This window comes from Bacillus sp. FSL L8-0167 (assembly GCF_038630295.1).
Lineage (GTDB): Bacteria > Bacillota > Bacilli > Bacillales > Bacillaceae > Bacillus > Bacillus safensis.
The window spans coordinates 1,555,242-1,612,912 of the sequence record NZ_CP152027.1; the positions used below are offsets into that span (position 1 = coordinate 1,555,242).

Annotated in this window: 53 protein-coding genes (2 of these 53 cut by a window edge); 50 read left to right on the plus strand and 3 right to left on the minus strand. The window is 39.8% G+C overall.

Annotation, left to right across the window (positions count from 1 at the left end; translation table 11 throughout):
* The 30 genes from MHB66_RS07930 to MHB66_RS08075 form a co-directional block, all read left to right on the plus strand.
* Positions 1-300, plus strand: the end of a protein-coding gene (locus MHB66_RS07930; RefSeq protein ID WP_034281811.1) for a proline--tRNA ligase. 1,398 nt of this gene lie to the left of the window's left edge; the window shows 300 of its 1,698 coding nt (coding positions 1,399-1,698); its start codon lies beyond the left edge, outside the window; its stop codon occupies positions 298-300.
* Positions 301-433: 133 nt separating this feature from the next.
* Positions 434-4,687 carry a PolC-type DNA polymerase III gene (locus MHB66_RS07935; protein ID WP_235362306.1) on the plus strand — a complete coding sequence of 1,418 codons (4,254 nt, stop codon included), beginning with the start codon at positions 434-436 and terminating at the stop codon, positions 4,685-4,687.
* 425 nt (positions 4,688-5,112) lie between these two features.
* Complete coding sequence (locus tag MHB66_RS07940; protein WP_046310953.1) at positions 5,113-6,963, plus strand: glycoside hydrolase family 9 protein; 1,851 nt, start codon at positions 5,113-5,115, stop codon at positions 6,961-6,963.
* 32 nt (positions 6,964-6,995) lie between these two features.
* Positions 6,996-9,101, plus strand: a complete 2,106-nt coding sequence (locus MHB66_RS07945; RefSeq protein WP_046310955.1) for a glycoside hydrolase family 48 protein — start codon at positions 6,996-6,998, stop codon at positions 9,099-9,101.
* Positions 9,102-9,181: 80 nt separating this feature from the next.
* The gene (locus tag MHB66_RS07950) at positions 9,182-10,411 is read left to right on the plus strand and encodes an endo-1,4-beta-xylanase (protein WP_046310958.1); all 1,230 of its coding nucleotides are present in this window, start codon (positions 9,182-9,184) and stop codon (positions 10,409-10,411) included.
* A 24-nt stretch (positions 10,412-10,435) separates the two neighbouring features.
* Positions 10,436-11,569 carry a cellulase family glycosylhydrolase gene (locus MHB66_RS07955; protein ID WP_046310961.1) on the plus strand — a complete coding sequence of 378 codons (1,134 nt, stop codon included), beginning with the start codon at positions 10,436-10,438 and terminating at the stop codon, positions 11,567-11,569.
* 299 nt (positions 11,570-11,868) lie between these two features.
* Positions 11,869-12,462, plus strand: coding sequence for a hypothetical protein (locus MHB66_RS07960; protein ID WP_034281824.1), 594 nt, complete (start codon positions 11,869-11,871; stop codon positions 12,460-12,462).
* Positions 12,455-12,748 carry a transcriptional regulator gene (locus MHB66_RS07965; RefSeq protein WP_034281826.1) on the plus strand — a complete coding sequence of 98 codons (294 nt, stop codon included), beginning with the start codon at positions 12,455-12,457 and terminating at the stop codon, positions 12,746-12,748. The genes MHB66_RS07960 and MHB66_RS07965 overlap by 8 nt, the downstream gene beginning before the upstream one ends.
* A 21-nt stretch (positions 12,749-12,769) precedes the next feature.
* A complete protein-coding gene (locus MHB66_RS07970; RefSeq protein ID WP_034281828.1) occupies positions 12,770-13,663 on the plus strand; it encodes an ABC transporter ATP-binding protein in 894 nt (297 codons plus the stop codon).
* A 233-nt stretch (positions 13,664-13,896) separates the two neighbouring features.
* On the plus strand, positions 13,897-14,667 hold the full coding sequence (locus MHB66_RS07975; protein ID WP_227001718.1) for an ABC transporter permease: 771 nt from the start codon (positions 13,897-13,899) through the stop codon (positions 14,665-14,667).
* Between the two features lie 78 nt (positions 14,668-14,745).
* The gene (locus MHB66_RS07980) at positions 14,746-15,465 is read left to right on the plus strand and encodes a pentapeptide repeat-containing protein (protein ID WP_046310963.1); all 720 of its coding nucleotides are present in this window, start codon (positions 14,746-14,748) and stop codon (positions 15,463-15,465) included.
* A gap of 779 nt (positions 15,466-16,244) precedes the next feature.
* Positions 16,245-16,952 carry a protein involved in maturation gene (locus tag MHB66_RS07985; RefSeq protein WP_046310966.1) on the plus strand — a complete coding sequence of 236 codons (708 nt, stop codon included), beginning with the start codon at positions 16,245-16,247 and terminating at the stop codon, positions 16,950-16,952.
* 14 nt (positions 16,953-16,966) lie between these two features.
* Entirely contained in the window at positions 16,967-17,947 is a 981-nt protein-coding gene (locus MHB66_RS07990) for a TOMM precursor leader peptide-binding protein (protein WP_034281831.1), read from the plus strand.
* A 2-nt stretch (positions 17,948-17,949) separates the two neighbouring features.
* On the plus strand, positions 17,950-19,296 hold the full coding sequence (locus MHB66_RS07995) for a YcaO-like family protein (protein ID WP_046310969.1): 1,347 nt from the start codon (positions 17,950-17,952) through the stop codon (positions 19,294-19,296).
* A 24-nt stretch (positions 19,297-19,320) separates the two neighbouring features.
* Positions 19,321-20,130, plus strand: a complete 810-nt coding sequence (locus MHB66_RS08000; protein ID WP_034281835.1) for a SagB/ThcOx family dehydrogenase — start codon at positions 19,321-19,323, stop codon at positions 20,128-20,130.
* A 13-nt stretch (positions 20,131-20,143) separates the two neighbouring features.
* Positions 20,144-20,809: a CPBP family intramembrane glutamic endopeptidase gene (locus MHB66_RS08005; RefSeq protein ID WP_052712387.1), complete on the plus strand. Its 666-nt coding sequence runs from the start codon at positions 20,144-20,146 to the stop codon at positions 20,807-20,809.
* 25 nt (positions 20,810-20,834) lie between these two features.
* Positions 20,835-21,656, plus strand: coding sequence for a class I SAM-dependent methyltransferase (locus MHB66_RS08010; RefSeq protein WP_131631251.1), 822 nt, complete (start codon positions 20,835-20,837; stop codon positions 21,654-21,656).
* Positions 21,657-22,357: 701 nt separating this feature from the next.
* Positions 22,358-22,831 carry a ribosome maturation factor RimP gene (gene rimP, locus MHB66_RS08015; RefSeq protein WP_003211398.1) on the plus strand — a complete coding sequence of 158 codons (474 nt, stop codon included), beginning with the start codon at positions 22,358-22,360 and terminating at the stop codon, positions 22,829-22,831.
* Between the two features lie 32 nt (positions 22,832-22,863).
* Positions 22,864-23,979 (plus strand): transcription termination factor NusA, encoded by a 1,116-nt coding sequence (gene nusA / locus MHB66_RS08020; protein WP_024424140.1) that lies wholly within the window; start codon positions 22,864-22,866, stop codon positions 23,977-23,979.
* A 15-nt stretch (positions 23,980-23,994) separates the two neighbouring features.
* Entirely contained in the window at positions 23,995-24,279 is a 285-nt protein-coding gene (locus MHB66_RS08025; protein WP_024424139.1) for a YlxR family protein, read from the plus strand.
* The gene (locus MHB66_RS08030; RefSeq protein ID WP_024424138.1) at positions 24,272-24,574 is read left to right on the plus strand and encodes a YlxQ family RNA-binding protein; all 303 of its coding nucleotides are present in this window, start codon (positions 24,272-24,274) and stop codon (positions 24,572-24,574) included. The genes MHB66_RS08025 and MHB66_RS08030 overlap by 8 nt, the downstream gene beginning before the upstream one ends.
* A gap of 19 nt (positions 24,575-24,593) precedes the next feature.
* The gene (gene infB, locus MHB66_RS08035) at positions 24,594-26,714 is read left to right on the plus strand and encodes a translation initiation factor IF-2 (protein WP_034281840.1); all 2,121 of its coding nucleotides are present in this window, start codon (positions 24,594-24,596) and stop codon (positions 26,712-26,714) included.
* Entirely contained in the window at positions 26,711-26,989 is a 279-nt protein-coding gene (locus MHB66_RS08040) for a DUF503 domain-containing protein (RefSeq protein WP_024424137.1), read from the plus strand. The genes infB and MHB66_RS08040 overlap by 4 nt, the downstream gene beginning before the upstream one ends.
* 17 nt (positions 26,990-27,006) lie before the next feature.
* Positions 27,007-27,357, plus strand: coding sequence for a 30S ribosome-binding factor RbfA (gene rbfA / locus MHB66_RS08045; protein ID WP_007499525.1), 351 nt, complete (start codon positions 27,007-27,009; stop codon positions 27,355-27,357).
* 68 nt (positions 27,358-27,425) lie between these two features.
* Positions 27,426-28,355, plus strand: coding sequence for a tRNA pseudouridine(55) synthase TruB (gene truB / locus MHB66_RS08050; RefSeq protein WP_041117418.1), 930 nt, complete (start codon positions 27,426-27,428; stop codon positions 28,353-28,355).
* A gap of 17 nt (positions 28,356-28,372) precedes the next feature.
* Positions 28,373-29,338: a bifunctional riboflavin kinase/FAD synthetase gene (gene ribF, locus MHB66_RS08055; protein WP_046310974.1), complete on the plus strand. Its 966-nt coding sequence runs from the start codon at positions 28,373-28,375 to the stop codon at positions 29,336-29,338.
* Between the two features lie 140 nt (positions 29,339-29,478).
* Entirely contained in the window at positions 29,479-29,748 is a 270-nt protein-coding gene (gene rpsO, locus MHB66_RS08060; RefSeq protein WP_008354438.1) for a 30S ribosomal protein S15, read from the plus strand.
* A 181-nt stretch (positions 29,749-29,929) separates the two neighbouring features.
* A complete protein-coding gene (pnp, locus tag MHB66_RS08065) occupies positions 29,930-32,047 on the plus strand; it encodes a polyribonucleotide nucleotidyltransferase (RefSeq protein ID WP_024424134.1) in 2,118 nt (705 codons plus the stop codon).
* Positions 32,048-32,171: 124 nt separating this feature from the next.
* Positions 32,172-33,125, plus strand: a complete 954-nt coding sequence (locus MHB66_RS08070; RefSeq protein WP_041117421.1) for a polysaccharide deacetylase family protein — start codon at positions 32,172-32,174, stop codon at positions 33,123-33,125.
* Positions 33,126-33,158: 33 nt separating this feature from the next.
* Entirely contained in the window at positions 33,159-34,391 is a 1,233-nt protein-coding gene (locus MHB66_RS08075) for a pitrilysin family protein (RefSeq protein WP_034281847.1), read from the plus strand.
* Positions 34,392-34,442: 51 nt separating this feature from the next.
* Here the strand turns inward: MHB66_RS08075 and MHB66_RS08080 are convergent, their stop codons facing one another.
* Positions 34,443-34,706 carry an acyl carrier protein gene (locus MHB66_RS08080; RefSeq protein WP_051627339.1) on the minus strand — a complete coding sequence of 88 codons (264 nt, stop codon included), beginning with the start codon at positions 34,704-34,706 and terminating at the stop codon, positions 34,443-34,445.
* A 169-nt stretch (positions 34,707-34,875) separates the two neighbouring features.
* Here MHB66_RS08080 and MHB66_RS08085 point away from each other — a divergent pair, with 169 nt between their 5' ends.
* From MHB66_RS08085 to MHB66_RS08095, 3 genes are all read left to right on the plus strand, one after another.
* Positions 34,876-35,796: an aminoglycoside phosphotransferase family protein gene (locus tag MHB66_RS08085; protein ID WP_046312232.1), complete on the plus strand. Its 921-nt coding sequence runs from the start codon at positions 34,876-34,878 to the stop codon at positions 35,794-35,796.
* Between the two features lie 173 nt (positions 35,797-35,969).
* Positions 35,970-37,739, plus strand: a complete 1,770-nt coding sequence (locus tag MHB66_RS08090; protein WP_046312234.1) for an ABC transporter ATP-binding protein — start codon at positions 35,970-35,972, stop codon at positions 37,737-37,739.
* Complete coding sequence (locus tag MHB66_RS08095; protein ID WP_034281850.1) at positions 37,736-39,454, plus strand: ABC transporter ATP-binding protein; 1,719 nt, start codon at positions 37,736-37,738, stop codon at positions 39,452-39,454. Before MHB66_RS08090 ends, MHB66_RS08095 begins: the two co-directional genes overlap by 4 nt.
* Here the strand turns inward: MHB66_RS08095 and MHB66_RS08100 are convergent.
* Entirely contained in the window at positions 39,441-39,701 is a 261-nt protein-coding gene (locus MHB66_RS08100; protein ID WP_034281852.1) for an acyl carrier protein, read from the minus strand. The genes MHB66_RS08095 and MHB66_RS08100 overlap by 14 nt on opposite strands.
* A gap of 101 nt (positions 39,702-39,802) precedes the next feature.
* Between MHB66_RS08100 and MHB66_RS08105 the strand changes: the two genes are divergently transcribed.
* From MHB66_RS08105 to MHB66_RS08120, 4 genes are read left to right on the plus strand one after another with little or no spacing between them, the layout of a single operon-like run.
* Positions 39,803-40,816, plus strand: a complete 1,014-nt coding sequence (locus MHB66_RS08105) for a hypothetical protein (RefSeq protein WP_046310978.1) — start codon at positions 39,803-39,805, stop codon at positions 40,814-40,816.
* Positions 40,817-40,835: 19 nt separating this feature from the next.
* Entirely contained in the window at positions 40,836-41,414 is a 579-nt protein-coding gene (locus tag MHB66_RS08110; RefSeq protein WP_034281854.1) for a CYTH domain-containing protein, read from the plus strand.
* Positions 41,415-41,420: 6 nt separating this feature from the next.
* Positions 41,421-42,566 carry a nucleotidyltransferase family protein gene (locus MHB66_RS08115; protein ID WP_342490577.1) on the plus strand — a complete coding sequence of 382 codons (1,146 nt, stop codon included), beginning with the start codon at positions 41,421-41,423 and terminating at the stop codon, positions 42,564-42,566.
* Positions 42,567-42,589: 23 nt separating this feature from the next.
* The gene (locus tag MHB66_RS08120) at positions 42,590-43,759 is read left to right on the plus strand and encodes a hypothetical protein (protein ID WP_046310983.1); all 1,170 of its coding nucleotides are present in this window, start codon (positions 42,590-42,592) and stop codon (positions 43,757-43,759) included.
* Here the strand turns inward: MHB66_RS08120 and MHB66_RS08125 are convergent.
* The gene (locus MHB66_RS08125) at positions 43,756-44,838 is read right to left on the minus strand and encodes a serine hydrolase domain-containing protein (RefSeq protein WP_034281858.1); all 1,083 of its coding nucleotides are present in this window, start codon (positions 44,836-44,838) and stop codon (positions 43,756-43,758) included. The genes MHB66_RS08120 and MHB66_RS08125 overlap by 4 nt on opposite strands.
* Positions 44,839-44,947: 109 nt before the next feature.
* Here MHB66_RS08125 and MHB66_RS08130 point away from each other — a divergent pair, with 109 nt between their 5' ends.
* The 13 genes in view from MHB66_RS08130 to MHB66_RS08190 are tightly spaced (at most 24 nt apart) and all read left to right on the plus strand, a layout consistent with a single transcriptional unit that may run on beyond the window.
* Positions 44,948-46,177, plus strand: a complete 1,230-nt coding sequence (locus tag MHB66_RS08130) for a methionine adenosyltransferase (RefSeq protein ID WP_046312236.1) — start codon at positions 44,948-44,950, stop codon at positions 46,175-46,177.
* A gap of 5 nt (positions 46,178-46,182) precedes the next feature.
* Complete coding sequence (locus tag MHB66_RS08135; RefSeq protein ID WP_046310985.1) at positions 46,183-47,217, plus strand: hypothetical protein; 1,035 nt, start codon at positions 46,183-46,185, stop codon at positions 47,215-47,217.
* 13 nt (positions 47,218-47,230) lie between these two features.
* Complete coding sequence (locus MHB66_RS08140; RefSeq protein WP_051627342.1) at positions 47,231-47,782, plus strand: AAA family ATPase; 552 nt, start codon at positions 47,231-47,233, stop codon at positions 47,780-47,782.
* A gap of 4 nt (positions 47,783-47,786) precedes the next feature.
* Positions 47,787-48,776: a phosphotransferase gene (locus tag MHB66_RS08145; protein WP_046310987.1), complete on the plus strand. Its 990-nt coding sequence runs from the start codon at positions 47,787-47,789 to the stop codon at positions 48,774-48,776.
* Complete coding sequence (locus tag MHB66_RS08150; protein WP_046310988.1) at positions 48,773-49,501, plus strand: SDR family NAD(P)-dependent oxidoreductase; 729 nt, start codon at positions 48,773-48,775, stop codon at positions 49,499-49,501. Before MHB66_RS08145 ends, MHB66_RS08150 begins: the two co-directional genes overlap by 4 nt.
* A gap of 14 nt (positions 49,502-49,515) precedes the next feature.
* Entirely contained in the window at positions 49,516-50,289 is a 774-nt protein-coding gene (locus tag MHB66_RS08155; RefSeq protein ID WP_046310991.1) for a glucose 1-dehydrogenase, read from the plus strand.
* A gap of 15 nt (positions 50,290-50,304) precedes the next feature.
* Positions 50,305-51,111, plus strand: coding sequence for a histidinol-phosphatase (locus MHB66_RS08160; RefSeq protein ID WP_046310993.1), 807 nt, complete (start codon positions 50,305-50,307; stop codon positions 51,109-51,111).
* A gap of 24 nt (positions 51,112-51,135) precedes the next feature.
* A complete protein-coding gene (locus MHB66_RS08165; protein ID WP_034281869.1) occupies positions 51,136-52,218 on the plus strand; it encodes a myo-inositol-1-phosphate synthase in 1,083 nt (360 codons plus the stop codon).
* Positions 52,219-52,221: 3 nt separating this feature from the next.
* A complete protein-coding gene (locus MHB66_RS08170) occupies positions 52,222-53,073 on the plus strand; it encodes an HAD hydrolase family protein (protein WP_046310995.1) in 852 nt (283 codons plus the stop codon).
* On the plus strand, positions 53,074-54,210 hold the full coding sequence (locus MHB66_RS08175) for an aminoacyl--tRNA ligase-related protein (RefSeq protein ID WP_052712390.1): 1,137 nt from the start codon (positions 53,074-53,076) through the stop codon (positions 54,208-54,210).
* Complete coding sequence (locus tag MHB66_RS08180) at positions 54,197-55,327, plus strand: nucleotidyltransferase family protein (protein ID WP_046310997.1); 1,131 nt, start codon at positions 54,197-54,199, stop codon at positions 55,325-55,327. The genes MHB66_RS08175 and MHB66_RS08180 overlap by 14 nt, the downstream gene beginning before the upstream one ends.
* A 4-nt stretch (positions 55,328-55,331) precedes the next feature.
* Positions 55,332-56,588 carry an ATP-grasp domain-containing protein gene (locus MHB66_RS08185; RefSeq protein ID WP_052712391.1) on the plus strand — a complete coding sequence of 419 codons (1,257 nt, stop codon included), beginning with the start codon at positions 55,332-55,334 and terminating at the stop codon, positions 56,586-56,588.
* Positions 56,575-57,671, plus strand: partial view of a hypothetical protein gene (locus tag MHB66_RS08190; RefSeq protein ID WP_046310999.1) — the 5' portion only. Its footprint extends 214 nt past the window's final position; the window shows 1,097 of its 1,311 coding nt (coding positions 1-1,097); it begins with the start codon at positions 56,575-56,577; its stop codon lies beyond the right edge, outside the window. Before MHB66_RS08185 ends, MHB66_RS08190 begins: the two co-directional genes overlap by 14 nt.

Below are 57,671 nucleotides of genomic sequence, written 5' to 3' on the forward strand. Positions count from 1 at the left end.
GAAACAGTGGCACCATATGACCTTCACCTCCTTGCATTAAATATGAAAAACGATGCGCAGAAAGAACTGGCTGAAACGTTGTACGAGCGCTTAGAAGATGAAGGCTTTGACGTACTTTTCGATGACCGCCAGGAGCGTGCAGGAGTAAAATTTGCAGACAGTGATTTAATTGGACTGCCAATTCGTATTAGCTGCGGAAAACGTTCAGAAGAAGGTATAGTAGAAGTGAAGTTTAGAAAATCAGGTGAATCACATGAAGTATCTGTTGATGATCTGATTTCATTTATACGCCAAGCATAAAGCGAACAAAAAAATGAAGGTACCTCCTGTAGAAAAGAGGTACCTTTCTGATTGACAAAAGGAGGGTCCTGTCTTGGATGAACAATTACCGATCACACGGCGGCAATTTCATATATTACTCAATCAGATTCAAATGACAGATGATGACCTCAGTCGTTACTTTGAAGAAGGAGAAATCGTCAAATTGACGGTGCATAAGGCGACGAAAACATGGCATTTCCTTTTTAAATTTAAAGCGCTTTTGCCTTACAAAGTATACGCCATGTTTCTCAGCAGGCTGACAAATGCATTTTCACATATTGCACAAATCACTTGTACGATTGAAGTGAGTGATCCGCACATATCTGAAGAACTCGTGCAATCGTACTGGTCACATTGTGTGGAAGAACTTCAAGGAATTTCTCCCCCAATCATCAGCTTGCTTCAGCAGCAAAAACCATCGCTGTCTGGACATAAAATCATCATTAAAACGAAAAGCGAAACAGAGGCACTCGCTATTAAGAAGAAGTACAGCCCGATGCTTCAGGCCGCATTTAAACAAGTGGGCTTTCCAGAGCTGCAATTCGATACAGAAATTTTTGTATCAGATCAAGAGATTCAGAAGTTCAGAGAACAAAAGCTTGCTGAAGATCAAGAAAGAGCCATGCAAGCCCTCACTGAGATGGAGAAGAAAGAAAGTGAGGAGCAGAATGAAGCTCCGTCAGGCCCTCTGATGATTGGCTATCAAATCAAAGACAATGAAGAAATTCGTACGCTTGATAGTATCATGGACGAGGAAAGAAGAATTACCGTTCAAGGCTACGTATTCGATGCAGAAACGCGTGAGCTGAAAAGCGGGAGAACGCTTTGTATCTTTAAGATCACAGATTATACAAACAGTATTTTGATCAAAATGTTTGCAAGAGAAAAAGAAGATGCTCAGCTGATGAAATCATTGAAAAAAGGCATGTGGGTGAAAGCAAGAGGAAGCATTCAAAATGATACGTTTGTCAGAGATCTTGTCATGATCGCCAATGATGTCAATGAAATGAAACCGCAGTTGAAAGAAGATACAGCACCTGAGGGTGAAAAGCGTGTGGAGCTTCATTTACATTCCCCTATGAGCCAAATGGATGCTGTCACTGGCATTGGCAGACTTGTTGAACAAGCAAAAAAATGGGGACATGAAGCAATTGCCCTGACGGATCATGCCGTTGTACAATCCTTCCCAGATGCGTATGCAGCAAGTAAAAAGCATGGCATCAAAATGATGTACGGTGTGGAAATCAACTTAGTAGACGACGGGGTACCGATTGCATATAACCCAGAGCACCGCTTGTTAGAGGATGCGACGTATATCGTATTCGACGTAGAGACAACTGGACTTTCAGCCGTTTATGACACGATCATTGAGCTGGCAGCAGTGAAAATAAAAGGCGGGGAAATCATTGACCGCTTTGAGGCATTTGCTAATCCCCATCACCCGTTATCAGCGACCACCATCGAATTAACAGGTATCACCGATGATATGGTGAGAGATGCACCAGATGTCGTCGACGTCGTGCGGGATTTCAAAGAATGGATTGGACAAGATATCCTTGTTGCGCACAATGCGAGCTTTGATATGGGCTTTTTAAATGCAGCGTATAAACGCCTGCTAAAAACAGATAAAGCGTCAAACCCTGTCATTGATACACTTGAACTTGGCCGGTTCCTTTACCCAGAATTTAAAAATCACCGGCTGAACACTCTTTGTAAAAAGTTCGATATTGAACTGACGCAGCATCACCGGGCGATTTATGATGCAGAGGCGACAGGCTATCTCATGCTGAAGATGCTAAAAGATGCGGCTGAAAAAGAGATTGCCTATCACGATCAATTGAATGAAAACATGGGGCAGTCGAATGCTTACCAGCGCTCACGTCCTTACCACGCGACATTGATTGCTCAAAATGAGACTGGCCTTAAGAATTTATTTAAGCTTGTTTCACTTTCTCATATTCATTATTTCTACCGGGTCCCGCGTATTCCGCGCTCTCAGCTTGAGAAATATCGAGAAGGTTTAATTGTTGGGTCTGCTTGTGATAAGGGTGAGGTATTTGAAGGAATGATGCAAAAGTCACCTGATGAGGTGGAAGACATTGCAGCATTTTATGACTATTTAGAAGTACATCCGCCAGAAGTGTATCAGCACCTGCTGCAGCTTGAGCTAGTTCGAGATGAGCGTGCGTTAAAAGAAATCATCACAAACATTGTCAAGCTTGGCGAAAAGCTGAATAAACCAGTTGTGGCGACTGGAAATGTACATTACCTGCATCCAGAGGACAAAATTTATCGTAAAATCTTAATTTCATCACAGGGTGGAGCGAATCCGCTGAACCGCCATGAACTGCCAAAAGTTCATTTTAGAACGACAGATGAAATGCTCGAAGCCTTCTCCTTCCTAGGAGACGAAAAAGCGAAAGAGATCGTCGTAACAAATACGCAAAAGGTATCTGAGATGGTCGAAAGCATTAAACCTATCAAAGATGATCTTTACACACCAAAAATTGAAGGTGCAGATGAAGAAATACGGGAAATGAGCTATCAAATGGCGCGCAGCATCTACGGAGATGATTTGCCGAAAATCGTAGAAGACCGCATTGAGAAAGAATTAAAAAGTATTATCGGTCATGGCTTCGCCGTTATTTACTTAATCTCTCATAAGCTCGTAAAAAAATCACTTGATGATGGATATCTTGTTGGTTCAAGGGGATCTGTCGGCTCATCTCTTGTTGCGACATTAACAGAGATTACTGAAGTAAATCCACTTGCACCTCATTATGTATGCCCAAGCTGTAAGCACTCTGAGTTCTTTAATGACGGATCTGTTGGTTCAGGCTTTGACCTTCCTGATAAGGACTGTCCAGAATGTGGAACGCCGTATAAAAAAGATGGACATGATATTCCGTTTGAAACGTTCTTAGGTTTTAAAGGAGACAAAGTACCTGATATTGACTTGAACTTCTCAGGCGAATATCAGCCGATCGCACATAACTATACAAAAGAGCTGTTCGGTGAAGATTATGTATACAGAGCAGGTACGATTGGTACCGTTGCAGAAAAAACAGCATATGGTTACGTAAAAGGCTATGCAGGAGATCATAACCTTCATATGAGAGGCGCTGAAATCGACCGGCTTGTACAAGGCTGTACAGGGGTAAAACGAACAACAGGCCAGCATCCAGGCGGGATTATCGTTGTGCCTGATTATATGGACATTTACGATTTCTCACCTATTCAATACCCAGCAGATGCGACAGGTTCCGATTGGAAGACGACACATTTTGATTTCCATTCGATCCACGATAACTTGCTCAAACTGGATATTCTTGGGCACGATGATCCAACGGTCATTCGTATGCTTCAAGATTTAAGCGGAATCGATCCAAAAACGATTCCAACAGATGACCCTGAAGTCATGAAGATTTTCCAAGGGACAGAGCCACTAGGTGTAACAGAAGAGCAAATTGGCTGTAAAACAGGTACACTCGGTATCCCAGAATTTGGGACAAGATTTGTTCGGCAAATGCTAGAGGATACAAAACCAACGACTTTCTCAGAGCTTGTTCAGATTTCTGGACTATCACACGGTACGGATGTTTGGCTCGGAAATGCGCAAGAGCTCATTCACAATAAAACATGTGAACTAAGTGAAGTAATTGGGTGCCGTGATGATATTATGGTCTATCTCATCTATCAAGGCTTAGAGCCGTCACTTGCCTTTAAAATCATGGAATCTGTTCGTAAAGGAAAAGGACTTCCTCCTGAATGGGAAGAAGAAATGAAGAATAATAATGTACCAAACTGGTATATTGATTCTTGTAAAAAAATCAAATACATGTTCCCTAAAGCCCACGCGGCTGCTTATGTGTTAATGGCTGTTCGGATTGCTTATTTCAAGGTGCATCATGCACTCCTGTACTATGCAGCTTACTTTACCGTTCGTGCGGATGACTTTGATATTGAAACGATGACAAAAGGATCGAATGCGATACGAGCTGTTATGGATGACATTAACTCTAAAGGTCTAGATGCATCACCGAAAGAAAAGAACCTATTAACTGTACTAGAGCTTGCACTTGAAATGTGTGAAAGAGGCTACCACTTCAAAAAAGTTGACCTCTACCGCTCAAGTGCAACGGAGTTTATCATTGATGGAGACGGTTTAATACCGCCATTCAACTCAATCCCTGGACTTGGTACAAACGTTGCGTTAAATATTGTCCGCGCGCGGCAAGATGGGGAATTCCTCTCAAAAGAAGATTTACAAAAACGCGGAAAAGTGTCGAAGACCATCCTTGAATATTTAGATCGTCAAGGCTGTTTAGAAGCACTTCCTGATCAAAACCAGCTTTCTTTATTTTAATGTGATAAATAAGAGCGCCCTAAAAGGGCGTTCTTTTCTCTATATACAATAATTTTATTATGTTAACTAATAAAGATTTCTCATCAATTGGAATTATTTTCTTATTCGTTCATATATCTTGATTTAGCGTGATGTTTTAAGAGAAGAGATTGTATGTCATTCTTTCTACCCAAATAGAGCTCAAAAGAGAATTTCGCCGTCTGAAATGTTCTCAAGCGACATATGATCATTCTGGGTACAGTCAGAAGGAGAATCAAGAGAAAACCTTCGATGAGCGTAAAGCTGATTGCTGTTTACTATGCTTATTTTTGAAACATATTTGATTCTTTTCAAAACTGTACAGATCACGAAATGAAGGATAGAAAGGAGGCGGTCGCGTCTATTGATCAATGTTTCACTAAAAAGAAGGGGTGAGCAATAGAGAAATGGCATCTTACAACTATGTAGAGGTTCTCCAAAAATCCATGCTGTTTTATGAAGCGCAGCGGTCAGGCCGGCTTCCGGAAAGTAATCGTCTTAACTGGCGGGGAGATTCTGGACTAGAGGACGGGAAGGATGTTGGGCATGACTTAACTGGCGGCTGGTATGATGCAGGAGATCATGTGAAATTTGGACTTCCGATGGCTTATTCAGCAGCCGTGCTTGCATGGACAGTATATGAATACCGGGAAGCTTATGAAGAAGCAGAATTGCTTGATGAGATCTTAGATCAAATCAAGTGGGCAACGGATTATTTTTTGAAAGCACATACAGGACCGAATGAATTTTGGGCGCAAGTAGGTGATGGAAACGCCGATCATGCTTGGTGGGGTCCAGCAGAAGTGATGCCGATGAACCGGCCAGCTTTTAAAATTGATGAACATTGTCCTGGCACAGAAGTAGCTGCACAAACTGCGGCGGCTTTAGCAGCAGGTTCTATCATTTTTAAAGAAACAGATGCGTCCTATGCAGCAAAGCTTTTGACGCACGCCAAACAGCTATATGCATTTGCTGACAGGTATCGCGGCAAATATACAGATTGTGTCACCAATGCGCAGCCATTTTACAACTCCTGGAGCGGCTATGTTGACGAACTTATTTGGGGCGGGATCTGGCTGTACTTGGCGACAAATGAAGAAACCTATTTAAACAAAGCATTAAAAGCGGTAGAGGAATGGCCGAAGGATTGGGATTATACGTTTACCATGTCATGGGACAATACTTTTTTTGCCTCACAAATCTTACTAGCAAGAATCACGAAAGAAAACAGATTTATAGAATCGACAGAGCGCAATCTTGATTACTGGACTACAGGTCTTGTTCAAAATGGAAAAGTAGAAAGAATCACCTATACGCCTGGCGGTTTGGCATGGCTTGATCAATGGGGTTCACTTCGTTATGCCGCCAATGCAGCATTTTTAGCCTTTGTCTATGCTGATTGGGTATCTGATCAAGAAAAGAAAAATCGATACCAATCGTTTGCGATTAAGCAAACTCACTATATGCTAGGGGATAATCCGCTGAATAGAAGCTATGTCGTTGGTTTTGGCCAGAATCCTCCGAAGCACCCGCACCACCGTACTGCACATGGCTCATGGTCGAACCAGCTGACAAATCCTCCAGTTCATCGGCACACACTTTATGGAGCGCTTGTTGGAGGTCCTAATGCACAGGATCAATATGACGATGACATCTCGGATTATGTATCAAACGAGGTGGCGACCGATTATAATGCCGCCTTCACTGGAAATATCGCCAAAATGGTGCAGCTGTTTGGTCAAGGGCAATCAAAGCTGCCCAATTTCCCGCCTAAAGAACAGGTGGAGGATGAGTTTTTTGTAGAGGCAGCTGTGATGCATAACGATACAACATCTACTCAATTGAAAGCAGTGCTATACAACCGGTCCGGCTGGCCGGCAAGAAGCAGTCAAACACTGTCCTTTAGATATTACGTTAATCTGAGTGAGGTCTTTGCAAAGGGGTTCACTGAAAAGGATATTCAAGTGACAGCAGCCTACAATGAAGGCGCTTCCTTATCACCTTTAAAGGTATATGACGAATCAAGCCGCGTCTATTTTGCAGAAATCGATTTTACGGGCGTAGCTATTTCTCCTAGTGGAGAATCTGAGCATAAGAAGGAAATACAATTTCGATTATCTGCTCCAAATGGATCGAATATATGGGATGCCTCAAATGATTATTCCTATCAAGGATTAACATCCAATATGCAAAAAACAACAAAGATTCCTGTCTTTGACGATGGTGTTTTAGTATTTGGCACACTTCCAGACAAATAAAAAACAATGATTTTATTGAAAGGGTGAAGGACTTGTCAAACAAAGAACGGTTTTTAACGCTTTATCATCAAATCAAAAGCGATGCGAATGGATATTTTTCACCAGAAGGAATTCCTTATCATTCAATCGAGACGCTCATTTGTGAAGCACCTGATTACGGACATATGACAACTTCAGAAGCGTATAGCTATTGGCTGTGGCTTGAGGTGCTGTACGGACATTACACAGGGGACTGGAGCAAATTAGAGGCAGCTTGGGACAATATGGAGAAGTACATCATCCCAGTCAATGAAGATGGACATGATGAGCAGCCGCATATGAACGCTTATAATCCGTCCAGCCCAGCCACATACGCAGCAGAGAAACCATTTCCGGATCAATACCCAAGCCAGCTGACCGGTGCTCGTCCTGCTGGTCAAGATCCAATTGATAGTGAATTGAAATCAACCTATGGGAAGAATGAAACGTATTTAATGCACTGGCTCCTTGACGTAGATAACTGGTATGGCTATGGCAACTTGCTCAACCCATCACATACAGCCGCCTATGTGAACACATTCCAGCGTGGTCCGCAAGAATCTGTATGGGAGTCCATCCCTCATCCATCACAGGATGATAAATCTTTTGGTAAGCCGAATGAAGGCTTTATGAGCTTGTTCACAAAAGAAAATCAAGCTCCAGCTGCCCAGTGGCGCTATACGAATGCAACGGATGCTGATGCGCGTGCGATACAAGCGATGTATTGGGCAAAGGAGCTCGGCTATAATCAGTCAGCTTATCTTGATAAAGCGAAAAAAATGGGGGATTTCCTCCGTTACGGCATGTACGATAAATATTTTCAAACGATTGGAAGCGGGAAGCAGGGGAATCCGTATCCTGGAAACGGAAAGGGCGCCTGTCATTACTTAATGGCGTGGTATACCTCTTGGGGCGGAGGACTTGGGGAGTATGCAAACTGGTCATGGCGTATCGGAGCGAGCCATTGTCATCAGGGATATCAAAATCCTGTCGCCGCTTATGCTTTATCCTCTGATAAAGGAGGCTTAAAGCCATCTTCGTCAACAGGGGCAAGCGATTGGGAAAAAACCTTAAAGAGACAGCTTGAATTTTACGTATGGCTTCAATCGAAAGAAGGAGCCATAGCAGGAGGCGCAACCAATAGCTGGAATGGAGACTATAGCGCTTATCCAGCAGGAAGAAGTACTTTTTATGATATGGCATATGAAGATGCACCTGTTTACCTTGACCCGCCTTCAAATAACTGGTTTGGAATGCAGGCGTGGCCAATGGAGCGCGTAGCAGAGCTTTATTATATTTTTGTAAAAGATGGCGACAAAACATCTGAAAATGTCCAAATGGCCAAATCTGTCATAACAAAATGGGTCAGCTATGCCTTAGATTACATTTTTATCGGCAGCCGTCCTGTGTCGGATGAAGAGGGTTATTTCTTAGATGAGCAAGGACAGAGAATTCTAGGGGGAACGAATGTTTCAGTTGCTACAACAAGTGCGCCTGGAGAGTTTTGGCTTCCTGGAAATATTGCTTGGAGCGGACAGCCTGATACTTGGAATGGGTTCCAGTCTGCAACAGGAAATCCAAATTTAACAGCTGTAACTAAAGATCCGACTCAGGATACGGGCGTATTAGGAAGTCTAGCCAAAGCTTTGATATTCTTTGCTGCAGCCACAAAGCAGGAAACAGGTGATTATACAGCGCTTGGTGCAAGAGCGAAAGATGCAGCCGCGCAGCTCCTAGAGGTTGCATGGAATTACAATGATGGCGTCGGCATAGTGACAGAGGAAGATAGAGAAGACTATGACCGTTTCTTTAGAAAAGAAGTGTATTTCCCAAATGGATGGAATGGGACATTTGGTCAAGGAAATCAGATTCCTGGAGCCAGCACCATTCCTTCTGACCCGCAGCGAGGAGGGAATGGGGTCTATACGAGTTTTGCTGATCTTCGTCCGAAGATTAAACAAGATCCAGCATGGTCTTCACTCGAAAGTAAATATCAGTCTTCATTTAATGAAGCTACAGGCAAATGGGAGAATGGCGCACCAGTTTTCACTTATCACCGCTTCTGGTCTCAAGTGGATATGGCCACTGCCTATGCTGAATACCATCGTCTGATCAACTAAGAGGTTAAAATCAAGCTGCCGGCTTCTAGTCGGCAGTTTGATTAGTAATATCAATCCAATGAAGATAAGGGTGATTTCACATGGTCAAAGAAAGAAGCTTTCTTCATCATTCATTCAATAGAGGCGAAAATAGGCAGGAAAATCTGATGTGGAAAAAAGAGGCGGATGATCGAATCTCAGAGCATAGACAAAGAGATCTTGTGATCAACGTGACAAACGGCGAAAAAAAGCCAATAGCAGGTATAGAGGTTGAAATAAAGCAAATCAGACATGAATTCGCCTTTGGTTCAGCGATGAATGATCAAGTGTTATTTAATCAACAATATGCTGATTTTTTCGTAAAGCATTTTAATTGGGCAGTTTTTGAAAATGAAGCAAAATGGTATGCGAATGAGCCAGAAAGAGGGAAAATCACCTACGAAAAAGCAGATGCGATGCTGAATTTTGCAGATCGACATCAGCTTCCAGTGAGGGGGCACGCTTTATTTTGGGAGGTAGAGGATGCGAATCCAAGCTGGCTAAGGTCACTGCCGAATCACGAAGTATATGAAGCTATGAAAAACCGGCTTGAGCATGCGGGCAATCACTTTAAGGGAAGGTTCCGTCATTGGGATGTAAACAATGAAATGATGCATGGTTCATTTTTTAAAGATCGCTTTGGGAAAACTATTTGGAAGTGGATGTATGAAGAAACGAAAAAAATTGACACTCAAGCACTATTGTTTGTGAATGATTATAATGTGATCTCTTATGGTGAACACCATGCCTATAAAGCGCATATCAATGAACTGCGTCAGTTAGGCGCACCTATTGAGGCGATTGGGGTTCAAGGCCATTTTGAAGAACGGGTCGATCCAGTCATTGTCAAAGAGAGGCTCGATGTGCTGGCTGAGCTTGGTCTTCCAATATGGGTCACAGAGTACGATTCTGTTCACCCTGACCCTAATAGAAGAGCGGATAACCTGGAGGCTTTATATCGCGTCGCATTTAGTCATCCAGCCGTAAAAGGAGTGCTGATGTGGGGATTTTGGGCAGGTGCCCATTGGAGAGGTGAACATGCAGCCATCGTGAATTATGATTGGTCTTTAAATGAAGCAGGCCGACGTTATGAAAAGCTTCTAAATGAGTGGACGACCCAAAGAGTTGAAAAAACAGATGCTAATGGCCATGTGAAATGTCCAGCATTTCACGGAACATATGAGATTCGAATCGGTAAAGAAAGTAAAATGCTCAAACAGCAGACGATTGCACTTGATTCAAATGAACAAACACCGTATCAACTAGATGTGATCCTGCCTCAAGGAGGATAGAGATAGATTGTGAGGAGAATGTAAATGAAAAAGTTGGCTCAAAGAGTGTCTTGCTTCATACTTGTAGCCGCTATATGGTCTGGCTGGTTTTCGCTTACGATGAAGGCCGCCGCTTATGTGCAGACGTCTGGTACACAATTTACGCTGAACAATCAACCATTTTACTTCGCCGGCACAAATAATTACTATTTCCATTATAAATCTAAAAAAATGGTAGATGCTGTGTTCGATGATATGAAAGCAATGAATTTAAAGGTCATACGAATTTGGGGCTTTCACGACGGGGCCCCTCAAGAGAACTCAGTCTTACAATCTAGTCCAGGCGTCTATGAAGAATCTGGTTTTCAAAAACTAGATTATGCGATTTATAAAGCAGGACAGGAAGGAATAAAGCTTGTGATCCCACTAGTGAACAATTGGGATGACTTTGGCGGGATGAATCAATATGTGAAGTGGTTCGGGGCAGAATCGCATGATGCTTTTTATACAGATCCTCGTATTCAAAAAGCATACAAAAATTATGTGCGTTATGTATTAGAAAGAACCAATACGTATACAGGTGTTCAATATAAAGACGATCCAGCTATTATGACTTGGGAATTAGCCAACGAGCCGCGGATGCAGTCAGATCCCACGGGAAATGTACTTGTCAAATGGGCAGATGAAATGAGTACATGGATCAAATCGCTGGATCGTCACCATCTTGTTGCAGTAGGAGATGAAGGATTCTTTCGCATACCAGGACATGAAGATTGGTTTTACGGTGGAGGAGAAGGCGTCGATTGGGACCGTTTAACATCTCTTCCTAATATCGATTATGGAACCTATCATCTGTACCCAGATCACTGGAGCAAGTCTGCTGCCTGGGGAGTGAAATGGATCGAAGACCATATCACCCGCGGGAATTCAATCGGAAAGCCAGTTGTGCTAGAAGAGTTTGGCTATCAAAATCAATCAGCTCGTCCTGACGTATACCAAAGCTGGCTGTCAGCAGTTGAGCGGCTCGGAGGGGCTGGCAGTCAATTTTGGATTTTAACAAGCATTCAGGACGATGATTCGCTCTATCCGGATTATGACGGTTTCCGCATCATAAAAGGGAGCAGGGAGGCAGCACTTATCAGTGAACATGCGAAAAGAATGAATGAAAAGAACCGATGACGAATGCCTGCTGAATAAGGAACTGTTTATACAGCTCACTCCAATTAGTAATTCTTACTTTTCAGACAGAATATTTATCACTTTTTCTATATTTAAATTTCTTGAAATATGAAGCGGTTATGAGACCAAGTTCCAGAAACGATCAAGAAGCAGAAGGTATTTATGAGATTTCGTTGAAAGGAAGGGGGTGGTTATATTTTATTTTAATTCATAAAAAGGCATTTCCAATAACTTGACTAAATGGAAATTTAATTCTATACTCTGTAGTACAGAGTTCTTTGTGGAAGAGGAGTTTATTTATGTCTAATGAAAAATTTAATAATTCAGAAATATTAGAGAATTTATCTCATATCAAGACGATTACAAACTATAAAACAGAGTATTGTAAACAAACCAGTATTTATTTTATCATTTGGGGCCTTATTTGGATAATGGGATATTCAATACCTTTACTTTTTGCTCATTCTATAACTGCAGCTGTCTTTTGGCTTATTTTAGGCATTGCTGGCTGGGTTATCACTTTAACTACTTATTTTAAACAAAAGAAAATGATACCGATGCCCTTGTTTTTAAGAACTCAATTGCAATACACATGGCTTGGTATTGGAATCATTTTAGGTATCTTTATTTTTTTAATATGTGTTGGTTTATTACCATATACATTAAATAATTTACCCTTCTATGTTGTTTTATTGGTTTCCATCATGTATTTACTCTTAGGTATTGTTCTGGCTAAAGAGATCTTTATTATGGGGTTCTGGCTAAGTGTTTTAGGTGTAACTACATTTTTATTATTTCCTAGTTTAATGAACATTATCTTCGCTTTTATAGGTGGAGGAAGTTTGTTATTAACTGGTGTGATTTTAAAAAGAAAAGGACAAGGAAATGAGTAATGTCAATAGTTTAAATGATTTAATCCATCCAAAAGTTCGGTTAGGGATTATGAGTTTATTAATGATTTATGAAAAATGTGATTTTAGCTTCTTAAAAGGTTCTTTATCTGTAACAGATGGTAATTTGGGCTCGCATTTAAAAAAATTAGAGGAAGCAGGCTATGTGCTAATTACAAAGACCTTTGTGGATAAAAAACCAAAAACAATCGTGAGTATAACAGATTTGGGAGAGCACGCCTACAAAGAATATTTGAGTGTTATTGAAGCCATTTTAAAAAATAAATGAGATGAAAGGAAAGGGTGCCGAATGTTGCAAATAGAAAACGTCAGTAAAAAATATGGAACTTCCCAAGCGTTAAGAAGTGTTACATTAACGATTCCAGAAGGAGTTTGTTATGGATTAATAGGTCCAAATGGGTCTGGTAAATCAACCTTGATGAAAATTATATCTCACATCATTAAATCATATGAAGGCAAAGTTGAGCATGTTGGTGAATCTAAAAGTGCGCTCGGCTACATACCGCAAGACATCAGCTTAGAGGAAAAATTAACAGCTAAAGTAAATATGGAGTTTTTTGGACAAATTTATGGTTTAAAAGGGAAAACATTAGATGAAAGAGTAGAAAAAACACTAAAAGATGTAGGATTGTGGGAAAGAGCAAATGATATCGTTGAAAGCTTTTCAGGAGGAATGAAACGCCGTTTGAATATTGGCTGCGCTTTAATGCATGCTCCTAAGTTAATTCTTTTAGATGAACCGACAGTGGGGGTAGATCCTCAATCAAGACGTTATATTTTCGACATCATTAACAAATTGAAGGAAGAGGGAAGAACTATTATCTATGTTAGTCATTATATGGAGGAAATAGAGAGTTTATGTGATTATGTGGCTTTCATTGATAAAGGGAACATTGTTGAAGAAGGCAAAATAGATGAGCTTTTGAATCGTTACGCAGAAACATCAGTCTTTTTTGAATCTAAGATTCCTAATAAAACATTAACTAATCTCGGGTATGATTTTGTAACTTATCAAGGTGGAGTGTTAGTTAAAACTACAAAACCATTAGATACTTTAGAAGATTTGGCTAAACTGAGTAAGAAGGAATCATTGGTTCCCCAACAATTATCTTTGTACAGACCGAGACTTGAAGATGTCTTTTTTCAATTAACAGGAACAGATTTACGTGATCAATTACAATAAAAATGCCCTTTATGAATGAAAACCACTCTCGTATTTCAATGAAAATAACTTAAAAGAGTGACTGATGTAGAAAGAACATAAATCTAACGAACAGAATTAATTTGTGTGTACCGTAGATTTAAAATCATAAGTAATTAGTCAACATTATTTGACTAATTCTAATTCGCCACATCCGCAAATGGTAAAATAAATAAAAAATGTGATTATTTAAGAGTTGTATAGAAGGGAATCAAATGAATATAACGGGAGTGATTTTTATGTGGCCACTAGTCCGCATCGAATCTATAAAACAGGTGAAAGATCGATCATTGTTGTTCTGGACCATTTTATTACCAGTTGCTTCAATTATTCTTTTAATAGAATTATTTACATCAGGTAGTTCTCAAGCACAAAAAACATTGGTTGCTTCTCAATCAGTGACAGGGATGAGCGTGTTTTTCTCCACATTTGTCATTATTTCAATTGTCATTAGTTTTGTAAAAGATCGTGAGAAAGGAATTGTGGCAAGGCTGGCAAGTACTCCTTTACAGCCGCATCATTTTTTTCTTGGAAAGTGCGTTCCGTTTTTTATCATTATCTTATTTCAAGTTTTGTTGTTAACCATTTTAGGGGTTTATTTATATGGTATTGAAATAACACAATACAGCTCGTATTTCTTAGTAGTTGTCCTATTATCAATGCAAGTGACTTCATGGGGAGTTGCCATCGCTGCATTTGCTAAAACTGAGAATACAGGCTTAGTGATGACAAACATGATTGCTTTAGGGACAGCAGTTGCTTGTGGTTTATGGACTCCATTTGATCAATTACCTAGTTATCTCAAAATAATTGGTATGCTCTTCCCGCAGTATTGGGCACATCAAGGCTTAGTGCAATCAGTATCAACACTACCAGGAGGAGAGAATTTGATCTTAGTAACAGCAGTCCTTATAGGCTATACACTGTTAGGGTTTATTCTTTCGTTGGTTGGCTATAAAAAATATATAAAGAGAGCCAGAGGCTAGTCACTAAAAATTTCAGCTAAATGTTATGCGCCGCCAAATCAATGCATGTATGCTGTCTGTAAAAAAAGGAGTGAGGCAATGTTAAGTGAAGAGTTAGAACTGTATGTTGAAAGTTGTTTTCGCCCATATAAAAAAGACAAAACATATGAAGAAAAGAAAAAAGAATTATTAGAGCTGCTTGGAAATGTTAAATTAAAACTCGAAAATGATGGATTAAAAGATGCAGAGGTTCAGGATATGCTTATTGAAAAGCTGAAATCAGGCGAAATAAGCATTGATAACCATACATTAGTAATTGATGATCATAACCGCGTAGAGCACGTGAAAAAAATATTTGTTAATGCTGATTTAGAATGGTTAACATTTATAAATGTTAAATATAAGTTGTGCGATTTTAAAGGACTATCGATTGTACAAAAAGTAATGAGCCATTCAGATTTTAATGGGTGTTATCTGAGAAAAGTTAATATTAGCCATTCTAAAATTTCCTCAACTACCTTTGAAAAGAGTGATTTGACTAAATCTCATTTTGAACATTGTGAGATAACGAATTCATCCTTATATGGCTGTCATTTACCCAACATTAGTATGGATGAATCATCTTTAATCAATGTTTTATTTGAAAATTGTTATTTTAAAAACATTTCTTTTGAGAATTCTAAATTAATCAATGTTAATTTTAAATCATGTACGATTAAAAAATTAAACTTTATTGGAGTGACAATGGATAAAATGACTTATCATATTTTAGAAGGAGAAGGGGCAGATTTAAGGGGTGTGGAAGTAATCGATATTTAATACAGCAGGGGCTATTGAGAAAAATCTCAATAGCCTTTTATTTTTGTTTTATTCACTATCTCTTGCTGCCCCATTAACATGATATGAAAGTTTAATGCAAGGTTTTCGTTAAGCAAAATAAATGTGGAGAACTTCTATTTTCAAATAAAAGATGCCCACCCACCCAGCTAAGTCTTCTTTGCTAGGTGGGCGAGCGATCTTTTCAATGATATGTCGAAAAACTAAAGTTGATTAGAAAGTTGAAGAACTTGAGATGATTGTTGTGCAAGTGCAGCGCGCAGCCATTGGTTCGAATAAATGTTGACCTTCCCCGTGTACCTTAGCGGCCAAAGCAGTTGGGATTGTAATTTTAGTCACCTTTAGACCTCCTTATTTAAAATTTATCAACATAGATATGTAGTTGATATATTACATATGATGGTTCATAAGTCTTTATTTGTCAATGATTAAGTGTGAAAGTTTTATATTTTCTGAAAAGTTCGTTGATAACCCTGAAAAAGTGTGGTTTAATATGACTATGGAAAATAATACTATATTTAAAATTTTGTGTATTTAAAGGGTTTATATGGTCTTAATGTTGTTTTTTTGATTGAAGGGCGGCGTTATTTTGGATCAAATATTTTGGGTATTTAGATATTAAGTTAATTAAATGTATGAAAAAAGTTGAGGTTACTATGTTATGAAGAACTCGAATAGAAGATTACTTTTTCTATTATAAGTTGATTCACTTAGATTTTAACCATTTTATCCCAATGTGATCGGGAAAGAGGGGGCTCTTTATGAGTATTCATTATGTCGGTATTAGAGAACCAATCAAAGCCTATTTAGAGAAGATGAAAGTTGAGTATGAAGACTATCCTGCTCAAATAATCGATTTGGGCGGGGCTGTTAGTTATGACAAAGAATACTTTATAAATAATACTGATTTTCAAACGGAAACGATTATTTTATCTAATAGAAGGCATACTGTTGAGGATGAACTAGGTTCTCTTGAAAGTGAATTATTGAAAATCTATCAGAATAGCATACTTTATAGGACTTCACCGCTTGATATCAATATAGAACTTTATAGAGGATGGGCAGGTGCTACTGGTAAATTAATAACTGCATTTTCTCCCGAGGGAGTTAATTGGATCAATACAAAAGATGTTGTAAAGGCATGTTTAATCCCTAAAAAAGATGTTAGGAATCGTGCTGGAAAGGCATATGATTTAACAGGACCAGAGTTAGTAAGTATGAGTAGGCTGAAGGATATTTTTGAAGAGGATTTAAATATGAAAATTGAATTATATTGTAAAAGTAAAGAAGAGGTCATATCAATATTGTCCCAGAACAATATGCCTTTAGACGTATTAGAATGGTTAGTCGGTTTTCAAGAAGCTTCTTCTTCAAAACAATTACAGCCATTTACGAACACGCTTGAACAAATAATTGGTCACCCCCCAACTCGGGCCCAATTATCTAAAATACAAATTAATTATTCTTAAAGGAGGAATAATATATGTTTGTCAAAGACCAAGAAATGACGAGGTATAAATTAGCACCACACATTACGCTAGGTAAACTAGAAGACAGTTTGATTGGTTTAAAAGCGCAAACTGTCACCAAAATTGAAGGTGACGGAATTATTGAATTTATTCAAGAAATTTCTAATTATCTCACGGAAGATAATGGGGTTTCGATTAAAGAACTAGAGGAGAATTTCGAAGTAGAGAGTGATCAATTAAAACATGTCCTCGAATTTTTAGTTACAAACGGAATGTGTGTTAAGACGGATATGAACTTTGATTTGACGGCGCTTTTGTCTTATGAAAGAGCCGGTGGACAAGTATTGGTTGAAGATATACTAGATCGTTTAAAAACAGGAATTGTTGAAGTTATTACGCGAGATCATAATCCAGTTGCTGCTGAATTTATTCGTCATTTGCAAGAGGCAGGGCTACATGTAGTGCTTAAAGGAGAATTAAATAAGCAGCCGGATATCAGGGTTGCTATTGGCAACTCTCATTTAGACCCGATTTTTGAAGAAATAAATGATCTAGCATTAGAAGACCACATACCTTGGTTGAGCATTGTGCCATATGATGGACAGACATCTTGGGTAGGTCCATTTTTCATACCACATCAATCAGCTTGTTTACATTGCTATAACCTTCGAAAGTCAGCAAACTTTTCTGACGAAGTATTGCGTTCAGACTTAATGAAAATAAAGCCTATAAATCCTGAAAAGAAACCGGTTTATCATATGCCGATTCATTTAGTTCAAATCGGAATTGCAAGTAATTTAATTTTAGAATGGCTCACACTAAAAGATTACGCACCAAGTGCAATACCAGGTGGATTTACAACAATTAATTTAGATGATAAAGGTGTCTCATTTAATCATCATCGTGTCTATAGAGTACCTAGATGCCCGAAGTGTTCCCCAGCTGCAGATACAGGTTTTCCTCAAGTTTGGTTTCATGGTGAGGTGAATAATTAATTATGGCTAATAAATGGACAACGTTAGAAGAGTCATGGGAAATACTCGACCAATTGGCAGATCCTTATGTTGGGATAGTCCGTAGAGAGTATAGAAAACTCAGAGACGTTGATGATATATGGGGTCATTCATATGGAGCGCATGGTACAGACAGCAATATTTTATTTGGGGTACCGTCTAATTCTTATAATGGGGGAGGATCTGCTAATCCAGCTGCAGCCAGATTAGCAGCTATAGGTGAAACGGTGGAAAGATATAGTGCCGCTTATTTACCTTTAAACTCTGATGTTGTATGTTTTGGTACTCAAAAGGACTTAATCAATGAAGGCAAATCAGTAATTGGCTTTGATAAGTGGGAGATGTATGCTGTCACTCAATATGAAGACCCGAATTTTCCTCATGATAGATGGAATGAAGATACAAAATTATGGTGGAGAAAAGGTCATATTGCTGAAAATAATGAAGAAGTTTGGACGCCTGCTCAATTAATTCATATTGCAAACTATACTGAGTGGCCAGGAGACCCCAATATTGGTCATGCAACTAGTAATGGACTAGCTTGTGGTATTACATATCAAGAAGCGGCAATCTCAGGTTTATTTGAAACAATTGAAAGAGATGCATTTATGCTTACTTGGTACAATAAGTTAAGTTTACCGCAGATCGATATTAATACCTCACCTAGATTAAAACACTTCTATGAAAGATATATTAAACCTACTTCTCTTGATTTGCATTTAGTAGACATGAGCATTTTTTCTGGTGTTCCTACTATTTTGGCAGTGATAAGAAATCCTCATACAGATTTAGCTCCATTTGCTATTGGCGCGGCCTCTGCTCATTCAATTGAAAGAGCATGTGAGAAAGCTGCGATAGAGGGAATGTATACAAGAACTTGGGTAAAAACAGAACAACGATTAGGGAACGCCTTAGTGGATGTAGATTATCATCGAGATATTAACAGTTTTGAAGATCATATTAAACTCTATGCGGGAACAGCTATTGTGAAAGAAGCTGATTTTTTAACAGCAAGTGAGAAATTAGTGGACGTTAAAGACTATGCACCGTTTGATGATCGTTCTCCAGACATTCTATGGACTAACCTTATCAGTCATTTATCAAAACAAGGATATCATGTGGCAACTTTTGATTTAACCAGCCCTGATATAAAAGATGCTGGTGCCTATGTCGTAAAATCAATTATTCCTGGATATAAACCGATTGACGTTCTTTATAGAGGTAGAATGTTGGGCGGAGAACGAATTTTAAAACATTCTTATCATTTAGGTTTAGTAGATAAACCTTTTAAGTTAGAAGAACTGAATCCAATTCCGCATCCATTTCCTTAATATCGTAGAAAGGTGATTAAATATATGAATAGTATTGAAAGACATGCTACTAATTTGGCTGATGTTGTGTATGGAAACGAAGCATTACGGTTTGATGATCCTTCTGAAAATTGGTTTGAGGCAACAAAAATCTATAGGGGTTCAATGGCATGGGACGCACCTGGTGTTGCAGGGCTGCTGCGATCTCAAACTTTGCAAAAGATTGCTACACATGCAAGTAAAAGATTTGATGACCTGCCTTTAATTTTACTACCTAAACCATTAAATACAAATATATCTTTAGACGATGTCATTCAGGAACGAAGAAGTGCAGATTATTTTAGCGGGGGGAGTGTTTCATTAGAACAACTCTCAACAGTTTTACAGAAGAGTTATGGATTGGTAGAGCGTAAAGAAGGACCTAGACGCCCTATACCATCTGGCGGGGCACTTTATCCTCTAGATCTATTTATTGTAGCCAACAAAGTGGATTCTTTAGACAAAGGTATTTATCATTTCGATCCGTATAGAAAAGGATTGACTAAAATGGGTGATTACTCTGAAAAAGAATTTGAGAAAATAATGTTACAAGAAGAATCCGTTCAAGATTTTGCATTTGCTGTAGTCATTTCAGCGAATTTTTGGCGTTCTCGATTTAAGTATGGACATCGTTCTTATCGCTTCGTTTTTATGGAGGCAGGACATGTCATGCAAAATATGATTTTGCTATCTACTGCACAGAAGATTAATAGCCGACCATTCGGAGGGTTTATCGATGATGAGTTAATGGAACTGATCGGTGGATTTAATGGAGTAGATGACGCTCCAATTTATACATTGATTGCGGGTACTTAAATAGATGATTTCAATGGTAGCAGCTTTAGGGATCCTCCTTCACTTTTTGGGTCCCTTAAGCTCTAAAATGGTTATCAAAATCAAGAGAGATAAACCAATATCCGATCGAAAGTTAATAACATATATCACTCCTCAGAGGAGCTATGATGGATTCACGATAATCGGAGCTTCTATATGCTGTGGAGCATTTTCTCAAGAGCTCTTAGTTGAAATGTCTAATAATAAAAATGTGTATGGTATTTTATCCTTCTTTTTATTAGGTGTCCTATTACCGTCAGTTCTATGGAAATTAAAAAACAAAGTTGTTGCATTTAGAGGCAGATATGCTGTCAATGTTGATTCAATCTTTTTTCTTCCATTAACTGCTCTATCAGAAGAATTGATTTGGCGGTTCTTTCTTCCGTTGTTATTACTAACAAATTCTGTGGAATCTGTGGCGGTATCAATTTGTATCAGTTCAATAGGATTTATCTTGCTGCATATACCAATAGGCGGTGTTAAGTCTATTGCTTATATGTCGCTTTTTACATTCATCACAGTTATTTCATACTTAACATTTGGTATTCTAGCAGCGATAGCATTTCATATTTCACATAATCTGTTCATTCATTTTTTTCAACCTTTCAAAATAAAGAACTTCAAAACGAAACCTCCCGTATTATCTGAAACTGATTGGTGAGGCTTTTATAAAGGTGGTAAACCCTGTGATAATACTAGAAAAGATGAAAGAGCTTAAAGGAAAAAGAGCGCTGGCTCAGTCATGGTTTTTGGATCCAGAAAAAAGAAAAATAAGTTCAAATTATGATAATCGAGAAACGCCATTTACTCGATGTCTATCAGCTGAAACTTTCATTTCTTATTATCAACTAACATTCAAAAAAAAGCCTGCCTCTATTTTAGATATAGGATGTGGACAAGGGCAGATGCTTGAGTATTTATCTAAGCAATTACCTCTAGCTGATTTGACAGGAATTGATTCATCAGAGGAAGCCATACATTGTGCAAATCAATTGAATATAAAAGCTAATTTTATTTGTACAGATATCGAAAATTTTTCATCACATGCGAAAAGTTATGATGCGATTTTAATACATCTGTGTTTTGGGCTATTTGAAGATCCTGTAGCATTATTAGAACAGTTCCTTCCTTATTTATCAAATGAATCTATTATTTATATAGTTGATTTAAATCGAGATAGTATAGAAAGTGGAATGAGTTCAGTTCAGAACAAAGAAGAAGAACTGTATTTATATGATCAATATCACGCCTCATTGACATTATCTGAGTTCGAGCAGTTACTCACCTATATTACCCAACCTAGAAAAGATGTAAAGTATAAGATTGGTACTTCTATAATTGGAGGATTCAGCCCATTTAGTATGGAATTTTTATCGTTAATAGGAAATGAAAATTTACAGCACACCTTAAGGCAGGTTCCAGATGAATATAGCAGTTCAGCACAGAAGACACCTTTACTTTTACATGCATGGCTGATTAAACAGTCTGGATACATTCATTCCATATAAACATGATTCTTTCTCTATGTATAATATGAAGGTTATCCGTTTAGTCTCTGCCTGCTTTTCGGGGAGTTCAATATGAATGATTTTTAAATTGCGATTCCCTAAAAATGAGAACGCGTTTCTCTGAAGTGAAGGAGAATGGCAGTGTGATTAAAATTGAACTGCTTATTTCTTTAACGTTGAAGTACTTATCCATTAGGGGGTTTTGAGAAAGTGGAAAGTGAAGGCTGTTTACTGATACACTCTTTGCTTCTATATGAATAACCATAGTGTGTCATACAAAGTTTTTTGGAATTAGAGATGACTTAGTGTAGATGTTACTTTCTTTCATAGGGAGCTCTGTTGTTCGCTCATTGTATTCAGGTGCATTATTATCAGTCCGCTCTGTTCATAGTGGCTTTCCGTTTATATATAAAGGAAGAGAGAGGTATTAATGGTACTGAACATGCTGCATTAATCGATAAGCGAGTACCTATTATAAGGAGGAACTTCATTTGCATAAAAAAATTGGATATGGTATAGTTTTTATGGAAATGCTAACGATTACCGAGACAAGAGTGGGGAAACCCGCTCTTTTGTATTGAACAGGCAATTTTTGTCTCGACATTATTCATCCGTTTTCTGCTCCCCCTGCTCACATAAAGCAGGGTTTTTATGCAGAATGATTGATAAGAGCGTTTATCGAAAGCACAAGGAGGAAGAGAATGAGCAAAAAAGTAGTGGATGTCGTAAGCGAAATGGTGCAGCCAATTTTAGATGGCTTACAGCTTGAACTCGTTGATGTTGAATTTGTCAAAGAGGGTCAAAACTGGTTCCTTCGCGTGTTTATTGACTCTGATAAAGGTGTCGATATCGAAGAGTGTGCCAAAGTGAGCGAAGCCTTGAGCGAAAAGCTTGATGAGGCAGATCCGATTAGCCAAAACTACTTTCTTGAAGTGTCCTCTCCTGGAGCGGAGCGCCCATTAAAGAAAAAAGCTGATTTTGAAAAAGCACTTGGAAAAAATGTTTTCATGAAAACATATGAACCAATTGATGGTGAAAAAGCATTTGAAGGTGAGCTTACAAGCTTTGATGGTGAGATTGCAACAGTGACAGTGAAGATCAAGACAAGAAAGAAAGAGATCAATATTCCATACGAGAAAATAGCTAACGCAAGATTAGCAGTTTCGTTCAATTAACCTTTTCATTGATATAAGGGGGAACCATAAAAATGAGTAGTGAGTTGTTAGATGCCCTGACTGTTCTTGAGAAAGAGAAGGGTATTAGTAAAGAAATTATAATTGAAGCGATAGAAGCTGCACTCATTTCTGCATATAAGCGTAATTTTAATCAAGCACAAAATGTTCGTGTTGATTTAAACCGCGAAACGGGAACGATTCGTGTGTTCGCAAGAAAAGATGTTGTAGATGAAGTGTATGATTCTCGCCTTGAAATCTCTGTAGATGATGCAGCCAATATTAACCCGAATTACATGGTTGGTGACGTCGTTGAGATTGAAGTCACACCAAAAGACTTTGGACGTATTGCAGCTCAGACAGCGAAACAAGTTGTGACGCAGCGTGTGAGAGAAGCAGAGCGCGGTGTGATCTACACTGAGTTCATCGACCGCGAGGAAGACATTATGACGGGAATCGTTCAGCGGATTGACAGTAAATTTATTTACGTGTCACTTGGCAAAATTGAAGCCCTTCTTCCTGTCAATGAACAAATGCCAAATGAAGAATACAAACCGCATGACCGCATTAAAGTGTTCATTACAAAAGTAGAAAAAACAACAAAAGGACCACAAATTTATGTGTCTAGAACACATCCAGGTCTTTTAAAGCGTTTATTTGAAATTGAAGTGCCAGAAATTTATGATGGTACTGTAGAGCTTAAATCGGTTGCTAGAGAAGCTGGGGACCGTTCTAAAATATCTGTTCGTACAGATGATCCTGATGTTGATCCAGTTGGCTCCTGTGTTGGTCCAAAGGGCCAGCGTGTACAAGCAATTGTCAACGAGCTAAAAGGCGAAAAGATTGACATTGTTCATTGGTCTAATGACCCGGTTGAATTTGTTGCCAATGCGCTGAGTCCATCAAAAGTACTTGATGTCATTGTGAATGAAGAAGACAAGGCGACAACAGTTATTGTCCCTGATTATCAGCTGTCATTAGCGATTGGTAAAAGAGGTCAAAATGCCCGCCTTGCAGCGAAGCTGACCAGCTGGAAAATCGACATTAAAAGCGAAACAGATGCAAGGGAACTCGGTATTTTCCCAAGAACTGAAGACTCTGAATCTCTTTTCTTAGAGGCTGAACCAGTAGCTGAGGAATCTGACGAATAAGAGGTGATATTAAAGGTGAAAAGCCGAAAAAAAATCCCGCTTAGAAAATGCGTCGTGACGGGAGAAATGAAACCAAAGAAAGAACTGATCCGTGTTGTTCGTTCTAAAGAAGGAGAAGTGTCTGTTGACGCTACCGGAAAAATGAACGGACGCGGAGCTTACCTTTCTCTCGATAAAGAAACTATTCTTGCGGCAAAGAACAAACGCAGTTTACAGCAGCAATTTCAGACACAGATTGACGAACACATATTTGAAGAATTACTAGAACTAGCTGAAAAGGTGAAAAAACCTAATGAATGAATCTGAATGGTATCCTTTGCTTGGTCTAGCAAATCGAGCTCGTAAAGTCGTGTCAGGAGAAGATCTGGTGATCAAAGAAATTAGACATGCGCGTGCTAAGCTGGTTCTTCTTGCAGCAGATGCCTCATCTAACACAGAGAAAAAGGTATCTGACAAATGCAAATTTTATAATGTTCCGGTTAGAAAAGTTGAAGACCGTTCCGTTCTCGGACGTTCTATTGGGAAAGAAGCTCGCGTAGTTGTCGCTGTCACTGACCAAGGCTTCGCTAAGAAGCTCATAAGCTTGCTCGATTAATTTATTTGGGGGTGAACGAATGGCTAAAGTGAGAGTATATGAATACGCAAAAGCCATAGATGTTTCAAGTAAAGATATTATAGCAGCGCTTAAGGATATGAACGTGGAAGTGAACAACCACATGGCGACGCTTGAAGACGACACTGTGAAAAAGCTAGACGCTATCTATAAAAAAGCCAAAGCAAAAGAGACAGCTAACGAGAAACCCGCAGAACAAAAAAAACAATCATCTAACAAAAACAATGATAGAAAGAAGAATGACGTGCAGAATAATCAATTTAATAAAAACAAAAAAAACAACAACCAAAATAAAAACAAAAACAAACGCGGTGGAAATAACAAACCGCAGCATCAGCAAGCTAGACCTGTGAAGCCTAAAAAAGAGCTTCCTGAAAAAATTGAATTTACAAATTCAATGACTGTCGGCCAGCTGGCTGATGAGCTTGGAAAAGAATCAGCTGAAATCATTAAAAAGCTGATGATGCTTGGTGTCATGGCAACAATCAACCAAGAACTTGATAAAGATACAGTTGAATTAATCGCTTCTGAATATGGTGTTCCAGTTGAGGAAGTCATCATTTTAGAAGAAACTGAACTTGAAAAGTATGAAGTTGAAGATAAAGAAGAAGATATGCAAGTACGCCCTCCAGTTGTAACGATCATGGGACACGTTGACCACGGGAAAACAACTCTTCTTGACAGCATCCGTAAGACAAAAGTCGTCGAAGGCGAAGCAGGTGGAATCACGCAGCATATCGGTGCATACCAAATTGAAGAAAATGGCAAAAAAATTACGTTCCTTGATACACCTGGACACGCAGCATTTACAACGATGCGTGCACGTGGTGCCGAAGTAACGGATACGACAATTCTAGTCGTTGCAGCAGATGATGGTGTCATGCCGCAAACAATTGAAGCGATTAACCATGCGAAAGCGGCAGAAGTGCCAATCATTGTCGCTGTGAACAAAATTGACAAACCAACAGCGAACCCTGACCGTGTGATGCAGGAGTTAACTGAGCATGGTCTTGTACCAGAAGCTTGGGGCGGCGAAACGATTTTCGTTCCACTATCTGCGAAAACAGGTGAAGGCATTGATGAATTGATCGAAATGATCCTTCTTGTCAGTGAAGTAGCAGAACTGAAAGCCAACCCAAATCGTGCGGCAAAAGGGACTGTCATCGAGGCTGAGCTTGATAAAGGAAGAGGTTCTGTTGCAACCCTCCTTGTTCAAACAGGTACACTTCAAGTAGGTGACCCAATCGTTGTCGGAAATACATTTGGCCGTGTACGTGCAATGGTCAATGACATCGGCCGCCGCGTGAAAACAGCAGGACCATCTACACCTGTTGAAATCACTGGTTTAAACGATGTACCGAATGCAGGGGATCAGTTCCTCGTATTCAAAGATGAAAAAACAGCTCGTCAAGTCGGTGAGGCGCGTGCTTCTAAACAGCTGGACGAACAGCGTTCAGATAAAGCAAAATTATCTCTAGACGACCTATTTGAGCAAATCAAACAAGGTGACGTAAAAGATATCAACTTGATCGTGAAAGCAGACGTACAAGGCTCTGCTGAAGCATTAACAGCAGCTCTTCAAAAAATAGAAGTCGAAGGCGTAAAAGTGAAAATCATCCATACGGGTGTTGGAGCGATTACAGAATCAGACATCATTTTAGCAAGTGCTTCTAATGCCATCGTAATTGGCTTTAACGTACGTCCTGATGGAAATGCGAAAAGCACAGCTGAGACTGAGAACGTTGATATCCGCTTGCACCGCATTATTTATAAAGTCATCGATGAAATTGAAGCTGCGATGAAAGGAATGCTTGACCCTGAATATGAAGAAAAAGTCATCGGTCAAGTTGAAGTTCGTCAAACGTTCAAAGTATCTAAAATCGGTACAATTGCTGGCGGCTATGTAACTGAAGGAACGATTACAAGAGATAGCGGAATCCGCTTAATCCGTGACGGCGTCGTTATTTTTGAAGGCGAAGTTGACGTGTTAAAACGATTTAAAGATGATGTGAAAGAAGTTTCACAAGGCTATGAATGTGGTATTACCATTAAGAAATACAATGATATCCGTGAAGGTGATGTCATGGAATCATTCGTTATGCAAGAAATCGAAAGAAAATGATCGGTTATACCGAATGTGAGTGTATGATCTATGATGCATCCTCACTGAAGGAAAAACGTGCGGTTCTTCAGCGTATATTGACAAGAACGCGTCATAAATTCAATGTAACCATTGCTGAAATGGATTACCAGGATACATGGCAGCGTACATCAATTGGAATCGCCGTGATTTCCTCATCTCGGGTTCAAGTGGAAAAGGAGCTTCAGCGTGTATTAAGCTTTATCGATTCTTTTCCTGAAATTGAACGAACGATCACGAAAACTGAGTGGTTTTAATTAGAGGTGATAAGATCATGAGTATGAGAGCAACCCGTGTGGGTGAGCAAATGAAAAAAGAATTGGGCGACATCTTAGGCAGAAAGCTAAAAGATCCAAGAATCGGCTTTTTGACTGTAACCGATGTCGAAGTATCCGGTGATTTGCAAATTGCCAAAGTCTACATTTCTGTTCTTGGCGACGAGAAGAAAAGAGAGGAAACCTTAAAAGGCCTTGCAAAGGCTAAAGGGTATATCCGCTCTGAAATTGGCAATCGAATCAGACTTCGCAAAACACCAGAACTGCATTTTGAATTCGACGAATCCGTAGACTACGGAAACCGAATTGAAAGCCTGATTGCTGAGTTAAACACAAAAGATCACGAATAAGACGTTGAAATAAGGATAGGCGATGATCGTCTGTCCTTTTTCATCGTTTATGAAAGGAGAGAACGCAGATGATAAATGGTGTTCTTTTATTACATAAAGAAAGAGGCATGACCTCACACGACTGTGTGTTTAAAGTAAGAAAAATTTTACACACAAAAAAAGTCGGCCATACAGGCACCCTCGACCCAGAGGTTTCAGGTGTTCTGCCTATTTGTATCGGAAGAGCAACGAAGATTGTAGAATACTTAACAGATAAATCGAAAACATACGATGCAGAAATCACGATTGGCTTTTCTACAACAACAGAAGACCAAACAGGTGAGATCGTAGAAGAAAAAAAGGTGGAAAAACCGATCTCAGAAAAAGAAATTGATGCGGCGCTGAAGCAGTTTGAAGGAACCATTGAACAAATTCCTCCCATGTTTTCTGCTGTGAAAATTGGCGGGAAAAAGCTCTATGAGTATGCAAGAGAGGGCATTGAAATTGAGCGGCCAAGCCGAGAAATTACTATTCACCGTATCGAGCGGACTACACCTGTCACATATGAGGATGGCAGCGTGTCATTTAGGTTTACTGTTCTATGCTCAAAGGGAACGTATGTGAGGACCTTAGCGGTTGATATCGGGAAGAAACTAGGATTTCCAGCCCACATGTCACATCTTATTCGTACGGGGTCTGGTGATTTTACACTTGATGAATGTATTACGCTGGATGAGCTGCGAGATATAAGCGAGGAAGGAACTGTAGATGAGCACCTTGTCCCGATCGAGCGCACGCTCAATCATTTGCCGAAATGGGAGATAAATGATACATTAGCAAGTAAAGTGGAAAACGGTGCAGTCCTGCCAATGCCTGATGAATTTGCTCATTTCGCAGAGGCGGATCGTGTCGCTGTATTTGCTCCTTCAGGTCGTTGTCTGGCAATATATATGAAGCACCCGACCAAACAGAACCTGATGAAGCCGGCGAAGATCTTATCTCAGGACAAGCAATCTTAAAGAAAAGGTGACATCTCGTGAAGACTATACATATTTCACACCCACATACATTGAATCAAAAAGATCAAGTCCCGTCTGTCATGGCTTTAGGGTACTTTGACGGTGTTCACCTCGGGCATCAAAAAGTCATTGACGAAGCGAAAAGCATTGCGAAAAAAGAAGGATTGGCCTTAGCAGTCATGACCTTTCATCCGCATCCATCACATGTTTTGCAAAAGGCACGGGAACCAAAAGACTTAATTACACCGCTTGAGGATAAAATTGATTTTATCGAACAGCTGGGCGCTGACTATTTATACATCGTACAATTCAGCGAGAGCTTTGCAGCTCTATCTCCTCAAGAGTTTGTGGATCAATATTTGGATGAATTGAATGTGAAGCACGCAGTAGCGGGGTTTGATTTTACGTTTGGCCGTTTTGGTGCAGGCACAATGGAAACGTTCGATGAATACGGAAAAAGCCGTATCAATGCAACCATCGTACCTAAGCTGTCCAATCAAGACCGAAAAGTCAGTTCCACTCTCATCCGTTCCGCATTAAAAAATGGGGATGTTGAATATGTGAGCGAGCTTTTAGGAAAACCTTATCAGCTTCGCGGCATTGTCATCCATGGAGACAAACGCGGACGGACGATCGGATTTCCGACAGCTAATGTCGGCTTATCTGCTGAATACATTATTCCGCCAACAGGGGTATATGCAGTAAGAGCAGAAGTAAAAGGTAAAGTATATGACGGCGTTTGTAATGTCGGCTATAAACCAACATTTTATGAAAAACGTCCTGATCAGCCTGCCATTGAAGTAAACCTTTTTGATTTTAACGAAGAAATATATGGCCAGCCGATTAAATTACAATGGTTCAAGCGCATTCGCAGTGAACGAAAATTTAACGGAATCCAGGAGCTGACGGCTCAAATCAGTCAAGATAAAGAAGAAGCGATTCAGTTTTTTCAAGATCAGCTCAAGCAAACAAAAAAATCTTAGAAAAACTGCTCTACCATTTGCAAATTCAGCATATTTTTAGTATGATTATTCCTGTAGCTTTAAAACCACTTACTTGGCAGGCCGACTTCACCGACGGTTGCGAGGTAGATGGGGCTAACATGATTTGGAGGTGAAACAGGATGGCTATTACTCAAGAGCGTAAAACGCAATTAATTAATGAGTTCAAAACACACGAATCTGATACTGGATCTCCAGAAGTTCAGATCGCTGTCCTAACAGAATCAATTAACAACTTGAACGAGCATTTACGTACTCATAAGAAAGATCACCACTCACGTCGCGGTCTTTTGAAAATGGTAGGTAGACGTCGTAATCTTCTTACGTATCTACGTAATAAAGACGTAACTCGTTACCGTGAGTTAATTAACAAACTAGGCTTACGTCGATAATCGTAAAAAGCGGGAGGATTCCCGCTTTTTTATCGTATAATCACTAATATTTTATGGTTAAAATGTTGAAAGAATGGCAAAAACCCTTCTACATACAGCTTTCACATTGATATGTGAAAATCATTTTGTTCATAATAAGAACTAACTAAAACTTTACGATAAGAGAGGAGTTTATCTCAGAATGGGACAAGAGAAACATGTCTTCACCATAGACTGGGCTGGACGTCAACTGACAGTTGAAACTGGCCAGCTTGCAAAGCAAGCAAACGGAGCGGTCCTCGTACGCTACGGAGATACGGCTGTGCTTAGCTCAGCAACAGCTTCTAAAGAACCAAAACCACTTGATTTCTTCCCGCTCACTGTGAACTACGAAGAAAGACTATACGCAGTAGGTAAAATTCCTGGCGGCTTCATTAAAAGAGAAGGCCGTCCAAGTGAAAAGGCGATCCTTGCCAGCCGCTTAATTGACAGACCAATTCGTCCGCTGTTTGCAGATGGATTTAGAAACGAAGTACAAGTCATTAGTATCGTCATGAGTGTGGATCAAGATTGCTCATCTGAAATGGCTGCAATGTTTGGCTCATCTTTAGCTTTATGTGTGTCTGACATTCCATTTGAGGGACCAATCGCCGGCGTTACAGTAGGACGAGTGGATGGAAAGCTGATCATTAACCCGAATGTGGAGCAGCTTGAACAAAGTGACATCAATCTTGTGGTTGCCGGAACAAAAGATGCGATCAACATGGTAGAAGCTGGTGCTGATGAAGTACCGGAAGAAACAATGCTTGAAGCGATCATGTACGGTCACCAAGAGATCAAACGCTTAATCGAATTCCAAGAAGAAATTGTGAAGGCAGTCGGTAAGGAAAAAATCGATATTCCTTTATATGAAGTAGATCAAACGTTAGCAGACGAAGTAAAAGCACTTGCTGAAGCTGACCTGCTGAAAGCGATTCAAGTACATGAGAAGCATGCGCGTGAGGATGCAATCAGTGCTGTGAAAAAAGCTGTAGTTGAGAAGTTTGAAGCAGAAGAACGTGACGAAGCAACGATTAAACAAGCGAAAGATGTATTAAACAAGCTTGTCAAAAACGAAGTTCGCCGTCTGATTACTGAAGAGAAAGTACGTCCAGATGGACGCGGCGTAGATCAAATCCGTCCACTTTCTTCAGAAGTAGGACTTCTGCCAAGAACGCACGGTTCAGGCCTATTTACAAGAGGACAAACACAGGCGCTCAGTATTTGTACATTAGGTGCACTTGGTGATGTGCAAATTCTTGATGGTTTAGGTGTTGAAGAATCAAAACGCTTCATGCACCATTACAACTTCCCGCAATTCAGTGTTGGCGAGACAGGTCCAATGCGTGGTCCAGGCCGTCGTGAGATCGGACATGGTGCACTAGGTGAACGTGCACTAGAACCAGTCATTCCATCCGAAAAAGATTTCCCTTATACGGTTCGCCTCGTTTCAGAGGTATTAGAATCTAACGGATCTACTTCACAAGCAAGTATTTGCGCAAGCACACTTGCGATGATGGATGCCGGTGTTCCAATTAAAGCACCAGTTGCAGGGATTGCAATGGGACTTGTGAAATCTGGTGAATACTACACAGTGCTGACAGACATTCAAGGAATGGAAGATGCACTTGGAGATATGGACTTTAAAGTTGCAGGTACATCAAAAGGTGTAACAGCCCTTCAAATGGACATCAAAATCGATGGTCTATCAAAAGACATCTTAGAAGAGGCTCTTCAACAAGCGAAAAAAGGAAGAATGGAAATTTTAGACAGTATGCTGTCGACAATTCCTGCTTCTAGAGGAGAATTGTCTCGTTATGCACCTAAAATCTTAACGATGACAATCAATCCGGATAAAATTCGCGATGTCATTGGACCAAGCGGTAAACAAATCAATAAAATCATTGAAGATACCGGTGTGAAAATCGATATTGAACAAGATGGTACAATCTTTATTTCTTCTACAGAAGAAGATATGAACCAAAAAGCGAAGAAAATCATTGAAGATCTTGTGAGAGAAGTTGAAGTAGGACAGCTTTACCTAGGTAAAGTCAAACGCATTGAAAAATTCGGTGCCTTCCTTGAAATCTTCAGTGGAAAAGATGGACTTGTTCATATTTCTGAGCTTGCGCTTGAGCGTGTTGGCAAAGTAGAAGATGTCGTGAAACTTGGCGATGAATTACTTGTCAAAGTCACTGAAATCGATAAACAAGGCCGTGTGAACCTTTCTCGAAAAGCTGTTTTACGTGAAGAAAAGGAAAAAGAAGAAAAGCAGTCTTAATGAGATCAAATAAAATGTGTTAGAAGCCAGGTATCCGTGCCAGGCTTCTTTCTTTTCTTGCGCTAACAATAGTTCTAGCTTGTTTCTCGCCATCATAATTTGTGATATAGGGGAGGGACAACCATTGAAAAAAACGTTACCATTCATTGTGTTTGTATTTTTACTGCTCGTGTCATATCAAACGATGAAGCAGCCGGCTGCTGTTACATATATTGAATCAATGAAAGAGCATGCCGAAGTTGCATCTGTTTCAAAAGATATTTTATTTCAGGAAATTGAATCGAAGTCTTCTGACTATGAAGTAAAGGCGCAAAATGCTAAGATTGATAAAGTGTGGAAAAAGATGCCTGGCTTAAATGGACAGACAGTTGATATCGATGCCTCTTATGAAAAAATGAAGAAACAGGGGTCATTCGATGAAAAGTTGCTTGTTTTTAATGAAACAAAACCATCTATTCATTTACATGAGCTTGGTGCAGAGCCCATTTATAAAGGGCATCCAGATAAAAAAATGAATGCATTCCTCATCAACGTAGCTTGGGGTGACGAGCATTTAATCAACATGTTAAAGACGCTGGATAAGCATCAAGTCAAGGCGACCTTTTTCTTAGAAGGCAAATGGGTGAAAAAAAGCACAGAGCTTGCTAAAAAAATCGCGGCAGATGGTCATGAAATTGGAAATCATTCATACAATCACCCAGATATGCGCACACTGACAAGAGAACGAGCATTAGAGCAGATAACGAAAACAAATCGCCAAATTGAAGAATCCCTTGGGAAGAAACCAAAATGGTTTGCGCCTCCAAGCGGCAGCTTTAAAGAAGAAACAGTCAAGCTTGCCAAACAAGAAGGCATGGAAACCATTATGTGGACAGTAGACACCATCGACTGGCAAAAACCATCCCCGGCTATTTTACAAAAGCGGGTGCTTGGGAAAATTCACAATGGGGCGATGATATTAATGCATCCAACAGATGCAACAGCGAAAAGTCTTGACGCACTTATCACTCAAATTAAAGAAAGAGGATATGAATTAGGGACGGTTTCTGACCTCCTAAGTGAAAAAAGACATCCGTGATGCGATCTGTTTGTTGAATAGGAGGAGCAAAACTTGGTCAAAACGTATACATGCCAAAACGGAGTAAGAATTGTACTCGAAAACAATCCCACTGTAAGGTCTGTCGCAATTGGCGTCTGGATTGGAACAGGCTCTAGACATGAGACACCTGAAATTAATGGAATCTCACACTTTTTAGAGCATATGTTCTTTAAAGGAACAAAGACAAGATCTGCACGTGATATCGCAGAATCCTTTGACCGCATTGGTGGTCAGGTGAATGCCTTTACATCAAAAGAATACACTTGCTACTATGCGAAGGTGCTTGATTCACATGCTGGCTACGCCCTCGATGTATTAAGCGACATGTTCTTTCACTCAGCTTTTGATGAAGAAGAGCTGAAAAAAGAAAAAAATGTGGTGTACGAAGAAATTAAAATGTATGAGGATACTCCTGATGACATCGTTCATGATTTATTAAGCAAAGCCATTTATGGTGATCATTCATTAGGATATCCAATTTTAGGAACAGAGGAAACACTCTCAACCTTTAACGGAGACTCGCTTAGAAAATACATGGATGAATTCTATACCCCGGACCGCGTCGTGATCTCAGTTGCAGGGAACGTAGATGAGACCTTTATTCGCGAGGTTGAAAAGCTGTTCGGTTCTTATGAAGGAAAAGGGAAAAAGCAGCCTGTAGAAGCTCCAGCATTTCATTATGGCAAGCTCACACGCAAAAAGGAAACGGAACAAGCGCACCTATGCCTGGGCTTTAATGGCCTTCCAGCTGGAGATAAGGGCATCTATGACTTAATCGTCTTAAATAATGTTCTTGGCGGAAGCATGAGCAGCCGATTATTCCAAGATGTAAGAGAGGACAAAGGACTTGCTTATTCCGTCTTCAGCTATCACAGTTCATTTGCAGATAATGGAATGCTGACGATTTATGGCGGAACTGGAGCGAAACAGCTAAACCTGCTCTCTGAGACCATCTTACAAACATTAGACGTCTTAAAACGTGAGGGAATCACGCAGAAAGAACTAGAGAACTCTAAGGAGCAAATGAAAGGCAACCTTATGCTCAGCCTTGAAAGCACAAACAGCAAAATGAGCCGAAACGGTAAAAATGAACTGCTCCTTGGCAAACATCGGACACTCGATGAAATTATTGATGAAATCAACAGCGTCACATTAGACGGCGTGAATAACTTATCTAAACGCATTTTTACAGAAGATTATGCGCTCTCGCTTATTAGTCCGACGGGTGATGTACCTTCTGCTTAAACAAAAAAGGCATGTCTTTTAAAGAGATGCCTTTTTTTGATACAAAAAAGATTAATCAGCTAACTTGTTTTGCAGCTGATGAACAATTTTATTGATTGTTGAAAAGTGCTCTGTCAGTAATTCCTCATCTGCAAATTGAATATCAAAAACCTCTTCTAATTCCAAAATGAGTGAAACTGCTTTAATCGAATCGAGACCGTGATTTGTTAATTCCTCATCTGCACCAATAGAAACCTTGCTGCTATCATCCAAAGAACGCAGAACCAAATCTTTTACTTGACTTGAAAGTGAAAGGACATCTGTCGTTTCATTCATCTGCAACGCTCCCTTTTACAAATTTTCTATCATTTACATAAATTAACTATATTAGAATGGAAAAACATTGTAAAGCAGTTTCGACATAAATAGGAATTGTTGATCATTCTATTCAAATGAAATATTTGGTAGAGTGAGAAGAAAAGAGACTGGAAGGATGAATCAATCCATGAATAAAACAGACCTTATGCAGCACATTCCCTTATTAAAAGAAGCGGTCAGCATAGACCACATTGATAAAGGATATTCTCGGGATGAAAAATGGGTCATGACTACGGTGTCAGGTGAAAAATATGTCCTTCGATTCACAGATCAAGACCAGTATGACAAAATAAAGATGCAGTTTGAGCTGCTTTCCGAATTAAGACGTCATGGTGTTCAGTGTGCTGATCCAGTGAATATCGGTGTTCTAGAAGCAAAACAGCAAGTGTACTATATTTTATCGTTTATAGAAGGCCAGGAAGCAAAAGAAATCATGAGTCAGTTAACTGAAGAACAGCAGTATGCTATCGGGGTAAGTGCAGGTCAGGATTTACGAAATATGCATAAATATCCGGCACCTTCACACATCGAACCTTGGGAAGATCGTGTCATTAAAAAGCATCATCGATATTTAACTGCTTACCGGAAAAGCGGTTTCTCCCTTAAAGGGGATGAAAAAGTAGCTCAGTTTATAGCAAAGCACATAGATATAGTGAAAGGCAGACCTAATCAATTTCAGCACGATGATTTTCATTTAGGGAACATTATTGTCAACAATCATAAATATGCAGGTGTTATTGATTTTAACAATTTTGACTGGGGAGATCCCATTCACGATTTTTATAAAGTAGCTCTTTTCAGCAGAGAAACAAGTGAAGCTTTTTCAGCTGGTCAAATCAATGGATATTTTGATGGGAACATTCCAGATGATTTTTGGCTGCTTTACTCTGTTTATGTCGCAATGAGTATCTTTTCATCGATTATGTGGGTTATTAAATTCGATCCGGGTCAAATGGATGAGATGATTGAAAGACTAGAAAATGTGCTAAAAGAACATGATTATTTTAATCAAATAGAGCCTCAGTGGTATGCGCGTATCACTAGATAACAGTGAAATATAGGACGATTGGGCAGTGATGGAAGTCACTGCCTTTTTTGTTATAATAATGCAAATTACACATTGTCATGACTAAAAACATTTTATATAATCCAAACAAGGATCGAAAAAGATGTAAAAAAATTCCGTTTTTTGTTGAAAAAGAGCAAAAGGCTGGTGGTGGATTGAAACAAATCGACAAGGATTCAAAGCAGTTATGGCGTGTTTATTTATGGACACTTTCATTCTTAAAGCCTTATACAGGTAAAGTGATTCTAGTTATTATGAGTGGTTTCGTTATTACCTTGAGCGAGCTCATCATACCTAAATTTATTCAATATTTTATTGAGACCATTTTGCCAGCAAAAGACTTTTCAAAAATGAATGGTTTATTGTTAGGACTGACTGGCTTAATTGTACTCGGTATTATACTGACAGCCGCACGAAATTTATGGCAAAGAAAATTAATTGAACAAGCCTCAAGAGATTCACAATTTGCTGCCTTCCAGCAAATCCGTCAACTTGGTTTCTCATACTACGAACAACATTCTGTTAGTGAAACACTCTCCTTTGTTAACACACAGACACGAGCTGTACAAGAAATTTACAGACGATACTTCCCACAATTTATCAATCAGATATTATTTATCGCCATCTCACTTTACTTTATGATAAACATTTCTATTTTTCTCACACTAATCATCATTCCAAGTTTTATTCTCTACTATGTCTTTGGGCCATGGCTTGAAAAAAAGGCCACGATCTACGGTAGACAAAGTGCAGAAGGTTTTCGCACGCTGCAAACAAAATTATACGAAAGTCTTGCTTCGATGGAAGAGCTTAGAATTTTAGGCTATATGAAATGGGATATGGAACGAATTCAAAAACTCCATGAAAAAGTGCGCCAAGATCATGAGAAAAATGTTTTTTTCGCCTATTTACGAGGAAGCAACCGCAGGCTGACTTATTATATTGGCGCTCTTGCCACTTTTGGTATTGGTATCCACCTTGTAAAGACTGGACAGCTAACGACAGGTGGTTTTGTGGCATATATATTATATTATTTTTCAGCGATGCATATGCTTACTTCCATTGTCACACTTTTAACAGAACAACGAATATTAACATTTCAAATTGAACCTTTATATCATTTTATGAAAAAAACACCTGATATTAGAGAGCCTCAGCAGCCGGTGTACCTTGATCATGTAGAAGGCGATATCGTGTTTCATGACGTCAGTTTTCATTATCCAAATCATCCTCCTTTATTAAAAGAGATGAATCTACATATTCGGAAGGGTGAAAAAGTAGCGCTTGTCGGTACAAGCGGCGGAGGGAAAACATCGCTTCTTAAGTTAATTGGACGCTTTTATGATCCCTCATCCGGGATGATTACAATGAATGGAGTTGATTTGCGCCGTTTACCTACTAGTCAAATAAGAGGTGCGATGGGATTTGTTTTTCAAGAAACGTTCTTATTTAATATGAGTGTAAAGGACAATATTCGTTTTGGAGATACAAGTCTTTCAGATCAACAGATCATTGAAGCCGCAAAAAAAGCAGACTGTGATTCATTTATAAGAGAGTTAGAAAATGGATACGATACCATACTCGGGGAAAGGGGATTAAAACTTTCCGGAGGGCAAAAGCAAAAAATAGCGATTGCCAGGCTATTTGCTAAAAATCCAAGAGTTGTATTACTCGACGAAGCCACAGCATCTCTTGACAATGTCAGTGAGCAAAAAGTCCAGCATGCATTACACCAAACATTTAAGGAATATACTGTCATTGCAGTTGCGCATCGTTTATCAACGGTCAGCCATTTTGACAGAATTATTTTTATAAAAGATGGTTGTGTGTTAGAGACTGGACCATTTCATGAATTGATGAGGAAAAAAGGGCATTTTTATCAATTGGCGTCTGACCGCTCAGAAAAGGAGGCAGGTGTAACATGAGAAAAAATTGGCTGTTTCTTTTGATCACAAGGCAAAAATGGATGCTCATCCTTGCTCTTTTACTCGTTTTGATTGAAGCAGCAGCTAATTTAGCCATGATAGGACTGCAAAAGTGGCTCATTGATGATGTTCTTTTGAATAGTGGTATCAGTCAACATTTCTCCCAGATCTTGATGCTGTTTGCCATTATATTTCTTGTATATGTTGTGATGTTTGTTGCCAGCCCATATGTGATGCATAAAAACTATCTGACCATCCATCATTCATTGCAGAAAATGATGTTAGATCAGCTTCAGCAAGTATCCATGAGATCATATAAAACTCACCCAGTTAGTTTTTATTTACACAAACTTAATCAAGATGTAAAGACAGTTGCTGTTACGGCTGCTTTACATATACCGAAAATTGTACAAACGATTTTTATGGCCATTGTTTTATCTATCATTTTGCTATCTGTGAGTTCTGTCTTATTTTTCTTGCTTCTCTTTGCAAGCGCTTGTTATTTTATTGTCGGTAAAAAAATGGCGAAAACGGCAACAAACATAGCAAAAGATGTGCAGGAGAGAAGATCAGACCTATTCGTGCATGTAGAAGAAGGCATTTCTTCTACAAGGGAAGTTGTCGCATTCGATCGACGCAAGTGGGAAATCGGTTTGTATGAAAAGCTGTTTAACAAAATGATGGATCGTGTCATGAAGGAAGGTAAGTTTCAAAACAAGCTTCTTTTTTTAACAGAGCCATTGAAATGGTTTGGGATACTATCAGTTCTAGTGTTTGGCACATATCAAGTAGCAGCAGGAAACATGTCCATCGGTTTATTTGTCGTCATTTACCAATATGCATCTCAATTAATGAAGAGTTATCAAGAGTTATTCCAGTATGTATTTGAATTTTTCCAGCAGCGTGCATCTGTTCACCGAATCGCAGAAGTGCTGCAAATGGAAAACGAAGAAAAAGGAACAAAACGAATAGATGCTGTAGAAGACGTGGTGTTTGAAGATGTTTGCTTTTCTTATGAACAAACATCTAAAGGCGCTTTAGACGGCTTGAATCTTCATATTCCAAAGGGAAGGAAAGTGGCGATTGTTGGAGCGAGCGGCAGCGGGAAATCAACGATTTCAAAGCTTACACTTGGACTTTACCGGCCAGACAGCGGGGGAATTTTAGTGAATGGGGTTGATCTATCAGAGATCAATCCATCTCATTTATTAAAGCGAATAGCCGTTGTCCCGCAAGAGCCCTATTTTTTCCCAGACACGATACGCCTGAATTTAATCATGGGATTACATGATGTGACCGAAGAACAACTTGAACAGGCGTGTGAAGTTGCACAAATTCTTTCCTTCATCAAAGGGCTTGAAAAAGGTTTTGACACAGTCATTGGAGAGAGGGGAATTTCCTTATCAGGAGGACAAAGACAGCGTTTAGCTATCGCCAGAGCGCTTTTAAAACAGGCTGATTTACTTATATTAGATGAGGCGACCTCCGCGCTAGATCGGCAGACAGAAAGGAAGGTTCAAAAAGGGATAGACGATGCCAAAGGAGGCGGTACCTTGCTTGTGATTGCACACAGGTTATCGACCATACAAAATGCAGATTTAATCTATGTACTTGAAGGCGGTGCTGTTCAAAGCTGCGGTACTCATGAGGAGCTGATGGAAGCCTCCTCGCATTACCGCTCTTTATTTATGGCCCAGGTAATTACAGCGTCTTAGTCAGTTTGTTTTTAACTAAAGTGAAGAGTCGTTCTAAGGTGCGGAAGTGGTCAGGGTGTAATTCTTCGTCTTCAAAGGCAATATGAAAGGTGTCTTCTAATGAAATAACAAAAGAGACGATTTGGACAGAATTTAATCCTAAAGCTTTTAAACTATCATCTCGGCTTGGCTGCTCATTGAGAGACAACTTATTCATGACAAGCTGTACAATTTTTTCTTCAACTTCAGTTATTGTCAGTTCATTCATGTCGCGGCTCCTTTCTAAGAGATTGATATATGTTACATTTTGGTTGATTAAGGAAAAAAATGCAATTGTTTTTATAAATCTATCATAAGGGGTGGCATTCATTGTCATATGTAAGCTATCAAAAAAATGATGTTCGTGTCGTATTAGGTGCAGATGAATCAGTTCAGAATTTAGTGATAAGTAAAGTGCATCCATATATTGACTGCAGCAAAATAACAGAAAAACATGAAGGTGACGTTTGGACGATTCTAACCAGTAAATATGCACAAGAAATACAAAAAGAAATACCTCTTGAAGAAGTCTTTTACCAAACGAAGATGGAGCCCCGCTGCCGCTACCTGTATGACGGAGAGAAAAAAATCATTGTGATAGATGAACCAAAAGATGTCAGATGGACAGCCCAGCATGCGCTTCGGTTAATAAGAGTTTTGCTTCGCCTTTTGTGTTATCAGCATGGACTCATCTATTTGCATGGGGGCATGATGGAGATGAATCAAAAGGGAATTGCCCTAGTGGGCGGATCAAGGGCAGGGAAAACGTCCACCATCTTATCCTTATTATCATTAACCGATGCTCGATATATCACAAACGATGATATAGGTGTTTCATATACGAACACCGAGTACACAGGAACTGGCTGGCCGAGATCTATGAGTATTCGGAAAGATTCGTTTGAAGCCATTGAAAAGCTAGGTACCCCATACAGACTCCAAACATCGAGTCATCCATTTAACGAGGATGATAAAAGCTATCATTTTGTATATCCAGAGGAGCTAGAAAAATGGTTTTCACGTGAAGTCAAAACAAAGGGAAAAATCGATGTGATTGTGTTTCCTGAATATTTACCTCACGGGCAAACTGGGGCAGAACTTTCGAAAATGACTCCGCAGGAAGCAGCGGAACGTTTGAAGCAGCATGCAGTCATTAATCCAGGAAGACATAATGAATTCTTATTACCATATTTCACATTGCCAACACCCGAAGAGCTAGAACCATTCCTTAACGCACTAGCGGAAAAGGTGCCTTGTTACTCATTAAAGCAGGCATTTACTTCTTTAGAGAGAGGCACTGCTCTCATTCAAGAGCTTCTTGAACAAACCGACATTGTCGTGTAAGACTTTTTGGAGGTGAATTATGGTTGAGCAGGAGTACAAATATTTGTTGTCACAAACAGATTTTCAGCACATATATGACATGTTCATTCAATATCATACACCTACTTATGTTCTTAATTTCAATTACTATTACGACACACCAGATTTTTTATTAAAACGATTTGGTTATACCGTACGTATCCGTCAAATCAGCGGCAAACTAACACTTGAAATCAAATGCCCCAGTCAAACGTCTGGCTATAAAAGAGTAAGAGAAGAAACGTCATTACCTATTGAGGAGTTACCGCAAAAACTAGATGTACAGAACATCATGACGTCTTTACCAATTACAATCACTCAACAGCCAGAATTGTTAGGGCTATTGGTCACTGAGCGAACAACCTTTTACATTGAGAAAGGCATTAAAATCGATTTGGATCAAAGCAGCTATCTTGGCATAACAGATTATGAACTGGAAATTGAATATGACAGTGAAAAAGCATATGAGGCAGATCAATTGTTTCATACATTAACTGATGATTTGGACATGCCAGCCAATCGAAAAGGAAAGCGCTCTCGATTTATCACTAGATTTCAATCGTTTTACGGGAAGGAGTAGTCAAACATGCAGGCTGTTTTGGATCAATCCACTCTCTCAAATGAGCAGAGGCTGTTATTACTTAGCTCACGTATTCAATTAAATGAACAAGAAGAAGAGTCTATTAGAGCTCTATTGAAAGATGGCATCGATATGCCTAAATTAATTGGACTGGCATCAAGACATAAGGTGCTTCAGCTGATGACGCCTCATTTAATTCGCCTTGATGATGAAAAAAACATTACGACGACATACAAATTTTTGCTTCACTATCACTATATAGGGAATCGTCAAAAAAATGTGGAGAGACTCAAGGAATTCAAACGTCTTTTACAAACATTCCGAAATGCAAAGCTAAAAGCGGTCCCCCTTAAAGGCGCCATTTTAACCCCGCTTGTGTACAAAGATTATGGACTGCGAATGATGTCAGACCTTGATTTCTTAATTCATCCAGATGACCGGAAGAATGCCTCTTCATTGCTCAAGAAGGAAGGGTTTATCATCGGGAAATATGACTGGGCTGCCGATCAGGAAATACCGATTGAAAGAGAAGAAGAAATGATGTGGAGAATAAATGCCGGGAATCTTTATTCACATATTAAACGAAGCGGAGAAGATTTTTTGAAGGTACACCGGGTCGATTTCTCTTATGATGTTGAGCTGAAAAAAAACTACGAAGCAACAAATGCCTTGCTGGATGCTGCTGAAGAAAAGCCCTTTTTTCAAACAGATGTCTATTTGCTTCAGCCGTTAGATTTTCTTATCCATCTTGCCTTCCATCTATATAAGGAGGCAACAAACGTACAGTATGTCTACTTACATGCAGATCTTAATTTGATTAAGTTTTGTGATGTAAGGGAGTACGTCATGTTTGCTGAAGAGCATAATCAGCTTGATTGGCATGCTTTGCAAGAAAGAGCGAAGGAATTAGGGGCCGAGAAAGCACTTTTTTACACGTTTACGTTTTTAGATTTACTGTACCAAACGAACTATATTGACGAATTGAAGCAGCTAGACATGAGTGACCAATCATTCTTAGAAGCCTATGGAGAGAATGATTTCGGTTCTTCGAAAATATGGAAAAAATCCTTTATTGAACGTTTTTTCAACTTGGATAATCGCAATGAGCTTGAAGAGGAACCAGCCATACAGCTATTTCCTGAAAGGCAATAGCAAATTGAAGGGGAGGATTCTATATGGATATAAAAGCGTTTTTTGAAAAGCCGAAGACCGATTTTCCTTATGAAAAATCATTTGTGTTTGCAGGTATTCATTTTCATATTCTATCTATGGAATTGCTGGCGATTGAAGATATTGAACATTATATCCCAAAAGAATTGGATCGCCGCGAGGGGGATATCCCATCACAGATTGAAATACGGTTTATCATTGATCAGGAGCTTGAACAGTCTATTCGCAGTGCTAGCTTTCAAAAGGGTGAAACCATTACTGCAAAAAGGAAGTTTACTTACAAACGATTAACATTAGACGATCAAGTATTATTTGCCTCACATGAAGGTGACGAACCGCACAGTGTGGCGGTCAATAACGGGCGTTATGCTGTGATTGGAAAAAACAATAATGAGTCTGCGATACGCTGTCCACTGCGAATTGTTCGAGAGATTGCCCTTAGAACATTAGAAAATCAAGGCGGATGCTTTACGCATGCAGCAGCTGTCTCTTTTGAAGATGGCCAAAAAGGAGCGCTCATTATCGGCGATAAAGGTGCCGGGAAGTCAACCACTATGTGGCAGTTTTTGCATCATGGAGGAGCAGATTTTATCACAAACGATCGTTCCATTTCAGTGCTTGAAGATCAGGAACTTATTGTGTATGGATGGCCGATGTGCTTGGCGCTTGGAGTAGGAACTGTCCAAGCCACCACAAATATACAGGAACTGAAAAACAAAAAATTCAGCCGGTCTCAAGATAAAAGAATATGGGATGAAACCATATCAACAGAGGAAGAGGCAAGAGAAAAATGGGCCAGCGGCTGTAAGTTTGAAATTACACCAAAAGAAGCTGCTGAAATGACAGGAACAACGATTAGAAGCTCTACGAAAGTAGATATGGTAATTTTTCCTTCACTTAAAATAGGTTCGGGTGAGATTAGGCTTGTGCCGATAAAAAAAGATGATCAAAGAGCAAAAGAAATTATGGCAGCAAATATAAGAGAACCAGAAGATCCCGACTATTTAAAAGGCTGGCTCGGACTTCGACAAGTGTCAGATACCTTTCTGGAGCAAAAGGCATCTGAGCTTATCCATCACTTGTTTAACATGCCATGCTTTTATTTAGAGGGTGATCCGCGTTATCTGCAAGAAGCAATTCCAGATCTGTTAAACAAAAAAGTCAGTTCGATTTAAAGAGACGATTGTCTAAACATTCGTTTGAGCCGGTCTTCACGTTTTTTCATTTGCTTGTGATCTGCTGGCAGCAAAATTTGAAAGAGCATTTCGGCAATTGGCCGTGCGAGCCTTTCGTCAGAGTTCATTAGAATGCACACACCTAATTTTGTCTTGGGAATGAATCCAATATAGGAGGTGAACCCTTTAATTTCTCCGCTATGTTCAGCTAAGGTGCATCCGTTAAAAGGTCTCAAAAACCATGAAAGACCGGCACCTCTGCTGAAATCTTCTTCAACCATAACGGGGCTTTGCATTTCTTTTAGCGAATGCTGTTGAAGCACGCTGTTTGCACCGTATTGAGCTTGAATGAATTGAATCAGATCTTCTGCTGTGGAGATTAGTCCGCTTGAACCGTCCTCCCAAGATGGTGTTTCAGCACTTGGATAGGATACGCCGGACAGGCCTGAGGAAGAAACTGTATACCCTTTGGCTGTGGATGCTGTTTCAATAAATCCAGTTTGCTTCAAGTCGAGCGGTTTTAGTATGTGGGTATGCACTAATTCTCTATATGGCTGATGACTCACTTTTTCTAGCACTTTACTTAATATAGAGTAGCCAAGACTGGAATAATTGATGATAGACCAAGGCGGTGTGAAAATAGTGAGTATTTCAATACACTGAGCTAGCGTCATATCTCGTAAATGAACGGCTTTGTCGAGTGCTTTGGGCAGGCCTGAGATATGAGAGGCAATCATTCGGAAAGTGAGTGGAATTGGTTCAGACAAGTGACTTTTTATGAAAGAAAGTAGTGGTTCGTAAGTATGAATGGGTTCATCGAGTTGAATGAATCCTTCCTCTCGCAATTTCATCATAACCATTGCAGTAAAAGGCTTAGTCACAGAACCAATTCGAAAGGTTGTGTCTTTTGTAACAGGGGTGCCGCTTTCAATATCAGCGAGGCCTTCATGCCACGACCAAATGTGCTCATCTTCATGAGAAATACAAATGGAACAGCCGGGAATTTGATGTTGTTCCAATAATTCCCTAATATTAGTGGTTGTATCTTGCAGACGCTGCAGGATCGATTCATTGATCAAAATAGACACCTCTTTCATACAGAATATATATATATTACCAAATGTTTCATGTTGTTTTAAGATGAACGATCAATATTTTTATATTTTAAAAGAGAGCGGGCGATAGATGATGAAAACAATTCAAAAAACCATTCTTGATATTTTAAAAGGTGATGGCCAAGATATAGAACAAATTCCATATGAGCTTGTGGAACGTAAAGGTGTAGGACATCCAGATACGATGTGTGATGCTATAGCAGAAAGAGCTTCTCAATATTATTCTCAATATTGCATGGAGCATTTTGGCAGAGTGGCACACCACTGGTTTGACAAAGTCATGCTTCTTGGCGGAGATGCTGATGTCACGTATGGGAAAGGGACAATGGTCAAACCGTATCAAGTTGTGTTTGCAGGAAAAGGGGCATACGCATACGGCGATGAGCCCATTCCTCTTAAAAAGATTCTTTTCGATGCGGCAAAGGATGTGTTATCAGAGGTGACAACAGGATTTGATCCTGAAGAACATCTCGTCATCGACTGCCGAATCGTTGATCATCAGGGGGCAGGCCGCAAAAACTCACGATATCGTCCGATGGTTGAAACGGACATGATTGAAATCGGTGATCCAAAGCTTGTGTCAAACGACTGTAACTTACTGCATGCTCATGCGCCATTAAGCCGTCTTGAGAAGCTGGTTCTTTATACAGAGCGTTATGTGAATGGTCCAGAATTTAAAAAGGTCAATCCAGATACCGGCTGGGATGTAAAAATATTTGGAAGCAGACGTCATGAAGATTTCAAACTCATTGTGAACATGCCATTTCTAGCTAAAGATATTCATAGTCTTGAGGAATATTTTGCCCGCAAAAAAGAATGCCAAGATCAAATTGCTCGCTATATTCATGAAACGTTAGGCCTCACGCCTGATCTCATGCTGAACGCAACAGATCGCAATGGCCGTCCGTACTTAACAGCGCTAGGTTCTGTAGCAGATACCGGCGATGTAGGAGTTGTTGGAAGAGGAAATAGATTAAATGGCCTGATCACCCCAATGCGGTCTATGAGTATTGAAGCGCCGGCTGGGAAAAACCCGCTTGATCATACAGGAAAATTATATGGGGTGCTCGCACAACGGCTGGCAGATCAAATTTTTGAGACGATTCAAAAGCCAACAGAAGTGCATATCTTTACTTCAAAAGAGGCACCGCTCCACAATCCTGATGAAATTTCCGTTCGTATTCAGCAGTGGGATGGAAATGAAGTGGATAGAAAAAGAATTGAAGACCTCGTCATGAATGCGGTTCATTCAATGGGCGATGTGACAACAGATTTAATTTTTAAAGGCGTGACAATGTGGTAAAAAGGATGAAAAAAAGAGTCATTGAAGCCGTACATGCATGTATTCATACAAAAGAACCTATGGCAGTGACCATTCATCCCTATGAAATTGAAAAACAACAACAATTGAACCAACACCATCTTCTGTTGATGCTAAAACCTGAATTAACAAGCATCAATAAAGGTGTACAGCTTGATCTCATACTAGATGAACTTCTCCACCGATTAGATGATCGTGATGTACAAATAGGAGCCGTGCGTGTTATATCATCCTTATATTTGAAAGAAAAGAAAATAATTGAAAATCAATATGGGATGCTAAATAAAATTTCTAAAAATGGTCTGAGTGAAGTGTCAGATGCAGCAAAAAAAATGCTGGCTTTGAAATACCCAGAGTTTAAAAAGAAGGAACATTTCATATATGGAGGCCATCAATTTTTACAAAAGTACAAAGAGCTCACGCCGTATGGTTTAGAGCTTTTAACCCGAAACGTCAAAGTAGACAAGCTGGGTGCGGGCACATACGCCATAGAGGCCGAGGTGGATGGAGAAAAAATGCTTCTGCTCAATTCATTCCACCCTTGTCAAATAGAGTGGTTCACTGCACCTGCAAAGTCTATTATCGTCATTGAATGTTTTTCAAAGCAGCCAATGAGGATGTTGAGAGAAGATTTCATCGGTGCAACGGACCCTAAAGAGGCTAAAGCGGGTTCATTTAAACACATGCTGCTGTCGGAGCAAAAACGGTTTGGTTTATCTAACGTGTGTACTCGGTTTAATGGCATTCACCTGTCACCGGGTCCTGTAGAAGCGATGGCGGGAATGATTCACTATTTTAGTACACCTGATACAAGACTGACTCCCGCGCATACACTTTTTGGCCAGCTGTTAAAGGAAAATGGCTTTCCGGCGGAAGCATTAGATCTATTATGTAAAGATGTGTCCATTCATTCAAGCGAAACGCCCGTATTTGAATTAACAGAAAACCTAAATTGGGATGAAGCACTTGATCTGCTAGTAAAAGTGAGAGACGACATTCAAAAGCATCAACGTGTTCTGTAACGGAGGGAACAACTTGAACAATAAAGGAGCTAGCCAGCGAATTTGGATTGTCGGTCCGCCTGGATCTGGAAAAACAACCCTTGCACATCAATTGAAGCAGGAGTTAACGTTACCTCACTATGAACTCGATGCTCTATTCTGGCAAGCGAACTGGAAAAAAACAGATAAGCCGGTGTTTATCGATAACGTCCATGAAATTGTCAAACAAAAGAAATGGGTCGTCGATGGTCAATATTCATCTGTTCACCACATATTGGCTGAATATGCTGATACGATCATTTGGCTTGATGTCAAGAGAAGACAGACATTCCCCCGTCTCATGAAAAGGACATTCAAACGGCTCATCACAAGGGAGAAACTTTGGAATGGAAATAAGGAGCGAATGGGTAACGCGCTCCAATTTTTCTCATATGCCTTTCAAGTCTATCCAGAGGTGATTCATCAAAACGAAAAGCTTTTTCACAAATTAAAAGAAAAATCTCATGTGAAATGCTTGCGCATAGACAAACGGGACGATGCAGACCAGGTGCTAATGAAAATCAAAAACCTTGAGAAAAAGGGGTGAGGACATGACGGCACTAGATGATGCTAATAATGTCCTGAAATATTGGTTTTCGGAACAGCCGATTCGCTTAACACCTTTAAACGGAAGAAGCCCTAATGAAGGGTGGCTTGTCGAAACGATCAAAAACCGTTTTGTCTTAAAAAAATGTGCGAGAAACCATGATGCAAAGTGGCTTCAATATTTAGAGGAATTAACAGATGCTCTGCTTGATCATGGCTTCCCGATTCAACCTATGGTGGAGGCAGAAGATCATCGTAAGACCATTTTATTCAAAGAACACTTTTGGCAGCTGCGGCCCTATTTCGAAGGAAGACCATATGAAATGGGAAATCGTTCAGATGAACAAGAAGCCATCCGGGTATTAAAACAGCTCCATTCACTGAAGAACTTACCGAAAGGACCTGTGAATCCAAACTGCGAATTGAAGAACTGGATTACTTCTCCGGACGAAACGCTCGGCAAGACGGCTTATGCCCTAAAAAAGGTTGTTTCTTCTAAAAAGGCTGCTGCTTTGCTCAAAGTGTATGAACGGGAACTAATGAATATCATCACGCTGCTAAACCCTAGTATATACGAAGGATTACCTCATGCTGTTACACATGGTGACTTTCATTCTGGCAACCTGTTAATTCGTAACAAAAAGCTTGCCATGGTTCTTGATTTTGATACAGCATGCTTTAGACCGCGAGTATATGATGCAGCCATATCTGCTTTTTTGTTAACGAGAATCAAGAGAGGAACGTTTCAACTAGATATTGTGAAAACGATTCAATTTTTAAAGGCATATGCAGATGACTTATCCGAATATGAATGGCGCTCAATATCTGCGTTTATCAGACTTTTATATATTCCGACAGAGCGGTATTTAACACTGCTGCACACCTATACACCTCACTTACTAAACTGGTATATTGATTGGTCTTTCGAAGCACTAGAATCTGCATCGAACCAGCTGAAGGAAGATTGGTATCTCCAAAAGGAGATGAGAATATGAAGGTCGCTGTTGTCACAGGTGGAAACAGGGGCATAGGCAAAGAAGTATGCAGACAGCTTGCGCAGTGTGGAATGCTTGTTATTTTAACTGCACGGCAGCTTGAGAGTGCCGAAATAGCTGCGTCTGAAATGACTGAGCATGTTGTGCCATTTCAGCTGGATGTAACAAATGATGAATCGGTTGAACGTTTCTCGGCATTTATGAAGAATTCGTTCGGGAAAGTGGATGTGCTCATTAATAATGCCGGTGTCTTTCATGACAACATAAAGGGTCACACATTTCCAACTTTTCTAGATCTTCCTGTATCGACACTCCAAGAAACGATGAATGTGAATGTGTATGGTGCAGTCAGAATGACCAAGGCCGTTTTTCCTTACATGAAAGAAGCTGGATATGGACGGATTGTCAATGTATCTAGCGGTATGGGAAGGCTCTCTGCGATCTACGCTTCAGGCGATGTCAGGCGTGATGGAAAAAGCGGTCCTTACTACCGGATGTCAAAAGCGGCGCTGCATGTTCTCACAAAGGTCACAGCTTTAGAGGGGGCACCCTATTCTATCCTTGCGAATGCAGTGTGTCCTGGCTGGGTACAAACGGACATGGGGACATCAGAGGCTGTTAAAACCATACAGGAAGGTGCATCAGGAATCGTGTGGGCGGCACAGCTGCCCCGAGATGGACCAACAGGAGAATTGTTGAGGGACGGGCAAAGACTTCAGTGGTAAGAGGAGGCAGCTACATGCGAGGTATGAAAGGAAAGACAGTTATTGTGACAGGCGGAGCTCAGGGGATTGGATATGCGGTCGCAGAACGAGCCGCACAAGAAGGCGCACAAGTCGCCATTGCTGATCATCATGTAGATTACGGAATTGCAGCAGAAAAACAGCTCAAAGCAAATGGATATGATGTTTTGTTTATAGAGGCTGATATTGCTGATGAAGCATCCATTGTTTCAATGATCGAAAAAACAGCCAATCATTTTGGGAAAATAGACATGCTGGTGAATTGTGCAGCCGTGTTTATCATGCGGGGTCTTGAAGCAACCGTTGAAGAATGGCGGCGCATTATGGATTTGAATATTATGGGACAAGCGCTTTGTGTCAAACACACTGCGCCTTACATGGAGAAAATAGGAAAAGGATCGATTGTAAATATTGCCTCCATTTCAGGCCACATTGCCCAGCCGAAATATTTAACATATAACGCGACAAAAGCAGCTGTTGTCAATATGACGCGGTGCATGGCAATGGATTTGGCGGATGCAGGTATTCGTGTAAACGCAGTGAATCCCGGCACGGTATGGAACAAAAACAACGAGCGGTTCCATTTAGAAGAGCTTGGATTGACAAGAGAGCAAGCAAATCAGCATCCTGATATTGGCGGGATGCACATGTTGAAACGAACCGCTGATCCAGAAGAGATCGCATCTGCTGTCATCTTCCTTCTTTCAGATGAAGCGAGTTTTATTACAGGAGAAAATTTGATGGTTGACGGCGGCTATACTGCCATGTAGAGGAGTAAAAATTGCATGAAATTTGATCTGCACACACATCATCAACGCTGTGGTCATGCGGAAGGGAACATCAGAGAATATATCGATGAGGCTGTCAAATTAGGTCTGGATTTTATTGGGATATCAGATCACTCTCCGTTCTTTGGTGAAGAGGCTGACCACTTTAAACCATGGGTAGCGATGGCTAAAAGTGAATTTCAATCATATATAGAGGAAGTCCTGCAGTTGAAAAAGGAATATGACGGAAAAATTCACGTGCTGTTAGGTGTCGAATCTGACTATTTTCCAGAACACGAGGCCCTTTACCGAGACGTGTATCGACATTATCCATTTGATTATATCATTGGCTCGGTTCATGTCAGTAATGGATATGACCTATTTAACCGGAAACGGTGGGAACAAATCCCAGAGCAGAAAGCCATCATTGAAAAAGAAACGTATTACCAGTTAATTAAAATGTCTGCTGAGAGTCAAATGTTCGACGTTTTAGGCCATATTGACGCCTTAAAAGGTTTTTATCCAGAGATTGCTCATCTCAAAACAGAAGCTGTCGATGATGCACTGCAAGCAATTGCGGAGAGTGGTTCTGTCATTGAAGTGAATACCTCTGGCAAAACAAAAGACTGCGGCGGCTGGTATCCATCAATGGATCTATTAGAGCGAGCCAAATTTTATGGTGTGGATGTCACGTTTGGCTCAGATGCCCATCAGCCAGCCCGAGTAGCAGATGATTGGCTGAAAGTAAAAGAGACGCTGAAGGAATTGGGTTACAAGGAATGGTATATCTTTCAATCTCGTCAAAAGCGAAAATTGGCTCTATAAATTCTAAAAAAAGGGGTTATGAAAATGACAAAAGTTCGCGTAGCAATTGCAGGAGTAGGATCATGCGCTTCAAGTATCGTTCAATTTGTAGAATTGGCAAAGGAAAAGATGGATACGCTCTCCGGTGTTATGCATGATGTCATTGGAGGTTATCACTTGTCTGATGTGGAATTTGTTGCAGCTTTTGAAGTAGATCAAAATAAAGTAGGAAAAGACTTATCAGAGGCTATTTTTACTAAACCAACGGCTGCAGTAAAACATATTGATGTTCCGTTTTTCCAAGTACCCGTTGAAGCAGGTCCTTTATGTGATGGTCTTGAAGGAGATTTGTCCAACTGCATTCAGCCGCATGAACATTCATTAAAAATGAACACACATGATGTGACGCAAAGATTAAAGGACGTTCAGGCAGATGTACTAGTCTGCTTCTTACCGACAGGTTCGTTTGAAGCAGTTCGAGTATACGCAGAGGCGTGTGCACACGCGCAAACTGCCTTTATTAATGCGACACCTGAACCAGTGGCAAATGATCCTGAATTTGTCAAAATGTTTGAAGAGTCGAATACCCCGCTCCTTGGAGATGATTTAAGAAGTCATTTAGGTGCCACAACACTGCATACAGCGTTAATTGAGCTATTAAAATCCCGAGGGATTGATATTACCAATACGTACCAATTGAATGTCGGTGGTAATACAGATTTTTTAAACCTTGCCAACCCAATGAGATCAACGAGTAAACAAAAATCGAAGAGAAAAGCATTATTTGCCTCTGGTATTGATGCCAGCGAAGTGGCAGCAGGTCCAAATGGCTATGTCAGCTACTTAGGGGATCATAAAGTCTGCTTCCTGCGATTGGAAGGAAATTCTGTTTTAGATTCAGACATTTCGCTTGAAATCCGTTTACAAGTAGAAGATTCTCCGAATTCAGCTGGTGTTATCGCTAACGCAATGCGCGTAGCAAAAGCAGCTAAAGATATGAATCACAGCGGTGTCATACATGACGTTTGCCCATTCTTATTCAAAAGCCCTCCAATTGGACAAGTAGATTCAGAATCATTGCGTCTATTCAATGAATATGTAGCAAATGCTGAGCTGAAAAAGGTGTGATCAGTGGAAGCGGAACTAAATCTTTGCGAGATAAAATTTGCCGCTTTTGATTTGGATGGCACATTAATTGATGATCGAGGCGAGCTTATTGGTGATGTCCATGGCGCAGTGAACATGCTGCGCCAAAGAGGCATTATTTCAATAATTGTCACAGGCAGAACCTATGATTCTTTCTTCTCTCTGAACTTAGATCCTTCTTTACTCAATTTATTTCATCATGATGTTTTGCTGAATGATGGAAATGTGATTTGCCATCATCAAAAGAAAACATTTGACGTTAAACAATATCTAGATGCTGCTATATGCCGGCAGGTTATCTCATCACTTGATGGTCAAGCTGAATTTGTCATGGAATCACACGGGAAGCATGTGGCATCAAGTAAAAGCGCTAAGTTGAAATATTGCATGCTTTACACATTTCCACGAGAAAAAATAGAGGTTGGTCACCAGAAAGAATTCACATTTGACCGTGTGACAAAACTATTTATTTTACCGAAAGAAAAAATAGATATCGCTCATCTATTAAGAGATTGTCATTGTGATGTTGCGGATGCCCAGTTTTTAAATGCACAAGTGGTATCCCCGAAAGGAATTTGTAAGGCGGATATGCTTGAACGCCATTTATTAGATTGTTTTGGAGAAAGTGATTTAAATCGTGTGATTGCTTTTGGAAATGGTCATAATGACAGACTGCTGCTCAAGAAGGCGAGGTGGGGGCTGGCAGTTCAAGATAGCCATCCATCGGCGATTGAGTTATGTGATGTTCATCTGGGGGAGTCTATTTATAACTATCTTGATAAAGCTTCACAACCATTAGAAGCATCAAAAGTGATCAATAAAAAGGGAGGAATTTAGTTGAGAACCCTTCAGCTGCCTTTACCAGATGCAATAGAAGATACAATGATACCAGATTTTGTGGAAAGAGTTTCTTTTCTATCAGCCCATATTTTGCACGTTGATCTTCTTGAAGAGGAATCTGTTATTGAAGTAACAGTCGATCATACAGGAGATGCAGAGGCAATATCAGCTGCGTTTTTAAAGTTATCGTCAAATGTAGCTCAACTGCGGAGGTTTCGTGAAAAGGAAATGAAATCAAATATTCATTTTAAAAGTGAGCCTGTTCATTCGAAACTAAGCGGGGATGACCAAAAGAGAACTTTCTATGACGAAATTGAAATGGAACTCGCACACTATTTTGATCAATTATTCTTAAATATGGGGGCTTCACTTGGGGCCAAATTAAGAAAATACCCTTCTACGATGAGTAAAGAATTAATGGAAAAGTGTAAATACCATACAAATTTTCCGCAAAATATTTATTCTGTTTTTGAAATACCTCATGATTACCAAATTATTGATGACATTCGAGAAAAGCATCATGGTTTTCTGCCTGAACACTTCCAGCAAGCAGGTCGATTTTTACAGCCGTGCATTTGTTATCACTGCTACGAGGAATGGGAAGGGAAGACCTATACAGACAATCAAATGATGACAGCAGCGGGGCAGTGTTTTAGACATGAAATTTCTTGGAAAGTAGATCCCCTAAGGAAACTAGAATTTAGTATGCGTGAAATTATCTTTATCGGTGATAACGAATACATTAACGAAACAAGAAAAACACTTCTTGAACACACATGGCAATGTTTTCATCAGCTTGGCCTTAGTGGTAAGGTCACCACCGCAAATGACCCCTTTTTCTTTTATGATGATATGGATAAAGCGAATTATCAATTAATGGCAAACAGCAAATATGAGTTAGTAGCTGTGACAGAAAAGAAAGACGTTTCGATCGCTTCATTTAACGACTGTGGAGAGATGCTTTGTGAAAGGTTCCAAATCAAGGGAGAAAATGATAAGCCGCTTTATTCGGGTTGTGCCGCATTTGGTATCGATCGATGGGTTCAAGTATTTTTACAAACATACGGTCGAAATAAAAAGAATTGGCCGGATGAGATGCTTCATATAAAGGAGGGTCACTATGCTGCAAAGTAATCTGACTCAAGAAGAGCACACAGCCCTCATTTTATCTACCCCTTTTTTAGAAGACATCCAGATAGAAGAGATGAAGGAGCTTCTGTATCAGCAGCAAGACTGGAATGTCATTCTTGGAATGCTGCATGTTCATCGGACAGCTGGTATTGCATGGAAAAATATTAAACGTTACGCCATTCATTTAAGAAAAGATTTTAAAGCAACTTATTTTTTAAAGTCATTAGAGATTATGTATAAGGGGCAATTAGAAACGGCACGAGACAATCTCACGTTAAACGATCAGTTATTTCAAGCACTTGATCAAAAAGGAATTGAATATGCCATTGTAAAAGGAAGTGTGATTGGCCAGTGGGCATACGGCGATGTAGGGCTTCGTTTATTTGGGGACAACGATCTCTTTATCTCACAAGATCAGCTGCAAGAAACTGGACATGTATTAAAAGAATTAGGCTATATTCAAGGTTCTTGGAATTATGAAACGGAGACAGTCACACCTGCGAAACGAAAAGACATTCTTTACCTCATCATGAACTCACATCAAACCTACACCTACATGAAACCTACACCAGAATGCCGCTTTATTGACTGTCATAAAATTGATGTTCAGTTTTCAGTTGACCTCATGACAGGAAACCGGACAGATTCAATTGTCCAAGAAATGCTGTCTAGACGAATTCAAACGTCTGTTGACGAGCACCTTGTATGGTCATTAAAAGAAGAGGATATGCTGATTTTCTTATGTATTCATTTTTACAAAGAGGCGATTTATTTAAATGAAGTGGAGTCAATGAAAGATTTACTGCTTTATAAGCTGCTTGATATATATGGCATGTTTATGAGAGAAGACCTATTGGATGTGGAGTTGTTTGTCCGTCGAACGAAAGCGTATGGCTTTGGAAAGATGGTCTATTTTGCTTTGCATTATGTGAATGAAGTCTTTCCTCATACGATTCCTGATCTTGTCATGGAGGCACTTCAGCCTGAATCACTTGCTTATTTATCCGAAGTGCTGGATGCAAATGATGTCGTTCATACATGGAATCAGCCTATTCGTAAACGATTCTTTCACATTAATCGGTCTTTAGAAATTAAAAAGCATTCTGTTCATAAGGAGTAGTGTGATGAAAGATCCGGCAGCTCTATTTGATTTTAAGGGAAGAAACGACGTGATATGGTTTGGGAATATGAATCAAGAACAAATCTGGGATCAAACAAAGGCTTTACCTGTTATGACAGACCATGTTCAAAATGAACTCGTTCTTCAGCAGGAACAACAACTGCTTTTGATTGCTTCTAAGGATCATCATGTCATCATGCATCATCAGCCAGAACCAGCTTTTTTAGCCTATTTGGAAAAGCAGGGTATCAAGCTTCCACATATGATTCAAAAAGAAGATGCGTTCAATTTAAAGGGACTCATTGTACCCTATCTTTTAGATGAATCGGTTGATCAAGATTCGCCACTTGAAAAAAGAAAGATTTATGGTTCAAATCCAACACTCGTAAAGCGATTTAATCATAAGATTTCGACTAGAAAGTGGGCAGAAGAACATCAGTTTAATGTTACTTGTGGTGCTGTTTGTCAAAATGCTGACGAGTTAAAACAGACGTATGAAGAATTAAGGGCGAATCATTTCTCAAAAATGGTTCTGAAATTACCTTATGGATCATCTGGTAAGGGACTTCGTATTTTAAAAAACGAGAGAGAATTCATGCAGTTAGTGACCTTTATTGAAAGAAGAAAAATCCAAACAGACCTCCTCTTAGAGGGATGGCATCCAATTAAGCGATCTTTAAATGCCCAATTGCTCATTCAAGAGGAAGATTCACACTTACTTTCAATTACAGAACAGAAAATCAATGAGGACGGCATCTACTTAGGGACGAATTTTGCCCCTATTTATGAACAGGACAAAAAACGTGAATATGAAGTAAGCATGCATCGAATCATAGAGCTTCTATATGCAGAAGGGTATCGAGGCGTGGTTGGCGTTGATTCGATCATTGATATAAATGAACAGCTCATACCGATCATTGAAATAAATGCACGGTTTACGCAGGTTACTTATTTACTCCCAATCATTTGCCGTTTTTTTTCAACCTACGAATATATTGAAAGCCGCTTTAAAAGATTCTCAAGCAGTGCCGACCTGCCGTTTGAAGATGTGTTAACGGAGGTAACAGAAGCACTCGATCCCGGAGAAGATGGTGGGTTTTTTATTTATACTTTCGGTAAAACGAGAGCGGATGATATGTGGCACTATCGACTGTTTATATTGTTTTACCATATGAAGAAGGACAAGCAGATTCATATGCTGAAAAAGTTTGATGATATGGAATTTTCAGCTGAAAGGGGGAGGGAATTTGCCGAAAAATGACGCTACGCTCTTAGAGAAAGCGAATGGTTATGGGACGCCGATGTATGTATACGATGGAGATGCATTAAAAGATCACTATGATCACATTACAGCATGGCTCCATCAATCAGCTGAGGTGTTCTTTTCATTTAAGTCCAATGGAAATGCCTCGATTGCGTCACTGTTACGGTCTTTTGGGGCTGGTATAGAAGTGGCTTCTGCAGGAGAGCTCCTTATGGCTGTAAAAGCAGGTTATTCCCCGGAGCATATCATTTTTTCTGGCCCTGGTAAGCAGAAGCAAGAGATCGATGCCGCTATTCAGCATGAGATCTATTGTATTATCGCCGAATCAAAGGAAGAGCTCATTTATATCGCTGAGTCTGCAAAGCATCAGGATAAACAGGTATCAGTAGGAATTCGGATTAATCCTGAATCCATTGAGTCACGGGCAAAAATCAAAATGGGCGGAGTTCCAAGTCCATTTGGGATAGATGAATCCAAACTGAAAGACGTATTTGACCTATTTCAGAAGTATGATCATTCGCTCTTATTTAAAGGGATTCATATGTATTTGGGAACGCAGGTTCTTGATGAAACATCGCTTTTATCATCGTTTGAATACACGCTCAATACAGCTGTTCGAATCAAGAATGAATTTGGACTAACATGCCAGATGGTTGATTTAGGCGGCGGGTTTGGCATTCCGTATTTTCAGCATGAGACACCTCTTCATGCTGAACGTTTATTTCAAAACGTAGCGGAATTGATTCGAACGTACGAAACTGAGCTGGAATTTCCGAGGTTTATTATTGAGATGGGGAGATTCCTTTTAGCGGAATGTGGGGTTTATTTAACCACTATACAATATGTAAAAGAATCAAAAGGACAGACGTTTTTAATTGCAGATGGAGGAATGCATCATCATCAAGCGATGACGTTTAGAGGCAGGCTGCTCCGCAATAATTATCCAATGCGGCTCATTAAACCTTCCAGCAAGCCCTCAGCTGTAGTGAAACAATCGATTGTGGGCCCACTATGTACTCCGGAAGACTTAATTGGCCGGCAGGTGGAGCTTCCGCAAGGCGATGTAGGTGATCTTCTTTG

Coding starts and splice junctions, on each gene's coding strand:
- MHB66_RS07935 (WP_235362306.1), top strand. CDS start 434: ATGACAGATGATGACCTCAGTCGTTACTTTGAAGAAGGAGAAATCGTC.
- MHB66_RS07940 (WP_046310953.1), top strand. CDS start 5,113: ATGGCATCTTACAACTATGTAGAGGTTCTCCAAAAATCCATGCTGTTT.
- MHB66_RS07950 (WP_046310958.1), top strand. CDS start 9,182: ATGGTCAAAGAAAGAAGCTTTCTTCATCATTCATTCAATAGAGGCGAA.
- MHB66_RS07955 (WP_046310961.1), top strand. CDS start 10,436: ATGAAAAAGTTGGCTCAAAGAGTGTCTTGCTTCATACTTGTAGCCGCT.
- MHB66_RS07960 (WP_034281824.1), top strand. CDS start 11,869: ATGTCTAATGAAAAATTTAATAATTCAGAAATATTAGAGAATTTATCT.
- MHB66_RS07965 (WP_034281826.1), top strand. CDS start 12,455: ATGAGTAATGTCAATAGTTTAAATGATTTAATCCATCCAAAAGTTCGG.
- MHB66_RS07970 (WP_034281828.1), top strand. CDS start 12,770: ATGTTGCAAATAGAAAACGTCAGTAAAAAATATGGAACTTCCCAAGCG.
- MHB66_RS07975 (WP_227001718.1), top strand. CDS start 13,897: ATGAATATAACGGGAGTGATTTTTATGTGGCCACTAGTCCGCATCGAA.
- MHB66_RS07980 (WP_046310963.1), top strand. CDS start 14,746: ATGTTAAGTGAAGAGTTAGAACTGTATGTTGAAAGTTGTTTTCGCCCA.
- MHB66_RS07985 (WP_046310966.1), top strand. CDS start 16,245: ATGAGTATTCATTATGTCGGTATTAGAGAACCAATCAAAGCCTATTTA.
- MHB66_RS07990 (WP_034281831.1), top strand. CDS start 16,967: ATGTTTGTCAAAGACCAAGAAATGACGAGGTATAAATTAGCACCACAC.
- MHB66_RS07995 (WP_046310969.1), top strand. CDS start 17,950: ATGGCTAATAAATGGACAACGTTAGAAGAGTCATGGGAAATACTCGAC.
- MHB66_RS08000 (WP_034281835.1), top strand. CDS start 19,321: ATGAATAGTATTGAAAGACATGCTACTAATTTGGCTGATGTTGTGTAT.
- MHB66_RS08005 (WP_052712387.1), top strand. CDS start 20,144: ATGGTAGCAGCTTTAGGGATCCTCCTTCACTTTTTGGGTCCCTTAAGC.
- rimP (WP_003211398.1), top strand. CDS start 22,358: ATGAGCAAAAAAGTAGTGGATGTCGTAAGCGAAATGGTGCAGCCAATT.
- nusA (WP_024424140.1), top strand. CDS start 22,864: ATGAGTAGTGAGTTGTTAGATGCCCTGACTGTTCTTGAGAAAGAGAAG.
- MHB66_RS08030 (WP_024424138.1), top strand. CDS start 24,272: ATGAATGAATCTGAATGGTATCCTTTGCTTGGTCTAGCAAATCGAGCT.
- infB (WP_034281840.1), top strand. CDS start 24,594: ATGGCTAAAGTGAGAGTATATGAATACGCAAAAGCCATAGATGTTTCA.
- MHB66_RS08040 (WP_024424137.1), top strand. CDS start 26,711: ATGATCGGTTATACCGAATGTGAGTGTATGATCTATGATGCATCCTCA.
- rbfA (WP_007499525.1), top strand. CDS start 27,007: ATGAGTATGAGAGCAACCCGTGTGGGTGAGCAAATGAAAAAAGAATTG.
- truB (WP_041117418.1), top strand. CDS start 27,426: ATGATAAATGGTGTTCTTTTATTACATAAAGAAAGAGGCATGACCTCA.
- rpsO (WP_008354438.1), top strand. CDS start 29,479: ATGGCTATTACTCAAGAGCGTAAAACGCAATTAATTAATGAGTTCAAA.
- pnp (WP_024424134.1), top strand. CDS start 29,930: ATGGGACAAGAGAAACATGTCTTCACCATAGACTGGGCTGGACGTCAA.
- MHB66_RS08080 (WP_051627339.1), bottom strand. CDS start 34,706: ATGAATGAAACGACAGATGTCCTTTCACTTTCAAGTCAAGTAAAAGAT.
- MHB66_RS08085 (WP_046312232.1), top strand. CDS start 34,876: ATGAATAAAACAGACCTTATGCAGCACATTCCCTTATTAAAAGAAGCG.
- MHB66_RS08095 (WP_034281850.1), top strand. CDS start 37,736: ATGAGAAAAAATTGGCTGTTTCTTTTGATCACAAGGCAAAAATGGATG.
- MHB66_RS08100 (WP_034281852.1), bottom strand. CDS start 39,701: ATGAATGAACTGACAATAACTGAAGTTGAAGAAAAAATTGTACAGCTT.
- MHB66_RS08110 (WP_034281854.1), top strand. CDS start 40,836: ATGGTTGAGCAGGAGTACAAATATTTGTTGTCACAAACAGATTTTCAG.
- MHB66_RS08115 (WP_342490577.1), top strand. CDS start 41,421: ATGCAGGCTGTTTTGGATCAATCCACTCTCTCAAATGAGCAGAGGCTG.
- MHB66_RS08120 (WP_046310983.1), top strand. CDS start 42,590: ATGGATATAAAAGCGTTTTTTGAAAAGCCGAAGACCGATTTTCCTTAT.
- MHB66_RS08130 (WP_046312236.1), top strand. CDS start 44,948: ATGAAAACAATTCAAAAAACCATTCTTGATATTTTAAAAGGTGATGGC.
- MHB66_RS08135 (WP_046310985.1), top strand. CDS start 46,183: ATGAAAAAAAGAGTCATTGAAGCCGTACATGCATGTATTCATACAAAA.
- MHB66_RS08145 (WP_046310987.1), top strand. CDS start 47,787: ATGACGGCACTAGATGATGCTAATAATGTCCTGAAATATTGGTTTTCG.
- MHB66_RS08150 (WP_046310988.1), top strand. CDS start 48,773: ATGAAGGTCGCTGTTGTCACAGGTGGAAACAGGGGCATAGGCAAAGAA.
- MHB66_RS08155 (WP_046310991.1), top strand. CDS start 49,516: ATGCGAGGTATGAAAGGAAAGACAGTTATTGTGACAGGCGGAGCTCAG.
- MHB66_RS08160 (WP_046310993.1), top strand. CDS start 50,305: ATGAAATTTGATCTGCACACACATCATCAACGCTGTGGTCATGCGGAA.
- MHB66_RS08165 (WP_034281869.1), top strand. CDS start 51,136: ATGACAAAAGTTCGCGTAGCAATTGCAGGAGTAGGATCATGCGCTTCA.
- MHB66_RS08180 (WP_046310997.1), top strand. CDS start 54,197: ATGCTGCAAAGTAATCTGACTCAAGAAGAGCACACAGCCCTCATTTTA.
- MHB66_RS08185 (WP_052712391.1), top strand. CDS start 55,332: ATGAAAGATCCGGCAGCTCTATTTGATTTTAAGGGAAGAAACGACGTG.